This window comes from Kitasatospora sp. NPDC059648, assembly GCF_042734825.1.
GTDB lineage: Bacteria > Actinomycetota > Actinomycetes > Streptomycetales > Streptomycetaceae > Kitasatospora.
In genome coordinates, this window is sequence record NZ_JBHWDU010000035.1 from 1 (window position 1) to 55,944 (window position 55,944).

Annotated in this window: 52 protein-coding genes and 3 pseudogenes (1 of these 55 only partly in view); 31 read left to right on the plus strand and 24 right to left on the minus strand. The window is 72.9% G+C overall.

The genetic code is table 11. The features are described 5' to 3' along the window. Positions 1-108: 108 nt before the first annotated feature. Positions 109-1,212 carry a galactose-1-phosphate uridylyltransferase gene (gene galT / locus ACFV1W_RS21335; RefSeq protein ID WP_380418751.1) on the minus strand — a complete coding sequence of 368 codons (1,104 nt, stop codon included), beginning with the start codon at positions 1,210-1,212 and terminating at the stop codon, positions 109-111. 269 nt (positions 1,213-1,481) lie between these two features. Between galT and galK the strand changes: the two genes are divergently transcribed. Next, on the plus strand, positions 1,482-2,627 hold the full coding sequence (gene galK, locus ACFV1W_RS21340; protein WP_380418753.1) for a galactokinase: 1,146 nt from the start codon (positions 1,482-1,484) through the stop codon (positions 2,625-2,627). 29 nt (positions 2,628-2,656) lie between these two features. Here the strand turns inward: galK and ACFV1W_RS21345 are convergent, their stop codons facing one another. The 6 genes from ACFV1W_RS21345 to ACFV1W_RS21370 form a co-directional block, all read right to left on the minus strand. After that, complete coding sequence (locus ACFV1W_RS21345) at positions 2,657-3,463, minus strand: DeoR/GlpR family DNA-binding transcription regulator (RefSeq protein WP_380418755.1); 807 nt, start codon at positions 3,461-3,463, stop codon at positions 2,657-2,659. Positions 3,464-3,678: 215 nt separating this feature from the next. Next, positions 3,679-4,719, minus strand: coding sequence for an ABC transporter permease (locus ACFV1W_RS21350; RefSeq protein ID WP_380418757.1), 1,041 nt, complete (start codon positions 4,717-4,719; stop codon positions 3,679-3,681). A 73-nt stretch (positions 4,720-4,792) separates the two neighbouring features. Continuing rightward, on the minus strand, positions 4,793-6,367 hold the full coding sequence (locus ACFV1W_RS21355) for a sugar ABC transporter ATP-binding protein (RefSeq protein WP_380418759.1): 1,575 nt from the start codon (positions 6,365-6,367) through the stop codon (positions 4,793-4,795). A gap of 109 nt (positions 6,368-6,476) precedes the next feature. Further along, entirely contained in the window at positions 6,477-7,526 is a 1,050-nt protein-coding gene (locus ACFV1W_RS21360) for a substrate-binding domain-containing protein (RefSeq protein ID WP_380418761.1), read from the minus strand. An 889-nt stretch (positions 7,527-8,415) separates the two neighbouring features. Beyond that, positions 8,416-8,673 (minus strand): hypothetical protein, encoded by a 258-nt coding sequence (locus ACFV1W_RS21365; RefSeq protein ID WP_380418763.1) that lies wholly within the window; start codon positions 8,671-8,673, stop codon positions 8,416-8,418. Between the two features lie 542 nt (positions 8,674-9,215). Beyond that, positions 9,216-9,797, minus strand: coding sequence for a hypothetical protein (locus tag ACFV1W_RS21370; protein ID WP_380418765.1), 582 nt, complete (start codon positions 9,795-9,797; stop codon positions 9,216-9,218). Positions 9,798-10,665: 868 nt separating this feature from the next. Between ACFV1W_RS21370 and ACFV1W_RS21375 the strand changes: the two genes are divergently transcribed. Beyond that, positions 10,666-10,941: an HU family DNA-binding protein gene (locus tag ACFV1W_RS21375; protein WP_380418767.1), complete on the plus strand. Its 276-nt coding sequence runs from the start codon at positions 10,666-10,668 to the stop codon at positions 10,939-10,941. On the opposite strand, the gene ACFV1W_RS21380 is transcribed toward ACFV1W_RS21375, so the two are convergent. Both ACFV1W_RS21380 and ACFV1W_RS21385 read right to left on the minus strand, forming a co-directional pair. Continuing rightward, a complete protein-coding gene (locus tag ACFV1W_RS21380; RefSeq protein WP_380418769.1) occupies positions 10,922-11,194 on the minus strand; it encodes a hypothetical protein in 273 nt (90 codons plus the stop codon). The two genes, ACFV1W_RS21375 and ACFV1W_RS21380, sit on opposite strands and share 20 nt — an antisense overlap. Then, positions 11,170-11,598 carry a winged helix-turn-helix transcriptional regulator gene (locus ACFV1W_RS21385; protein WP_380418770.1) on the minus strand — a complete coding sequence of 143 codons (429 nt, stop codon included), beginning with the start codon at positions 11,596-11,598 and terminating at the stop codon, positions 11,170-11,172. Before ACFV1W_RS21385 ends, ACFV1W_RS21380 begins: the two co-directional genes overlap by 25 nt. Between ACFV1W_RS21385 and ACFV1W_RS21390 the strand changes: the two are divergent. Then, a pseudogene (locus ACFV1W_RS21390) lies at positions 11,549-11,983 on the plus strand (alpha/beta hydrolase); the annotation flags it as partial. The gene ACFV1W_RS21385 and the pseudogene ACFV1W_RS21390 overlap by 50 nt on opposite strands. Positions 11,984-12,455: 472 nt before the next feature. Here the strand turns inward: ACFV1W_RS21390 and ACFV1W_RS21395 are convergent. Both ACFV1W_RS21395 and ACFV1W_RS21400 read right to left on the minus strand, forming a co-directional pair. Then, a complete protein-coding gene (locus ACFV1W_RS21395) occupies positions 12,456-12,851 on the minus strand; it encodes a hypothetical protein (protein WP_380418772.1) in 396 nt (131 codons plus the stop codon). Positions 12,852-12,913: 62 nt separating this feature from the next. Beyond that, positions 12,914-13,075: pseudogene (locus tag ACFV1W_RS21400) on the minus strand (IS256 family transposase); the annotation flags it as partial. A 346-nt stretch (positions 13,076-13,421) separates the two neighbouring features. Here ACFV1W_RS21400 and ACFV1W_RS21405 point away from each other — a divergent pair. After that, positions 13,422-14,228, plus strand: a complete 807-nt coding sequence (locus tag ACFV1W_RS21405) for an alpha/beta fold hydrolase (RefSeq protein ID WP_380418774.1) — start codon at positions 13,422-13,424, stop codon at positions 14,226-14,228. A gap of 212 nt (positions 14,229-14,440) precedes the next feature. Here ACFV1W_RS21405 and ACFV1W_RS21410 read toward each other — a convergent pair whose 3' ends face one another. From ACFV1W_RS21410 to ACFV1W_RS21435, 6 genes are all read right to left on the minus strand, one after another. Further along, positions 14,441-14,629, minus strand: coding sequence for a hypothetical protein (locus tag ACFV1W_RS21410; RefSeq protein ID WP_380418776.1), 189 nt, complete (start codon positions 14,627-14,629; stop codon positions 14,441-14,443). Positions 14,630-14,843: 214 nt separating this feature from the next. Continuing rightward, positions 14,844-15,719 carry a phytanoyl-CoA dioxygenase family protein gene (locus ACFV1W_RS21415; RefSeq protein WP_380418778.1) on the minus strand — a complete coding sequence of 292 codons (876 nt, stop codon included), beginning with the start codon at positions 15,717-15,719 and terminating at the stop codon, positions 14,844-14,846. A gap of 67 nt (positions 15,720-15,786) precedes the next feature. Further along, on the minus strand, positions 15,787-16,638 hold the full coding sequence (locus ACFV1W_RS21420) for an ABC transporter permease (RefSeq protein WP_380418780.1): 852 nt from the start codon (positions 16,636-16,638) through the stop codon (positions 15,787-15,789). After that, positions 16,635-17,393 (minus strand): ABC transporter permease, encoded by a 759-nt coding sequence (locus ACFV1W_RS21425; RefSeq protein ID WP_380418781.1) that lies wholly within the window; start codon positions 17,391-17,393, stop codon positions 16,635-16,637. The genes ACFV1W_RS21420 and ACFV1W_RS21425 overlap by 4 nt, the downstream gene beginning before the upstream one ends. 5 nt (positions 17,394-17,398) lie before the next feature. Beyond that, positions 17,399-18,358, minus strand: coding sequence for an ABC transporter ATP-binding protein (locus ACFV1W_RS21430; RefSeq protein WP_380418783.1), 960 nt, complete (start codon positions 18,356-18,358; stop codon positions 17,399-17,401). 103 nt (positions 18,359-18,461) lie between these two features. Next, complete coding sequence (locus ACFV1W_RS21435; protein WP_380418785.1) at positions 18,462-18,656, minus strand: hypothetical protein; 195 nt, start codon at positions 18,654-18,656, stop codon at positions 18,462-18,464. A 239-nt stretch (positions 18,657-18,895) separates the two neighbouring features. Between ACFV1W_RS21435 and ACFV1W_RS21440 the strand changes: the two genes are divergently transcribed. The 11 genes and pseudogenes from ACFV1W_RS21440 to ACFV1W_RS21490 form a co-directional block, all read left to right on the plus strand. Then, positions 18,896-20,245 carry a helix-turn-helix domain-containing protein gene (locus tag ACFV1W_RS21440; RefSeq protein WP_380418787.1) on the plus strand — a complete coding sequence of 450 codons (1,350 nt, stop codon included), beginning with the start codon at positions 18,896-18,898 and terminating at the stop codon, positions 20,243-20,245. A 608-nt stretch (positions 20,246-20,853) separates the two neighbouring features. Then, positions 20,854-22,098 (plus strand): M16 family metallopeptidase, encoded by a 1,245-nt coding sequence (locus ACFV1W_RS21445; protein ID WP_380418789.1) that lies wholly within the window; start codon positions 20,854-20,856, stop codon positions 22,096-22,098. Then, a complete protein-coding gene (locus ACFV1W_RS21450; RefSeq protein WP_380418791.1) occupies positions 22,095-22,964 on the plus strand; it encodes a hypothetical protein in 870 nt (289 codons plus the stop codon). Before ACFV1W_RS21445 ends, ACFV1W_RS21450 begins: the two co-directional genes overlap by 4 nt. Before the next feature lie 106 nt (positions 22,965-23,070). Then, positions 23,071-23,763 carry a hypothetical protein gene (locus tag ACFV1W_RS21455; RefSeq protein ID WP_380418793.1) on the plus strand — a complete coding sequence of 231 codons (693 nt, stop codon included), beginning with the start codon at positions 23,071-23,073 and terminating at the stop codon, positions 23,761-23,763. After that, the gene (locus ACFV1W_RS21460) at positions 23,760-24,383 is read left to right on the plus strand and encodes a hypothetical protein (RefSeq protein WP_380418794.1); all 624 of its coding nucleotides are present in this window, start codon (positions 23,760-23,762) and stop codon (positions 24,381-24,383) included. The genes ACFV1W_RS21455 and ACFV1W_RS21460 overlap by 4 nt, the downstream gene beginning before the upstream one ends. Next, positions 24,380-24,868 carry an NUDIX domain-containing protein gene (locus ACFV1W_RS21465; protein ID WP_380418795.1) on the plus strand — a complete coding sequence of 163 codons (489 nt, stop codon included), beginning with the start codon at positions 24,380-24,382 and terminating at the stop codon, positions 24,866-24,868. Before ACFV1W_RS21460 ends, ACFV1W_RS21465 begins: the two co-directional genes overlap by 4 nt. Beyond that, positions 24,861-25,391, plus strand: a complete 531-nt coding sequence (locus ACFV1W_RS21470) for a tyrosine-protein phosphatase (protein ID WP_380418796.1) — start codon at positions 24,861-24,863, stop codon at positions 25,389-25,391. Before ACFV1W_RS21465 ends, ACFV1W_RS21470 begins: the two co-directional genes overlap by 8 nt. Further along, positions 25,382-26,428, plus strand: coding sequence for a glycosyltransferase (locus ACFV1W_RS21475; protein WP_380418797.1), 1,047 nt, complete (start codon positions 25,382-25,384; stop codon positions 26,426-26,428). Before ACFV1W_RS21470 ends, ACFV1W_RS21475 begins: the two co-directional genes overlap by 10 nt. After that, positions 26,419-27,612 (plus strand): glycosyltransferase family 2 protein, encoded by a 1,194-nt coding sequence (locus ACFV1W_RS21480; RefSeq protein ID WP_380418798.1) that lies wholly within the window; start codon positions 26,419-26,421, stop codon positions 27,610-27,612. The genes ACFV1W_RS21475 and ACFV1W_RS21480 overlap by 10 nt, the downstream gene beginning before the upstream one ends. Before the next feature lie 62 nt (positions 27,613-27,674). Next, a complete protein-coding gene (locus ACFV1W_RS21485) occupies positions 27,675-28,802 on the plus strand; it encodes a hypothetical protein (protein WP_380418799.1) in 1,128 nt (375 codons plus the stop codon). Between the two features lie 108 nt (positions 28,803-28,910). After that, positions 28,911-29,541, plus strand: a pseudogene (locus ACFV1W_RS21490) (hypothetical protein); the annotation flags it as partial. Between the two features lie 270 nt (positions 29,542-29,811). On the opposite strand, the gene ACFV1W_RS21495 reads toward ACFV1W_RS21490, so the two are convergent. Continuing rightward, positions 29,812-30,402 (minus strand): TetR/AcrR family transcriptional regulator, encoded by a 591-nt coding sequence (locus ACFV1W_RS21495; RefSeq protein ID WP_380418800.1) that lies wholly within the window; start codon positions 30,400-30,402, stop codon positions 29,812-29,814. Between the two features lie 127 nt (positions 30,403-30,529). Between ACFV1W_RS21495 and ACFV1W_RS21500 the strand changes: the two genes are divergently transcribed. From ACFV1W_RS21500 to ACFV1W_RS21520, 5 genes are all read left to right on the plus strand, one after another. Beyond that, on the plus strand, positions 30,530-31,375 hold the full coding sequence (locus tag ACFV1W_RS21500) for an SDR family NAD(P)-dependent oxidoreductase (protein WP_380418801.1): 846 nt from the start codon (positions 30,530-30,532) through the stop codon (positions 31,373-31,375). A 175-nt stretch (positions 31,376-31,550) separates the two neighbouring features. Beyond that, positions 31,551-32,795 carry a sensor histidine kinase gene (locus tag ACFV1W_RS21505; RefSeq protein ID WP_380418802.1) on the plus strand — a complete coding sequence of 415 codons (1,245 nt, stop codon included), beginning with the start codon at positions 31,551-31,553 and terminating at the stop codon, positions 32,793-32,795. Continuing rightward, a complete protein-coding gene (locus ACFV1W_RS21510; protein ID WP_380418803.1) occupies positions 32,783-33,433 on the plus strand; it encodes a response regulator in 651 nt (216 codons plus the stop codon). Before ACFV1W_RS21505 ends, ACFV1W_RS21510 begins: the two co-directional genes overlap by 13 nt. An 855-nt stretch (positions 33,434-34,288) precedes the next feature. Further along, positions 34,289-34,783 carry a hypothetical protein gene (locus ACFV1W_RS21515; RefSeq protein WP_380418804.1) on the plus strand — a complete coding sequence of 165 codons (495 nt, stop codon included), beginning with the start codon at positions 34,289-34,291 and terminating at the stop codon, positions 34,781-34,783. 191 nt (positions 34,784-34,974) lie between these two features. Then, on the plus strand, positions 34,975-35,583 hold the full coding sequence (locus ACFV1W_RS21520; RefSeq protein ID WP_380418805.1) for a class I SAM-dependent methyltransferase: 609 nt from the start codon (positions 34,975-34,977) through the stop codon (positions 35,581-35,583). A 989-nt stretch (positions 35,584-36,572) separates the two neighbouring features. On the opposite strand, the gene ACFV1W_RS21525 is transcribed toward ACFV1W_RS21520, so the two are convergent. After that, positions 36,573-37,049 carry a hypothetical protein gene (locus ACFV1W_RS21525; RefSeq protein ID WP_380418806.1) on the minus strand — a complete coding sequence of 159 codons (477 nt, stop codon included), beginning with the start codon at positions 37,047-37,049 and terminating at the stop codon, positions 36,573-36,575. Positions 37,050-37,214: 165 nt separating this feature from the next. On the opposite strand from ACFV1W_RS21525, the gene ACFV1W_RS21530 reads away from it, so the two are divergent. The 4 genes from ACFV1W_RS21530 (at position 37,215) to ACFV1W_RS21545 (ending at position 43,429) form a co-directional block, all read left to right on the plus strand. After that, complete coding sequence (locus ACFV1W_RS21530) at positions 37,215-37,988, plus strand: ABC transporter permease (RefSeq protein WP_380418807.1); 774 nt, start codon at positions 37,215-37,217, stop codon at positions 37,986-37,988. A gap of 121 nt (positions 37,989-38,109) precedes the next feature. Then, entirely contained in the window at positions 38,110-39,459 is a 1,350-nt protein-coding gene (locus tag ACFV1W_RS21535; RefSeq protein WP_380418808.1) for a glutamate--cysteine ligase, read from the plus strand. After that, the gene (locus ACFV1W_RS21540; RefSeq protein ID WP_380418809.1) at positions 39,447-41,231 is read left to right on the plus strand and encodes an N-acetylglutaminylglutamine amidotransferase; all 1,785 of its coding nucleotides are present in this window, start codon (positions 39,447-39,449) and stop codon (positions 41,229-41,231) included. The genes ACFV1W_RS21535 and ACFV1W_RS21540 overlap by 13 nt, the downstream gene beginning before the upstream one ends. A gap of 14 nt (positions 41,232-41,245) precedes the next feature. Then, positions 41,246-43,429, plus strand: coding sequence for a S9 family peptidase (locus tag ACFV1W_RS21545; RefSeq protein ID WP_380418810.1), 2,184 nt, complete (start codon positions 41,246-41,248; stop codon positions 43,427-43,429). A 188-nt stretch (positions 43,430-43,617) separates the two neighbouring features. Here the strand turns inward: ACFV1W_RS21545 and ACFV1W_RS21550 are convergent, their stop codons facing one another. Next, positions 43,618-44,052 (minus strand): peptidoglycan-binding protein, encoded by a 435-nt coding sequence (locus tag ACFV1W_RS21550; protein ID WP_380418811.1) that lies wholly within the window; start codon positions 44,050-44,052, stop codon positions 43,618-43,620. Positions 44,053-44,389: 337 nt separating this feature from the next. Here ACFV1W_RS21550 and ACFV1W_RS21555 point away from each other — a divergent pair, with 337 nt between their 5' ends. Together ACFV1W_RS21555 and ACFV1W_RS21560 are read left to right on the plus strand one after the other, a co-directional pair. Then, positions 44,390-45,391, plus strand: a complete 1,002-nt coding sequence (locus ACFV1W_RS21555; RefSeq protein ID WP_380418812.1) for a DUF5937 family protein — start codon at positions 44,390-44,392, stop codon at positions 45,389-45,391. A gap of 106 nt (positions 45,392-45,497) precedes the next feature. After that, positions 45,498-45,806, plus strand: a complete 309-nt coding sequence (locus tag ACFV1W_RS21560) for a hypothetical protein (RefSeq protein ID WP_380418813.1) — start codon at positions 45,498-45,500, stop codon at positions 45,804-45,806. A 508-nt stretch (positions 45,807-46,314) separates the two neighbouring features. Here the strand turns inward: ACFV1W_RS21560 and ACFV1W_RS21565 are convergent. After that, positions 46,315-46,776, minus strand: a complete 462-nt coding sequence (locus ACFV1W_RS21565; RefSeq protein ID WP_380418814.1) for a hypothetical protein — start codon at positions 46,774-46,776, stop codon at positions 46,315-46,317. A gap of 716 nt (positions 46,777-47,492) precedes the next feature. Next, on the minus strand, positions 47,493-48,161 hold the full coding sequence (locus ACFV1W_RS21570; protein ID WP_380418815.1) for a MarR family transcriptional regulator: 669 nt from the start codon (positions 48,159-48,161) through the stop codon (positions 47,493-47,495). A gap of 492 nt (positions 48,162-48,653) precedes the next feature. On the opposite strand from ACFV1W_RS21570, the gene ACFV1W_RS21575 reads away from it, so the two are divergent. The 5 genes from ACFV1W_RS21575 (at position 48,654) to ACFV1W_RS21595 (ending at position 54,367) form a co-directional block, all read left to right on the plus strand. Continuing rightward, positions 48,654-48,860 carry a hypothetical protein gene (locus ACFV1W_RS21575; RefSeq protein ID WP_380418816.1) on the plus strand — a complete coding sequence of 69 codons (207 nt, stop codon included), beginning with the start codon at positions 48,654-48,656 and terminating at the stop codon, positions 48,858-48,860. Between the two features lie 90 nt (positions 48,861-48,950). Next, a complete protein-coding gene (locus ACFV1W_RS21580) occupies positions 48,951-50,801 on the plus strand; it encodes an ABC transporter ATP-binding protein (RefSeq protein ID WP_380418817.1) in 1,851 nt (616 codons plus the stop codon). Positions 50,802-51,354: 553 nt separating this feature from the next. Then, positions 51,355-52,638, plus strand: a complete 1,284-nt coding sequence (locus tag ACFV1W_RS21585) for a lycopene cyclase family protein (RefSeq protein WP_380418818.1) — start codon at positions 51,355-51,357, stop codon at positions 52,636-52,638. Further along, positions 52,635-52,814, plus strand: a complete 180-nt coding sequence (locus ACFV1W_RS21590) for a hypothetical protein (RefSeq protein ID WP_380418819.1) — start codon at positions 52,635-52,637, stop codon at positions 52,812-52,814. Before ACFV1W_RS21585 ends, ACFV1W_RS21590 begins: the two co-directional genes overlap by 4 nt. Then, entirely contained in the window at positions 52,811-54,367 is a 1,557-nt protein-coding gene (locus tag ACFV1W_RS21595; protein WP_380418820.1) for an FAD-dependent oxidoreductase, read from the plus strand. The genes ACFV1W_RS21590 and ACFV1W_RS21595 overlap by 4 nt, the downstream gene beginning before the upstream one ends. 75 nt (positions 54,368-54,442) lie before the next feature. On the opposite strand, the gene ACFV1W_RS21600 is transcribed toward ACFV1W_RS21595, so the two are convergent. Together ACFV1W_RS21600 and ACFV1W_RS21605 are read right to left on the minus strand one after the other, a co-directional pair. Next, positions 54,443-55,456: a DUF5914 domain-containing protein gene (locus ACFV1W_RS21600; protein ID WP_380418821.1), complete on the minus strand. Its 1,014-nt coding sequence runs from the start codon at positions 55,454-55,456 to the stop codon at positions 54,443-54,445. After that, on the minus strand, positions 55,453-55,944 hold the final stretch of the coding sequence (locus ACFV1W_RS21605; protein ID WP_380418822.1) for a phytoene/squalene synthase family protein. It continues 516 nt past the right edge of the window; the window shows 492 of its 1,008 coding nt (coding positions 517-1,008); the start codon falls outside the window, past its right edge; its stop codon occupies positions 55,453-55,455. Before ACFV1W_RS21605 ends, ACFV1W_RS21600 begins: the two co-directional genes overlap by 4 nt.

Genomic DNA, 55,944 nt, shown 5'->3' on the forward strand with positions numbered 1-55,944 from the left:
CGCCGGCCCCGCGCCGGCGCCCCCGCCCCCCCCTACCTGCCGCCCCCCCGCGCCCCGCGGGGGCGGGCGGGGGGGGGGCACCCCGCGCCACCGCGGTCGGGTCGCGGGTCAGCCGAGCGCGGCCTCCCGGAGCCGGGAGGCGGCCTGCTCCGGGCTCACGTCGGTGACGAAGGCGTCCATCCCCGATTCCACGCCGGCCAGGTACTTGAGCTTGCCCGGCGCCCGACGGACGGTGAACAGTTCTAGGTGGAGGGCGAGTTGTCCGCCGCCGGTGCGGGGGGCCTGGTGCCAGGCCGAGATGTACGGGGTCCGGTTGGGCGCCGCGCCGGGCGGGGCGGGGAACAGGGCGTCGAAGCGGCGCAGCAGGTCCAGGTAGAGGCCGGGGAACTCGGCGCGTTCGGGTTCGGTCAGCTCGGTGAGGTCGGCGACCCGGCGCTTCGGGTAGAGGTGGACCTCGTACGGCCAGCGCGCGGCGAACGGCACGAAGGCGATCCAGTGTTCGCCCCGCAGGACCAGCCGCTCCGGGGTGTCCTGCTCGGCGGCGAGAAGGTCCTCGAACAGGTTCCGGCCGGTGCGGTCGCGGTGCGCCTCGGCCCGGGCGATCATCCGGGTGGTGCGGGAGGGGACGAAGGGGAAGGCGTAGATCTGACCGTGCGGGTGGGCGAGCGTGACGCCGATCTCCTCTCCGCGGTTCTCGAAGCAGTACACCTGCCGCACGCCGGGCAGGGCGGACAGTTCCGCCGTGCGGTCGGTCCAGGCGTCCAGCACCAGGCGCGCCCGCGCCTCGTCCAGGTCCGCGAAGGAGGCGTCGTGGTCGGAGGTGAAGCAGACCACCTCGCAGCGGCCGTTGCCGGGTCGGAGGGTGTGCAGGGGCGCGTCCCGCGCCGCGACGTGCTCGGCCGACCCGGGCGCGAGCGAGGGGAAGCGGTTCTCGAACACCGCCACCTCGTAGTCGGCCGCCGGGATCTCGCTGAGCCGCCCGTCCCGGGAGGGGCACAGCGGGCACTCGCCGGCCGGCGGGCGGTAGGTGCGCTGCTGGCGGTGGGCGGCCACCGTGACCCACTCGCCGAGCACCGGGTCGAGCCGGATCTCGGAGAGGCTGGCCGCGGGCTCCAGGGGGCGTTCGTCCCGGACGTCGCGGACGGCTCCCGCCGCCTGGTCGAAGTAGACCAGTTCGCGGCCGTCGGCCAACTTGGTGGCGGTTCTGTGCACCGCTGTACTCCTTACGCGTTGGACGTCGCCCCGGCAGTTTTCAAGCTTCAACAGATTCAAACAAACACGATCGCTTGTCAACAAGGACTGTCCCGGGGTGCTGGTGTTTCCCGGTGGTCCGCGCGACCCGCCTGATCATGTCCATCCAGGTTCACCGCAGACATTGACCTTGAGGGCCAGGCATGTTTGATTATGTCGAATTTGCTCCCGCTTGCCGACATCACCGCCGGCGAGGACCAACCCCGCTCACCACACATGGAGCTGAACAGATGATCGACGAGGCCGCCACCGACTTCGAGGCCGTCCACGCGGCACGGCCGAGCGGCGTCTGGGCCGCCCCCGGCCGGGTGAACCTGATCGGAGAACACACCGACTACAACGACGGCTTCGTCCTGCCGATCGCCCTTCCGCACACCACCCGGGTCAGCGCGCGCCGCCGGACGGACGGACGGCTGCGGCTGTACAGCGCCCAGGGCGACGGCACGGTCACCGACCTGGCGCTGGAGGGACTGGCGCCCGGCGCCGTGGCGAGCTGGGCGAGCTACCCGGCCGGGGTCTTCTGGGCGCTCGCCGAGGCGGGCCACCCCGTCGGCGGGGCCGACCTGTTCGTCGACAGCGACGTGCCGACCGGCGCCGGGCTCTCCTCCTCGGCCGCCCTGGAGTGCGCGACGGCCGCGGCCCTGAACGACCTGTACGAACTGGGCCTGACCGCGCCGGAACTCGCCCTGATCGCCCAACGGGCGGAGAACGCCTTCGTCGGCGTGCCCTGCGGAGTGATGGACCAGATGGCCTCCGCCTGCTGCACGGACGGCACCGCGCTGTTCCTCGACACCCGGACGCTGGAACAGCGGCACGTGCCGCTCGACCTGGCGGCGGCGGGCCTGCGGCTGCTGGTGATCGACACCCGGGTCAAGCACGACCTCGGCGACGGCGCCTACGCGGCCCTGCGGGCGGGCTGCGAGCGCGCCGCGGGCCTGCTCGGTCTGCCCGCGCTGCGCGACCTCCCGGCCGCCGACCTGGCCCCGGCCCTGGACCGGCTGCCCGGCGAACTCCGGCCGCTGGTGCGGCACGTGGTGACCGAGAACGGGCGTGTGCTGGAGACGATCGACCACCTGGGCCGCGGTGAGCTCGCGGCGCTGGGGCCGGTGCTGACGGCCGGACACGCCTCGCTGCGCGACGACTTCCGGGTCTCCTGCGCGGAGACGGACCTCGCGGTGGAGTCCGCCGTCGCCGCCGGGGCATTGGGCGCCCGGATGACCGGCGGCGGCTTCGGCGGCTCCGTCATCGCGCTGGTCGAGGCCGCGGATCCGGCGGCGGTCGCCGAGGCGGTGCGGTCGGCCTTCCGCTCGGCGGGCTTCACCGCACCCGTCACTTTCACCGCGGTGCCGTCGGCGGGCGCCCGGCGGGTGGCCTGACCCGGCCGAACGCCGAGCCGGCCGCCCGCTCAGCCGAACGCCGGGACGACGACCAGCTCGCCGACCGCCTCGGCGACCACCTCGCGGGCGGTCGCCGGGAGGGCGTCGTCGGTGACGAAGCAGTCGACCTCGGCCAGCGTCGCGAAGCTGCTCAGCCCGACCACGCCCCACTTGGTGTGGTCCGCGACCACGACCGTACGGCGTGCCGAGGCGATCAGAGCCCGGTTGGTCTGCGCCTCGGCCAGGTTGGGCGTGGTGAGGCCGGCCTGCTCGCTCACCCCGTGCACGCCGAGGATCAGCAGGTCCACGTGCAGCGAGCGGATCGTCTGGTCGGCCAGCGCCCCCACCAGCGCCGCCGAGCGGGTGGGCGACCCACCCGTCAGCAGCAGCGAGGGGACGGTCTCCCTCCCCTCGCTCCCCGCCGCCCAGAGCAGGTCCGCGATCCGCAGCGAGTTGGTCACCACCGTCAGCCCCGGGACCTCCAGGAGCCGGGCGGCGACCGCGTAGGTCGTGGTTCCGGCCGAGAGGGCCACCACGCTGCCCGGCTCCACCAGCTTGACCGCGGCGTCCGCGAGCGCGGCCTTGGTGCCCTCCTCCAGCCCGGACTTGGCGTCGAAGCCGGGTTCGAAGGTGCTCGCCGTCCCGGTCGCCACCGCGCCGCCGTGGACCTTCTCCACCGCGCCCTGACGGACCAGCGCGTCGAGGTCCCGGCGGATGGTCATGTCGGACACGCCGAACTGCTCGACCAGTTCGGCGACCCGGACCGCGCCGGCCCGGCGGATCGCCTCCAGGATCAGTGCCTGGCGCTGGGCGGCGAGCAACGTCTGGTCAGCCACGGAGGACCTTTCGATCGAACGAGCACGTGCGGCTTGGGCGTTCTCGTCGGCGACCGGGAACGCGGCCGGGTCCTGCGGGAGTCATTATCCCAGCACCGCCGGCCGGCTGTTCCCCGGTACCGGTCCGGGAAGCGGACCGCCGGCGCCGCGTTCGATCGCGGCACCGGCGGTCAGGGGACGGCCGGTTCCCCGGCCCGCAAGGCCGGGCCGACGCCCTAGGCGGGCAGGCCGACCGCGCGGTCGCGGTTGCGGCGCTGCTGGATGACGACGGCGGCGACCAGCAGGGCACCCTGGGCGACGTTCTGCCAGAAGGAGTTGATGTTCTGGACGGTGAGGCCGTTCTGCAGTGCGCCGAGCAGCGCGACGGCGAGCAGGGTGCCTCCGATGCCGCCCTTGCCGCCCTTGAGGGCGCAGCCGCCGAGGGCGGCCGCGGTGATCGACTGCAGCTCCAGGCCTTCGCTGCCGGAGACGGGCTGGCCGCTGCCGGTGCGGGCGGTGAGCAGCACGCCCGCGAGGGCGGCGACGGTGCCGGAGAGGGCGTAGGCGGCGATCAGGTACTTGTTGAGGTTGATGCCGGCCAGGCGGGCGGCGGTGTCGTTGCCGCCGATGGCGTAGATGTTGCGGCCGATGTCGGTGTAGGTGAGCAGGGCGTGCACGGCGAGGGCGGTGAGCACCAGCAGCCAGACCATGGTGGGCAGGCCGGCGATCCGCCCCCGGCTGAGGAAGACGAACACCGGGTCGTTGAGCACGTAGCCCTGGGCCCGGCCGTCCGAGACGAGCTGGGCGACGCCCTTGTAGGCGGCCAGTCCGGCGAGGGTGGCGATGGTCGGGTTGACCCGGCCGTAGACGATGACGACGCCGTTGAACAGGCCGATGCCGGCGCCGATGGCGAGGGCGGCGCCGATGCCGAGGTAGGGGTTGGCGCCGGTGGAGGTGAAGACCATCGCGCTGGTGACGGAGGCCAGGCCGGCCTGGGAGCCGACCGAGATGTCCAGGCCGCCGCAGATGATCACCACGGTCTGGACGACGGCCAGCAGTCCGGAGATGGTGACGGCCTCGGCGATGACCTGGATGTTGTCCCAGCCGGCGAAGTTCGGGTTGAGCCAGCCGAACAGGGCGACGACGGCGACGAGGGCGCCGATCAGGCTGAGGTTCTGGCCGCCGACCGCGGCCAGCACGGCGCGCGGGCCACCGGACCGGGCGGTCGCGGCTCCGGCGTCCGGCGCCGGGGCGGTCGGGGGAGTGGCGGTGGTCATGCGCCCACCTCGCTGCGCTCGGCAGGGGCACTTGCCCACGCGCGCCTTTCGACGGTTCGCTCGCTGCGCTCGTTCACTGGGTCTCTCCGGTCTGGGCGGGGGCGGTGGTGGCCAGGTCGTCGGCCATGGCGAGGGCGAGGACGGCCTCCTCGGTGGCCTGCTCGCGGGTGAGCTCGCCGGTGGTGCGGCCGTTCTGCATCACCACGACCCGGTCGGCGAGGCCGAGCACTTCGGGCAGTTCGGAGGAGATGACCAGGACGGCGGTGCCCGCGTGGGCGAGGTCGGCGATGATCTGGTAGATCTCGGCCTTGGCACCGATGTCGACGCCGCGGGTGGGCTCGTCGAGGATCAGCAGGTCGGGCCTGCGGGCTAGCCAGCGGGCCAGGACGACCTTCTGCTGGTTGCCGCCGGACAGGGTGCGGACCTCCGCCTCGACGGACGGGGCGCGGACCCGCAGCCGGTCGGCGTACTCCTGGGCGAGGTCCTTCTCCTGACGGCGCCTGACGAACCGCCAGCGGCTCAGCCGGCCCAGGCTGACCAGCGAGGTGTTGTCCCGGATCGTGCGGTGCAGGAACAGCGCCTGGGCCTTGCGCTCCTCGGGGGCCAGACCGATGCCCGCGGCGATGGCGTCGCCGGGGTTCCTCAGCCGCAGGACTTCGCCGTTGAGGGTCACCGTGCCGGAGCGGATCGGGGCGTCGCCCGCCAGCGCCAGGGCCAGTTCGGACCGTCCGGCGCCGATCAGGCCGGCCAGTGCGACGACCTCGCCGGCCCGGACCCGCAGATCGATGCCGTGCACGTCGTCGGTGCTGAGGTCCTCGACCTCCAGGACGACCCGGTCGGTGGCGACCTGCTGGCGGACGAACATCGAGGACAGGTCTCGGCCGACCATGAGCCGGACGAGTTCGCCCTCGCCGGTGGCGGCGGCCTGGACCATGCCGGCCACCCGTCCGTCGCGCAGCACGGCGATGCGGTCGGCGAGCCGGAAGATCTCCTTCATCCGGTGGGAGACGTAGATGACCGCGATGCCCTCGTCGCGCAGGCGTCCGATCAGGGCGAACAGGGCCTCCACCTCGTGCTCGGAGAGCGAGGAGGTGGGCTCGTCGAAGGCGATCGCGCGTGGCGGCACGGAGCCGGTCAGCGCACGCATGATCTCGACCAACTGACGCTGTGCCGCCGTGAGTTCGGAACCGAGCAGGGCGGGGTCGAGGACCTTGTCGAAGCCGAGGCGGCGCAGGTCGGCGACGATGCGCCGGTGCAGCCCGGCGCGGTCCAGGCGGCGCAGCCGGGTGCGGGGCAGCGCGCCGGCGTAGACGTTCTCGGCGACCGGGACGTGCGGGATGATCTCGGGTTCCTGCGGAATGATCCGGATCCCGGCCCGGCGGGCGTCCTGCGGGGAGTTCAGCTCCAGGGGCCGGCCGTCCAGCAGGACGCGTCCCCCGCTGGGGCGGTGGTCGCCGGTGAGGATGCGCAGCAGGGTGGACTTGCCGGCACCGTTCTCGCCCATCAGGGCGGTGACCTGGCCGGGCGGGAAGCTGAGGGTGACGTCCGTCAGCGCCTGGACGGCGCCGAAGCGCTTGGACACGCCCTCGGCGCTCAGGCCGGCCGAGCCGTCCGGTGGGGGAAGGGGCGGGGATTCAGGTGGGGTCATCGAGGCCTCGTTGGCGGTGCGGTGCGGACGGTCTTGGGGAGCGTCGGGGTGCGGCAGGGCCTGGTCGGGCCTGCCGCACCGTCGGCTCGGCGCGACGCCGGACGCGGCGTCAGCTGCAGGACACGCCCGCGGACTGCCAGGTCGTGGCGTCGACCATCTTGGTCGGGGCGAAGGCCTCCTTGGGGAAGTCCTTGCCGTTCTTGAGCTTGTCGTACATCGTCTGCACCGACAGGGCGCCGACGTCCTTGCCGTTGATGAACAGCGCGGCCTTCATGCCGGAGGGCTTGCCGGAGGCCCAGTCCTTGCACGCCAGGTAGGCGCCCAGGCCGACGCCGTCGATGTCGTCGGGGCTGACCCCGGCGTTCTGCAGGGCGGTGACGGCGCCCTGGACGTTCTCGTCGTTGCAGCCCCACACCACCCAGTGCTTGACGCCGGCGTTGGCGGTGATGGTGGCGGCCACCTTGTCCTGTGCGCCGGTCGGCGTGTTGTCGGTGGCCACGTCGATGTTCTGCACGCCCGGCGCGGCCTGGTCGAAGGCGGTCCTGGCAGCCTTGACCCGGTCGCCGCAGACGGTCACGTCCTGCTTCCAGGCGGAGATGATCCGGGTGTCGGCCGCGTTCCAGCCGGCCTTCTTGAACTCCTCCGCGGCGCGCTGGCCGACCTGCTGGCCCATCTGCTGGCCGGAGAAGCCGATCCGGGGGACGAGGTCTCCGGCGGCGCACTGGGTCGGGGAGGGGCCGCTCGCGCAGACCTGGTCGTCGGAGGTGAGCAGCGCCGCCTTGGCGTCCCGGGCGGTCTGGACGACCTGCGGGCCGACCGCAGGGTCCGGCACCACGATGATCAGGCCGTTGCTCTTCTGGGCGATCGCGGCCTGCACCTCGCCGACCGTCTTGTTGGCGTCGTTGCCGAGGTTGACGACCTTCAGGTCGGCGCCCAGCTCGGCCGCCTTGGCCTTGGCGCCGGCGGCCTCGTCCACGAAGTACTGCTGGTCGCCCTGCTTCTGCAGGTAGGTGATCGAGACCTTGCCGGAGACCGGGGCCACCGGGGCGTCGGCGCCGGAGGAGGAGGTCTGCCCGGTGGAACAGGCCGTCAGACCGAAGGCGGTGACCAGGCTCAGCGCGGCGAGCGGGGCCAGGCGGCCACGGGGGGAGAGGTGCATGGTGGGGCTCCTGAAGGTGGGGGCCGATCAGCCAGTAGCAACAGAATCGATCAGAAAGCATCGGAATTAAACGCGACGGAGCAAAAGAAAACGCCCCGTTCAGGCCTGAGTCAAGCTCAGCTTTGCCTCCGGGGCGGTTTCGAAACCGTCTCGTGATGCCCGCCGGTCCGTGCGGGCGCGCTGCGCACTCCGTCGAGGGGCCTGACGGTCCTCCTGGTCAGGGATGCTCAACGGGGGAGCGTTCGGGCTCACTTGACTACCGATCGGTAGGCAGGCGCCCGGGACAGCTTCGGTCAAAGGCGAGACGGCGTCAATAGCGTCGGCACCCCCCGTCCCGTCGGCCCGGGGCGGCGTTGACCGACCTTCCTTTCTCGGGGTGTTGATTGGTGTTGGAAGTTGCCGCTAGGCTCTCCTGCCGCGGCGGGCTGGTCGCACACCCTGCGAGGGACACCGCCGTCCCCGGCGGCGAGGTCCTCGCGAGCTGGGCGACGGAGCGTTCCACGGTCGCCCCGTCGTGGCTCGCCCGCGGAAGGACGCAGACGGGCCCGACCGGCAGCAGTCGACGGCGGGGCTGACCGGGCGAGGCGGTCGGGTCCCAAGCCGTCGGGGCTGCGCCGCGCCCCGGATCGGGCTCAGACCATCCGGGCCGTCGTCCCGCCGCCGGCCCGCGAGCCCTCCAGAGAGGCCAGCACTCCGTTCATGGCCGGGCGTGAACCGAACCTCGGTCGCCACCGGGTCAAGGCCCTGGAACGCAAGGGTCACCTGTACCGCGACCCGTACCGGCCTCGCGCCTACCGCGTGTGGGCCGACCGCCAGACCGCACTTGCGCCCGCCCCGTGCCGCTGGTGGGTACGACCACCGCTGGCGGCCCGATCCTGGCCTGGCTGCGTCAGGCCGGCTGTGCCTCGGGTTCGCGGGTGCACGGATGCGCGGTGGGACAGGCCGGGCAGCCGCGGACGTCGACCAGGTCCGCGACGGCGTCGAAGAGCTCCTGGTCGCGCTCGACGGAGCTGGCGCCGTCGAACGTCGCGTACTCCTCGGCGGTGCCGACGGTGCCCTCGGCCAGGTGAGCGCAGGCAGCCGAGCGCGGCGAACTTGTCGGCGCCCACAAGAAGGCCGGCGCACTGTCCGTGACAACCGTCGGCAACGAGACCACCGCCTACACCGGCAGCTTCGGCAGCAGCACCGGGAACCTCATCCTCATGCGGGTCGGCACCGTCTTCGCCGGTGTGCTGGTACCGGGCCGTCGGACGGGCCACAACTGCAGAAGACGGCCACCATGCTCGCCCGGCGCATCGAGCGGACCGCCGCCGGCCAGCACGCCGAAGCCACCGTCGACACCGCCTGAGCCGCCGCCCGTCGGCGCCCGCCGTCCGTCACCACGCCGCCGCGCGTCCCCGGGCGGCGCGGGCGCAGCGCACACCCATTCTTCGCCCGATGTGCTACGGATGCGGCGAACCCGGCTCTCCAGTGGCGGTGGGCGGTGATGGCCCCCGCCTGGTTGGTTCCGCCGGGCGGGGGGATCGGGTGAGTGTTGTTCGAGGTCGGATGATGGGGTGGTCGCTCCTGCGCCGTCCCGGCGGACATCATCGCGGGGCGGGCTGCAGGGACCTGTGGAAGGATGTTGATGTCGTGCCCCGGCCCGATAGCGGCGGGCCGGGACACCAGATTGGGCCGGTGGAGTTAGTCCTACTTCTCGCCGTGCTCGCCGTGCTCGCCGTGCTCGCCGTGCTCGCCGTGCTCGCCGTGCTCGCCGAAGCCGAAGTCGTGGCGCACGACCCGGAAGCTGCCGACGACGCCGTCGTCGACCTCGATACCGTCGTGCACGCGCTTCGGGTGCACGCCGTCGCTGGCGCTGTGCGGCCCGACGGTGGCGATGGGGGCGCCGTTGTCGCAGACCGCTCCGCTGAAGACCTCGACGGTCCGGTGGCTGTCGTTGCGGACGTTGAGCGACTTGGCGCCCAGGCCGCTGACCACGGTCATGCAGCCGAAGTCGTCGGCGGAGTACGTCCGCTCGTTGATGTGGATGACGCCCCGGTGCTCGTGACGCTCGTGACGCCCGTGACGCTCCCGGCCCTCGTCGCCCTTGCCCTCGTTGCCCTTCGTGCCGCCGTCGAGGGGGGCCAGGGCGGGAGCGGCCGCCGGGGCGGCCTTCTCAACGACCGGGGCCGCCTTCGCCACGGGCTCGGAAGCGGCCGACGCGTAGCTGATGCCGGTCACGGCCACGGCCGCCGACGCCGCGAGGACAACGGCGGTGGTCATCTTGTTCATGGACCCTCTCCTGTTACTGGACTGAATCGGCTTGGCGCCGACATGAATGAACGTATCGACCGCCTAAATGGCTGTCATATCAATCCGCCGCCGAATGGCTGACGAACAGGTCTAAATGAGTGTCAGGTAGACCCCCCGAACCACCGCCGGAGATGATGTGGGAACGTCGGCCGTGTTCTCAAATCAGCCAAACTGCACGGGAGTTGACGGACAGCTTGGTGGCGCCCGGATTGTTTTTGACTTCTCCTCACTCATTCGGCCGATCTCGGCATTTGTCAGCGGCGGCGGGGCCGGAATGACGGTGAGCCAGATCGCTGGATCGGCCGGACGTGCCGAGGGCCGGACGGCCGCGGTGGAGTGCGGGGCTCCGTGCAAGCGGGGGGCCTCGGACCTCCTTGGGAGTGGGCCCGAAGCGGACTGGTGGCGGCGTACGCGCTGGGCGGCTCGGCTGCCGCCGCGGTCACGAGGCTCGCCGCAGGTCGCGGTCGAAGGCCACCGGGCGGCCACCGAGTCGCCCGCGCCGCAGCCGGTTGGCCGTCGACGGCCAGGTGGAGCTTGGTGGTCAGCCCACCCCGGGAGCAGCCGAAGACACGACCTCAGGACGGGCACGGGCCCTCCGGTGATCGCTGAGCGTCGAGAGCTCCGTGATCACGACGCATCTCCGGGCTCGCCGGGAGCGTCGCGTGGCATGCGACAAAGGGCGGCCGCCTGCAGCGGTGGGCACGCGGCGGGGCTCACGGCGGTGATCTCGTCGCACAAACCCCCGGCGATATCGCCAGCGGCGCGCCGCATCGTCCTGCTCACCGGTATGTCCGGAATATCTGGCAGCATGCGGTGGGACCCAGTTCCGTGATCGAAAGTAGGCACGATGAACCGCACCGAACTCGTGGCAGCCGTCTCCGAGCGGGCCGGCCTTCCGAAGAAGGACGCCGATGCCGTCCTCTCGATGCTCGCCGAGATCGCTGGCGAGATCGTCTTCAAAGGCGACGAAAAGCTGGTGATCCCCGGCTTCCTGACGCTGGAGCGCACCCACCGCGCTGCCCGTAAGGCCCGCAACCCGCAGACCGGGGAACCGATCGAGATCCCGGCCGGCTACAGCGTCAAGGCCACTGCCGGCTCCAAGCTCAAGGAAGCCGTGAAGTAGCGGCAGCCGCGGCCCGCGTGCCGCTCTGGCCGCGGGTCACTGCGGCCCGCAGGGTGCGCGGGGCCGAGGCCGGGAACTGCCCCAGGTCGTGGAGAACGGGCCAGGCCGGCGTGCCGGCGAAGGTGCCCGAACGCAGGGTCTCTCCGGACAGCCCGTGCTTGCGGCATTCGACGCCGTAGTGCAGCAGGACCTCCGGCGCCAGACCGTCCAGATCGATGCCGAACACCGTCAACGCGCAGCAGACGTCCCGCACCGTCCGTGTCCGACGCGGCCCCGAGGCGGGCAGCTGCCCGACGCGCAGGCAGAAGTCCTCAAGAAGCGGATCGTTCGCTGCGCCGCTTCCTGGAAGTTGGCTACGGCGTCGCCGTACGTCTTCGCCCAGTCGGTCAGGGCTGCGATGGGTCCGGTGAGGGTTTGGCCCAGGTCGGTGAGGCTGTATTCGACCCGCGGGGGTGCCTCGGCATAGGCACGGCGTTCGATCAGGCCGTAGCTCTGAAGTCTGCGCAGCGTCTGGGTGAGTACCTTGCGGGAGATACCACCGACGAGGTCGACGAGCTCGCCGTGCCGACGGGGCCCGCGACTGAGGGCGAACAGGACGACGACGGCCCATTTCGACGCGATGGTCCCGGCTGACGTTGAGAGCGCGCTGGACGTCATACCGGACAGAACCCAGCGACTGATCGACGCGGCCGCCGCCTCCGACGCCCCCTGGCGCACCCCTCCCGTGCCGGAAATGCCCGCGCCCGTGGGTCTGTTCGGTGTGACCGACCCGGCGGACACGGCGTGGCTGCGCACCATGCTGTCGGACGAGTCGGTGCGCTGCTTCCTCCAGCCGGTCCGGCTGGACGACCCGGCCGTGGATGCGATCTCCCGGACACACATCCACTGTGTCGGCAGCGCACCGGGGGACGTCACGCGCCGCCCGGTTCCGGCGGTGCGGCCAGGCGGCGCTGCGTCGCAGGTGTGGGAGCTGCGGAGCGGCCATGACTGCATGGTCACCGTGCCGGACGCACTCACCGACCTGCTGTTGAAGGCCGGCTGACCGGTTGCCGGTCGCCTGGCGCCTCCCTGAGCCGAGTCCCGGACTCGGCTCAGGGAAGCGCTCCTGGACGCACGGCCGTGTCGGGGCTGCCTCAGCCTCCTGGCGGCACCGTCGGCACGACTGCGGGGCGTCAGGGGCGAACGGATGCGGATAGCGGCTGGTACGCCGGGCTGAGACGCCGCACAGCGTTCCGCGTGCGCCCACCGCGCGCTCGACACCGGGAACGCCGTTCACCTCGCAGGCACCGGATCGGGAAGGCTCTCCGCGCTGTTGCAAACGACCAGCCACGGTTCGGGGCACCGATCACGCGCACGAGCATGCCACAGCCGTACCTCGCCCGACGTTGATCACCGACATCGCGAGTTCGACGTGAGTAGCCGTCAGTGCCAGGTGCTACCCGAACTCGCCTGATCGCCTACGTGAGCAGCGCCGCCGTGACCCCAGAAGCCTTCGAGCAGAGCGACCTGGCGGATCAGGCTACGGGAGGGACGGCGCGGGCCAGGGGTTCCAGCTCTCCGTAGAGGGCGGCATGCAGCGCGGCTGCGAGTTCGCGGGCTCGTTCCTCGCTCCGCACGCCGTGCATCATGAAGTACACCGGCCCCGTGTAGGCGTCCAGGTCGACCTCGTGGTTCTGGATCAGGCGAGTGATCGCCGCCCGAATCGCGTCGTTGACGGCGCCGGTGACCGTGTGGCCCGAGCCGGCGGTGAGGGTGTCCGCCTTCACGGTCCACTGCTGGCGCTTTTCGGATTCGATGGCGACGAATGCGACGTTGTGCGCCATGGCGTTGCGGTAGACGTCGTGAAAAGCGTCGGTGCCGGTGGCGTCCGGGATGAGATGGGCGGGGCAGGGAACTGGCAGCGGCTGCATCAGGGGATTGTGTCAGGAGGTAGGACCCGGTTTCATCCGCCGATGCGGCCGTTCGGCTCGGAGGCCACGGCGAGGGCGGCGGCGCGGGATCCTGCGCCCTTGGTGGCCTTGGTGGCCTTGGTGCGGGGCTGGACGGTGGCGAAGGCCGACTCGATGGGTTTGGTGGTCCGCAGGTGGATCCAGTGCTCAGCGGGGTAGTCGTAGAACTCCAGCAGCACGTCCCGGCGGCGTACAGGTGTGAAAACGGCCAGGCCTGGTCTCCGGTCCCCAGTCGGCTGGACTGTTCAACGGTCTGAGGAGTGTGGGGAGCTGGAGAGCGCCTCGGGGCCCACCCGCCGATGGTCGGCGGGCCCCGAGGCGGCGGGTCGGATCGAGGCCCTGGCGGGTGAGGCGCTCCCGGCCCACCGGCTGCGCCCCAGCGTTCTGACTGACCCATCGGTCTCTCGCCCGGGCCGACGCACGGCCGATCAAACCGATTGAACAAATGTCTTACACAAACGTCTAACTCTGGGCTATGCTCTTCCCGTCGATCAAGCCGTCGGCCACATCCGACTCTCCGGGGGACCAGACATGACCAACCTCACCGCGACCACGCCCGCCACCGCTTCCCGGGCCGAGCTGTTCATCGACGGCCGCCGGCTCTCGTACCTCGACTTCGGCGGCACGGGCCGGCCGCTGGTCGCCCTGCACGGGCACCTGTCCGAGGGCGCCACCTTCGCCGACCTGGCCGCGGCGCTCGGCCCCCAGTGGCGGCTGGTCGCCCCAGACCAGCGCGGTCAGGGCGAGTCCGACCGCACCGCCGACTACTCCCGCGAGGGCTACCTCGCGGACCTGGAGGCCCTCCTGGACCATCTGGGCCTGGGTGAGGTCGTCCTGCTCGGCCACTCCCTCGGCGCCGTCAACGCCTACCAGTTCGCGGCCCGCCACCCGGAGCGCGTCGCCGCGCTCGTCAACGCCGAGGGCCCGGTCGCGCTCGGCCTCGACGGCACCAACCCGTTCGGGTTCCTGCTGGACCTGCCCTACGACGCGCCCACCCGCGAGGCACTGGTCGAGGGGCTCGGCCCGGCCGCGCCGTACTTCTCCGAGCGCCTGCGCGAGAACGCCGACGGCACCTGGCGTCTGCCCTTCCACCCGCAGGACATGTACCGCTCCGAGGACCAGGTCCACGGCGACCACTGGGCCCACTGGACGGCCACAAGCTGCCCCGCCCTGCTGATCCGCGCGACCAAGGGAACCCTGCCGGCCGACCAGGCCGCCGCCATGGTCGAGCGCCGCCCCGGCATCGCGTTCGCCGAACTGGACGCCGACCACCTCCTGTACACCACTGCCCCGGACGCCTTCGCCACCACCGTCCGGAAATTCCTCGCCACCCTCTGACCGGCCCCACGCAGGCCGTTCCGCCCCGAAGTTCGGCTGGCTGACAGGCGACTCCGGAGGCCTGCCGCGCCGCCCCGGGCCGGCACCCTGGGGGGTGGGGAGACCTTGTGAGCAGGTCTGTCCCGAACCCGAGTAGGGGGTGGGGACTTCCAACGAGGTCAGACATCTGGGCCGTTCCCTGCCAGCGTCCTCGGCCCGGCCTCGCCTCCCGGTCACCCTGCCGCGACCGTCGAGGCTCCACCGTCTGCCGGCTCGCCGATGGACTGCTCGTCCTCGACGTCGGCGTCTGTGGTGATCAGGTGGAACGGGATACCGCCGCCATCACTGATCACGTGGTGCTTGCTTCCGGTCTTGCGGCGGTCGACCCGTGAGGGGCCGCTGGCCTCAACTGGCGCGGTCACCCCAGCCCGAAGATCACTGCTGATGTGCGCTTCGGGCTCGCTCGATTTCGGCGAGACGGGATCACCCCGTGCGAGTCCGTGGGGCCACAGCGTTCGGGAGAGCGAAGGGAGGAGGAACTGCCCGGCGTCAGCGGCCCGCCGGGCGAGACGTTGGTGCAGCGCGCGGCCACCCGCCCCGTCCACCGGGGCCGCCCCCGGACGGGTGGCCTTCCGGTCAGGCTTCCCAGGCGCCCAGGTCGATGCCCGGGTAGCGCACGCCGACGGCGCGCAGGGTGTCGGGCGTCCAGTACGGGTGGTGCGGCGGTGGGAAGCCGAGTGCCTGCAGCTGGGCGGGGGAGGACCGTTCCACCCACGCGACCCATTCGGGCCGCTTCCCCCGGAACGGCCAGGCGTGGTAGCCGACCCATTCCGCCTGCGCCGTGCGGAAGGCTGTGTTGAGCACGAAGCGGGCCGCGCCCGGGCGGGTGATGTCGACGGCCCGGTGGTAGGTGCGGGCCTCGAAGAGGAGCAGCGAGCCGGCCGGGCCGACCGCGCTCTGCTCCAGTGCGTACAGCTCCGGGTGCCGGGCCCGGTCGAGGTCGGCCTCGTCGTAGGGGAGCCCGCTGGTGTGCTGACGGCTCACCACCCGGGTGGCACTGTCGTCGTCCACGTCGTTGAGGTAGACGAAGGCGTTGACCTGGTGGAAGGCCGGGTCCTCGGACGGCACCAGCAGGCTCTGGTTGCGGTAGTCCAGGTGCAGGCGCTGGTCGTAGGTGTGCGGGCCGCCGTACTTGGCCCACAGGCACGCCTGGTAGATCCGCACGTCCGGGGTACCGAGGACCGTGCCCACTGCGGACAGGAGCTTCTCGTCGACGGCCAGTGCGTTCAACGGCTGCTGCGCCAGCGGGTAGTTGAGCAGTCCCTCGAACGGTCCGCTGACCAGTGCGGCGCAGCGCTCGCAGTCCGGGTGCTCGGCGAACTCCTCCGCCGTGGGGACGACTTCGGGCAGCGCGGTGAGCGCGGGGGCGAGTTCCTGCGCGGAGAAGAAGTGCGGGACCACGACCCAGCCGTGGTCGCGGTAGTGCTGCAGATGGGCGTCGGAGAGCGGCATGCGCGGGTGTCCCTCGGGTCGGCGGGTGGCTCGGAACGGGGGGTTGTGGGGGGCCGGGCAGCGGCGGTCAGCCCGTGGACTGCAGGGTTCCGCTGCGGCGCCCGCTCGCGGCGACCCGGCCGAAGGCCGGCAGGGCCAGCGCGAGCCAGCCGAGCGCGGTCGCCGTGCCCAGCAGCACCCGGAGCAGGACGGTGCCGACGGGCGCGCCGTCCAGGACGCCGCGCAGTGCCAGCAGGTCGTGGGTGAGCGGCAGGGTCCACGCCACCCACCGGACGGCGGTCGGCCAGACGGAGACCGGCACCTCCACGCCGCAGACGGCCATCATGCCGAGGTAGGCGACGTTGGAGATGGTGTTGCGCCAGGTGGTGGCCGACAGGGCGAGCGCGGACAGGAACAGGCCGAAGCAGTAGGTGCCGACCGCGGTGAGCGCCACCAGGCAGACCATGGCCGCGGCGCCGGGCACCGTCCAGTGCACCCCGAAGAACGGCCCCAGCACGAGCAGGGTCGTGGTGCTGGTGGCGATGCCGCTGGGAATCCACTGCAGGCTGCGGCCGACGAACACCCAGGCCAGCTCGGCGGGTGAGGCGACGAGCAGCGGCAGGGTCCCGCTGCGCCGCTCCCAGGCGCTGGAGGTGATCACCAGCATCGCCTCGATGGCGCAGGCCATCAGCGCGTTACCGACGAACAGGTAGCGCTCGCCCCCGGGGCTGCTGAACACCTTGCCGACCAGGGCGAAGAAGACGGCCTGGGAGAGCATCCGGGCCAGCCAGCCGAAGGTCCAGGTGGTCCAGGTGTACATGGCCCGGAAGTCCGCCGCGGCGATCATCGCGCCGGCGTGCACGGTGCGCCACGCGGAGGTCCGCGGTGCCCGCGGGGCGTGCTCCGGGAGCGTCGGGGCGGTGCTCGGGTGCGTACTCATGCCAGGTCCAGGGTGCCGAGGGCGTGGACCCGGCGCAGGACCCGCCGCATCAGCAGGCCCGCCGCGAGGTAGCCCGCCAGACCCAGCACGGCGATGGCCGCCAGCCGGGCCGCCGGCGCGGACACTGCCGCCGGGGCGAAGCAGTCCCGCAGCAGCCCGCTGGACCAGGAGAGGAAGACCAGCCGGCTGAGCGGTTGCACCGGTCCGGGCAGCATGCTGACCGGGACCAGGACGCCGCCGAGCAGGTAGACCGGGAAGCTGAGCGAGTTCTGGAAGATCCGCGCGGAGCGGGTCAGCACGAAGGCGCAGGCCATCGTCGCCGCAGTGCCGACCATGGCGAAGGCGCTGAGCAGCAGGCAGGCCACGAGCAGCACCGGGTGCCGGGGGACCAGGTGGATGCCGAAGGCGGCCTCGGCGACGATCCATGCCTCGCCGAAGGAGAGCAGGCTGACCGCCACCACGGCGCCGATCCGCCCGGTGACGGGCGAGATCAGTGCGGTGGGCGTGGCCACCACGGTCTCCAGCAGGCCGTCCGCCCGGTCCTGGCCGATGAGGTCGCCGGCGGTGAACAGCGCCATGCTCCAGAGCGCGATCAGCACCGGCGCCAGGACGGCGTAGGAGGCCAGGTCCCGGTGGCCGGTGTGGACCGAGACGGACAGGAAGACGAGGGTGTAGAGCGGAACGGTGAACAGCACCTGCAGTTCGCCGGGTGAGCGTCGCAGCAGCGCCAACTGGAGGCGGAACCCGGCCGCCACGCCCCTCACCGCGCTCCCACCCGAAAGCCCCGGTCGCCGATGACCTGGAGGTAGAGCTCCTCCAACCCGGGCGGGGAGGTGGACAGTTCGCGCACCCCCGCGTCGAGCAGAACGCTCAGGACGGCGGCCGAGCGGTCGGCGCCGCGGACCTGGATCCGGATCCGTCCGTCTCCCAGGTCCTCCAGGGCGGCGACGCCGTCGAGGGCCAGCAGCTCCGGGCGGACGGCCTCGGGGACGTCGCGGGCCTCGACCCGCTCGTACCCGCCGAACCACTCGCCGAGCTCCCTGGGGTGAGCGGTGGCCAGGACGGTCCCGCGGTCGATCAGTGTGACCCGGTCGCACAGCGCCTCGGCCTCGGCCATATCGTGCGTGGTGAGCAGTACGGTGTGCCCCTCGGTGCGCAGGTCGGCGACCACGTCGCGGAAGGCGCGGGCGGAGACCGGGTCCATCCCGGTGGTCGGCTCGTCCAGCAGGACGACCGGGGGGCGGTGGATCAGGCCCCGGGCCAGGTGCAGGCGCTGCTTCATGCCCCGGGAGAAGCGTTCGACCGGCTCGTCGGCATGGTCGGCCAGGCCGAAGCGGTCGAGCAGCTCGGCCGTGCGCACGGCCGCTTCGGCCCGCCGGATGCCGTACAGCGCGGCCCAGAAGCGGATGTTCTGACGCGCGGTCAGGCGTCCGTAGAGGCCGCGGTCGCCGCCCAGGACGATGCCGACGAGCGGGCGCACGCCGCGCGGGTCGGCTGCCGGGTCCCGGCCCAGGACCAGGGCCCGCCCGGAGGTGGGCAGCAGCACCGTCGAGAGGACCTTGCAGAGCGTGGTCTTGCCGGCACCGTTGGGGCCGAGCAGGCCGTGCACCGTCCCGGCTTTGATGTCCAGGTCGATGCCGTCGAGGGCCACCCGCTCGGCGGCGTCCGCCTTGCCGGTGGAGAACGTCCGGCGCAGTGCTCGGACCTGCACCGCGGTCATCGCGTACCCCCGGGCGCCGTGGCGACGGGGGATGACGGGTGAGTGGTGCTGACGGGCATGGAGACCTTCCTGCTTCCTGCTTCCTGCGGACGTGGCTGGCGGCTCAGCAGCAGGCGGGGAAGTCCGGCAGCTTGTTGGCCGGGGGCTTGTCCGCCGGCGGTGCGAGCGGGGCCGCCTGGTGGCTTTCGGAGCTGGCCGGCGCCTTGGTCGCCGGCGCCGCGAACGGCAGGGCGCTGGCGGAGAGGGCGAGGACGCCGAAGCCGACCCCTAGCAGCTTGGAAGTCAGGGCGGATCGCATGGGTGGCGCCTTTCGTGGGAGTCTCTCTTCGGTCTGCTCCCCAGCCCATGGCGGAGTGGAGCAGCTAGCATGGTCGTCGGGGCCAGTCATGCCTGTCAAGAGATCTTGTCATGAAAGGTCAGTGGGATGTCATCGCTAGTCGCAGTCGAGCAATCGGCGCCCGACGGCCCGCTCGGCCTTCGGCCGGGGCCCGGAGGCGGGAGCGGGGCGGCAACCGAACAGGGACAGGGGTGATGGCGGTGGCCGATCTGCAGGCACTCGGCAGGCGCGTCCGCGACCTCCGCAAGCGCCAGGGGCTCTCCCAGGGAGACCTCGCGGGCGAGGGGCTGTCGGCCAGCTACATCTCGCTGATCGAGTCCGGCAAGCGGAGCCCGTCGAAGGAGATCCTCCGGGCCCTGGCGTCGCGGCTGGGCTGCGATCCGGAGGTGCTGTTCGAGCTGATAGAGACGCCCGAGTCGGACGACGACGTCGAGCTCGAACTGCGGTACGCGGAGCTCTCGCTGCGCTCCGGGCAGGCCCAGGCGGCGTACGGCGCCTTCGCGGCCCTCCACGAGCAGGCCCAGGCGCGCGCGGACGAGTCGCTCGCCGCGCGGGCCCTGTGGGGCCGTGCCCGTGCGCTGGAGAACCTGGGCCGGCTGGAGGAGGCCGCGGCCGACTACGAACGCCTCCACCGGGCCAAGCCGACCGCCGCCGTCGTCGCCCCGCTGCTGGTGGTGGTGGCGCTCTGCCGCTGCTACCGGGAACTGGGCGACCTGACGCGCGGGGTCGAGCTGGCCGAGTCAACCCTCTCCGAGCTGCGCGACCTCGACCTGGCGCCGTCCCGGGAGAGCATCGAGGTGATCTCCACCCTGGTGGGGCTCTACAGCGAGCGCGGCGACCTGTACAGCGCCGGGAACCTGGCCGCCAGTGCGGTGGAGACCGCCCGCGCGATGGAGGACCGGCAGGCGCTCGGTGCGGCCTACTGGAACGCCGGGCTGGTCGCGCACCGCACCGGGCGCGTCGCCGACGCCCGCATGCTGGTCGAGCGCGCCCTGGCCATCTACGCCGAGGGGGACAACGACCGGAGCGTCGCCCGGCTGCGGATCGCGCACGCCTCGGTGCTGCTCCAGGGGGACCAGGTCCGGCCCCGGCTGGCCAAGTCCACGCTGGAGGAGGTCCTCTTGTCGCTGGACTCGATCGGCGGCAGCGCGGTGGACCGCGCGTACTGCGAGTCGGGTCTGGCCCGGGCGGCGCTGCTGCTGGGGGAGTCCGAATCGGCGGTCGAGCACGCCCGCCGCGGGCTCGTCCAACTCGGCCCCGGCCACCGGCTGCAGACGGCGCGGCTGCTGGTGGTGCTGGCGGCGGCGCTGCTGCAGACCGGCCGGACGGACGAGGCCCGGGAGGTCTACGAGCGGGCCGCACTGCAGCTGGAGGCGTCCGACGCGAGCCGTCAGGCCACCTTCGCGTGGGCGGAGCTCGCCGAGGTGCTGGCCTCGTCCGGGGACGCCGAGCGCGCGCTCTGGGCCTACCGCCAGGGCATGCGGCTGCTCGGCCACCGGAGCTTCTTCGGCGTTCAGGGCAACGGCCTGGGGGCGTCCCGCTCCACCTGACCACCGCTCCGCCTGACCACCTGACCGCCTGGCTGTCTGACCGCCTGCGGCGCTCCGCCACCCACCAGCCCGCCCGGGTCCCCTGTCCAAGGGGCCCGGGCGGCGGCGTTCGCCCGCCTGCCGCAGCGCGCCCGCGTGCTCCGGAAGACCGCGCCGCAGGCCCATGACAGCTATGACTAAACCGTCTTGACAGACATGACTGTCGCCGAGCAGACTCCTGTCATGAAGACGGCGGCGTAGATCGCCCCGGCGGAAAGCACTCCGCCCGGCGGCCCTGCGCGTGGCGAGTGGCCACCGCGTCCCGCCGATCCCCGTTGCCCCCTCCTCCGCGGCGCCCCGGCCGAGGGGGAGGTCCACGGGTGGCGCTCCCCTGTGCGCGTCATCCGCGCCAGCCCAGCCCGATCCGGCCGCCGGTCCGCCGGCGGCCGACGGGCCCGAGACCCGAGAGGAGGTGTTCCGCATGTCCCGCAACCACAAGGTCGGCCTCCGCCCGCGCCTGGACAAGATCAAGACCGGTCGCTGAGCCGGACGGCCGGGAAGCCCTCGGGCTTCCCGGCCCCTCCCGGGCCGCCCGCGCCGCGGCCGAGAGTCGAAGCAGGAGAACCCACATGACCCAGCACGAGGTGCACCGGCTCTCGCCGACGACCACTGCCATCGCCGCCGTCAGGCCGCAGGACCGGATCACCACCCTGACCTTCTCGGTGGACTTCGGCTCCAGGGACGACCCGGCCGGACTCAGTGGCGCGGCCCACCTCCTGGAGCACCTGCTGATGACCGCACCGGTGGCCGGCGGTCCTTCGCTCACCCGGCGCGTCGAGCACCTCGGCGGCTTGGTGAACGCCCAGACGGGGCTCGACTCCATGGTGTTCCAGGCGCAGGTCCTCAACGAGGACGCGCCGGCCGTCCTGGCGCTCATGGGCGAGGCCCTGGTCCGCCCCGCCTTCGACGACGCCGTCCTCGATGCGGAACGCCGGGTGGTCTTCCAGGAGTTGTCCGCCGCCGCGGCCGATCCCAGCGACGTGGTCCAGGACGCCTTCCTGGAGCGCCTGTTCGCGCCGCACCCCCTGGGGCGGCCGGTCGGCGGCACCGTCCACGACATCGAACGGACCACCGCGGCCGACCTGCGGGCGGTCCACGCCGAGCTGTTCGCGCGCCGCAGGTCCGCCCTGCTCGGCATCGGCGGCCTGGACGGCGACGCCTTTCGCAAAGCCGCCGACGCTTCCGCCTTCGCCCTCGCGCCCGCCGCCCCGGACCACGGGCAGCCCTCCGTCGCGGCGGCGCTGCCCTTGGAGCGGCTGACCGGTGACACCGGGCCGCTGCGCGTCCCGCAGGACGCGTTCTGCTGGATCTGCATCGGCGGCAGGGCACCGGCGCTGGGCGATCCTGCGGCGCCGGCCTACACCGTCCTGGCCCAGCTGCTGGGGTCGAGCGCCTCGTCGCTGCTCTTCCAGCGGCTGCGCGACGACGAGGGGCTGGTCTACAACTTCTACGCCTGGTCGCGCGGCTATACCGACACCGGGGCGTGGCGGGTGCTGCTCGGGCTGGAGTCGGGCAATGCGGCCCGGGCGCTGGACGTCGTCCGGGAGCTGCTCGACCTGCTCGGCACCGACGGTCCGGCGCCGGACGACCTCGCCGCCGCCCGCCGCCAGGCCGTCATGGAGCTCGTCCTGGACAGCGAGCAGCCCCAGCACTTCAGCCCCAGGCTGGCGACGGGCACTCTGTGGGGCACCCTCCCGTGGAGCCTGGACCAGGCCGTCGCGGAACTGGACGCGGTGGACGCCGGTGCGGTCCGCCGGGCCGCCGCCGAGCTGGGCGCCAGGCTCACCTGGGTGGTCAGGCCGGAGGCGACATGAGCGACACCGTCGACGGTGCGCCGAGCGAGGCCTACCTGAAGCTGGCGCAGGACGCCGGTCTGCTCGCCGAGCACCCGGCCGGTCGCTACGTGGCCGGCCTCAGTACCGATCCGGTGACCGGCGAGGTCAGCTGCCTGGTCGAGTACGCCGATCCCGCGTTGCTGACCGCTCCCGCCCTCGGCGAACTCACCCGGCAGCTGTGCGCGGACCACCCCGCCGCCCGGGCGCTGGTGGTGCGGGTCGCCGCCCCCGGCGTGCTGCCGGCGCCGTGGCTGCCGCGCCAGACCTACCTCCGACTGCCCTGCGACACCGGCGAAGCCACCCGGGCCGACACCGAACCGGATGGCGACCGCGACACCGCCGGCTGCACGGTCCGCCGTGCGGTGGCCGCGGACACCGGCCAGGTCCGCCGCTGGCTGGCCGAGGCGATCGAGGGCGGCGCCCGCGACCTCGGTGCGGTGCCCGACGCCGCGGTCGCGCTCGAACAGGCCGGCGCGGTCACCGACGATCCCGACCGGGTGAGCTTCGTGGCGGTCGAGTCCGACCACGCCACGACGACCGGTGAACCACTGCTGGGGCACGTGACGCTGGTGCCCTTCGAGGACGAGCTGACCGGGGCCGGACACCTGGAACTGGTGGACGTCCTGGTCGTACCGGGACCGCAGGCCCGCGCGGCCCGCGCGGCGCTGGTCGCCGCCGCCCGCCGGCATGCGGCCGCGGTGCGACTGCCGCTGCTGGGCCACGTGGTCCACCCGCACCCGGCGCCCGCCGGCGGCGGACACGCCGCCGCCGTCCTGGCAGGCCTGCGCCACGAGGGCTGGCGCGACCAGCACAGCTACTGGTGGCGCGCGTTGCCGAGCGCCTGACCGCGCCTGCCCGACCGCAGTTCCGCCGCCCGACCCGCCCCCCGGCCGCCACCGTGCCCGCCGGTTCCAGCCGTTCCCGCAGGAACCCGATCAGGAGAGTCACCTCATGCGGATCCTCATCGACGGCCTCGACCTCACCGGAAAGACGACGCTGGCCAAGCAGCTGGCCGAGGCCCTGCGGGCCGAAGGCGCCGCCGTCGTCCACCACCGCGGGGTGCTGGCACCGCGCAACCCGGTGGCCGCCCTGCTGGAACGGCGTGGGATCAGTGCCCCGCAGCACCCCACCAGTGCGCTGCTGAACGCCGCCTACCTGGTGGCCTGTGCGCTCGACCGCCCGCTGCGCGGCGCAGCGGCCTGGGAGCGCAGCGGCATCCTGATCCAGGAGTCCTACGTGGACCGTTCCTTGGCCTACGGCATCGCCACCGGGCCCTGGGCCGCCGCCCGGCTGGCCCTGCGGTTCCCGCACCTGTTCACCGGTTTCGACCTGGCCCTCTATCTGCACGCCCCGCTGGAGATCCGGCGCGGCCGACTGGAACGCCGCAAGGAGGCGAACGTGATCGACCACCGCTCGGTCTCCGGGGAGGAGTTCCAGGAGGCCTTCACCCGGGCGCTGCGCACCGCCGGCCGGCGCCATCGCGACGTCTGGTTCATCGACACCTCGCAGGCGGGCACCGACCGCATCGTGGCGGACGTGGTGCGCTGGGCCCGCGAGTGCGCCCGGCCGGCCACGGGCGACCCCGGTTCCGGCCGGCTCCCCGCGCCGCGCCGCACGCCCCGCCGATCGGCGGTGCGGTCATGACGACCATCGTTGTGGAGGGCCTGGACTTCGCCGGCAAGAGCACCGTCTGCGAGCTGGTCAGGCAGCGCCTGGAGGCGTCCGGCACCCGGGTGGTGGAGTCCACCAGCTGCCTGTCCGGCGGCTGGGTGGAGAAGACGGTCGAGCGCGTCTACGAGGCCCGCAGGCTGCCGTCCCTGCTGCGCAGCGCGGTGTACCACGCCGCCTACCTGGCCGACGTCCACCTGGCCCGCCGGGCCGGCCCGGGCGAGGTCATCGTCCAGCAGAGCTACATCCACCGGGTGCTGGCCTACGACCGGGCGAGCGGACGCCGGTTGCTGGCCGCCGTCGCCGACCGGCTCGGCACCCGGGTGGCCGGCCACGTCGACCTCTGGGTCTGGCTCGACTGCCCGCTGGACGAACGACGCCGCCGCTACCGGCGCTTCGGGACCCCGAACGAGCGCGACGAGCGACGCTTCGCCGCCGCCGCGGACCGGTTCGAGAGGGAGCTGGAGACCGAACTCACGCAGCTGGCCCGGGAGTCGGGCTACATCTTCATCGATACGGCGAGCCTGAGCGCGGAGACGGTCGCCGACCGCATCGCCGCACTGGTCCAGGCACACGAAAGGGTGGGAACACGATGATGCGCTGGTACGCGGCACCGGTGCCGCAGGGCCTTCCGGTCCGGCAGGTCTACGGCTACCTCTTCGACGGGGAGGGCCGCGTCCTGCTGCAGGACGACCTCGGCCGCTTCAACCTGCCGGGCGGCAAGCCCGAACCGGGCGAGGAGGACTACCACACCATCCTGGCGCGCGAGTCGCTGGAGGAGAGCCAGGTCGCCATCGGCCGCACCGCCTACCTCGGGTACGTGCGGGTCGAGGATCCGGGTGAGGAACCCTATGCCCAGGTCCGGCTGGCAGGCCTGCTGGACGAGTTCCTGGAGCGGGCGCCCGACGAGTCCACCGGCCGGACCTATCGCCGTCTGATGACCTCGTTGGAGCGCGCGCCCGGCCTGCTGCAGTGGGGCGAGCACGGCACCGCGCAGGCCGAGACGGCGGCCGTGGTGGCGGCCGCCACCCTGGGCGTCGAACTCGCCGGCACGGACGCGAAGGCCGAGTACGTTGACTGACCGGACCGGCCTCACCGCGCCCGTCCGGCCGGCGGACACTTCCGGCGACGCCGACCGGGCCTGGCGCGTGCTGCCCGGCATCTTCGCCGCCGGTGTCCGGGCCGACGCCTGGGACCTGCCGGACCGGCCGACCGAAGTCGTCTGCCTGTCCCGCACCGTGCCCAAGGTGTACGACCGTTCGACCCGCAAGATCGTCCGGGTGCACCACCGCCCGTTCACCTACTGGGAGTCCGCCGACCCGGTCGGCCTGCTCGGGGAGTTGGTGGAGGAGATCCGCGACCTGGCCCCCGGCCGCCAGCTGATCCTGCACTGCACCCTCGGCCTGGACCGCACCGGCGCGGTCGCCCTGGCGCTCCTGGTCCGCCAGGGCCTGACCGCTGACCAGGCCGTCGCCGCCTACCGCACCCGCCGGGTGCGGCTGCCGGTGCTGGACGCCCTCGACGTCTTCCTCTCCTACGCCTCCCGGCAGGCACTGGAGGCCTCCGCCGGGGACGTCCGGCAGGGAGCGGCGTCATGCGGATAGACGTGATCGCCCCGCGCAGTCCGTGGTTCGACCCGGGCGACCTCGACGGGCGTGGGCTGGGCGGCAACGAGGCCACCCTGGTGCTGTGGCGGCGCGAGCTGCTGCAGCGCGGCGTCGACGTGCGGGTGTACCTGGGCGCCGAAGCGCCGCCCGGCCCGACCGAGCCCGGCTGGCAGGCACTGGCGGGCTACCCCGGCCCGGCCGGGGCGGACGTCGTCGTCGCCTTCCGGGACGCCGCCCCGCTGTCCGACCTCCCGCCCGGCCCGCTGGGCGTGCTGTTCACCGGTGACCGGGTCACCCCCGGCCTCGCGGAACTGGCCGCCTCCGGCCGCTGCGACCTCGCCCTGGTCGGCTCCCTGGCGGCCTGGGAGCGCTACTCCCCGGCCCTGCGCCCGCGCCACGGCTTCCACGTGGACAATCTCGGCCACGCCCTGCCCGATCCCGGCCCGGTGGCCCGCCGCCGCTACCAGTGCGTGCACATGGCCGCGCCCTACCGCGGGCTGGCCCACCTGCTGGCGCTGTGGCCCCGGATCCGCGAACGGGTCCCGCAGGCCGAGCTGGTCGTCCTCGGGGGCTACGAGCTGTGGGGCTATCCCGCCGAGGAGGCCCGCGCGCTCACCGCCGGCGAGGTGCCGCGGCTCGCCTCGCCGCCCGAGGGCGTGCGCCATCTCGGCGCCGTCGACCGGCTGAGCTACGCGAGGGCGGTCCGCGAGTCGGAGCTGATGCTCTACCCGACCGGCTACGAGGAGATGTGCTGCATCAGTGCGCTGGAATCCTGCGCACTGGGCACGGTACCCGTGCTGTCCGCCGTGGCGGCGCTGCGCGAGCGGGTCGTCCCGGACGCCACCGGTGTCCTGGTGGAGGGCGACATCACCTCGGGCGAGGTCCGGGACCGCTTCGTGGCCGACGTCTGCTCGCTGCTGCTCGACGAGGGCCGGCTGGCCAGGCTCAGCGCCGCGACAGCGCGGGCCGCCGCGCGGCACTCCGTCGCGAAGGTCATCGATCGTCTCCTGCTGAGGATTGCGTCATGCCGCTGACTTCCGGACCTGACCTGCTCGTCGCGGTCGTCACCCACACCCTGCCCGACACCCTGGAGCCGGTCCTGCGGGCCCTGTGCGCCGACGGCGAGGACCCGGCGCGGATCGTGCTGTTCCACACCGGCGCGCCCTCGCCCGCCGCGACCCGGGCGGTCGCCGACCTCCAGGCGGCGTGGGGCGTCCAGGCGGTCTGCACCCCGCGTGCCATGCGGATCGGGGAGGCCAGGCAGTTCCTGGTCGACCAGCAGCGTGCGCGCGGCTTCATCGCCTTCCTGGACGACGACTGCGTGCCGCTGCCCGGCTGGACCGAGGCCGCGCTCGCGGCCTGCGCCGAGGCCGAGCGGACCGCCCTGGTGTACGGGCCGCGCTACCCCGTCCTGGGTGCCGGAGTGGGCTCGCTGATCCGCGCGATGGAGACCCGGGACTCGCGGAAGCTGGCGCTCGCCGCGGCCGCGCCGCAGGCGGCCACCACCAGTCCGCGGGCTCTCTGCGCCGGCGGGAACACCATCGTCAACATCGCCGCGGCACGCGAACTGGGCCTGACCGAGGAGATGTTCGCCAGGAGCGCCTTCGAGGACGTGGACTTCCAGCTGCGCGCCACCCGGCGCGGCTGGCTGGTGCAGTTCCGCGCGGACCTCGCCGTCGACCACCACGACCAGCTGGGCCTCCGCGCGCTGTTCCGCAAGTCGCTCCAGTCCGGACGGGGCATGGCGCAGTGCGCCCGCCGCCACGGCGCCGAGTTCTGGGCCCACTGCCGCTGGCGGCCGTGGCGGACCCTGGTCGCCTGGTTCGCGGTCCTGGCGGCGCTGGCCGCCGGCGCAGTGCTGAACCCGTGGCTCGCGACCGCGGCCGCACTGCCCGTGGTGTTGAGCAGCGCGGCCCACCACCGGGCGCTGCACGGCGCGCTGTTCGCCCACCGGCTCACCTTCCTGCTGATCAAACCGGTCCGCGACCTCACCATCGCGCTCGGCTTCCTGGCGCGCTACGCCACGCTCGGCACGGACCGCGGCACCGCCCCCGCCCCGCGCACCCCGGCCGCCGCCCCGCAGACCACCGCGCCCGCCCAGGCGCCGTCATCGGCCGACCGCGCCGCGCGCGCCGGGACGACCACGGGCCGCCCCGGCGACGCCGCCGGTCGCCCGGTCGCCCCCGCCCTGCGGGCCGAGCGCGTGGCCGGCCTGTGACGTCCTCGTCGTCGCACCGAGCGTGACGAAACGCCAGAAGACCTACCGAGAGGACCGCCCCGATGGCACCGCTGCCTGTCGATCTCGCCCTGCTGCACGAGCTGCTCGACGTCGAGGACCACTGGCCGCCGATCGTCCTGCTGCGCAACGCGCGAGCTGTGCGCGGGCACCTGCCGCCGCTGGTGCTCTCGGTGGCCGAGCTGGCGGGTTCCGCCATGGGACCGGGCTCGCGCGACGAGCTGCGCCGGATGCGTGACCGGGCGGCTCTCTACGAGCGGATCACGGCCGACCTGGACACCGTTCGGGGCGCGCGGGTCCTCAAGGGCCCCTCGCTGGCCGCCCGTTACCCCGCCGGGGTGCTGCGGCCGCTCGGCGACCTCGACGTGGTCGTCCCGGACGAGGCCGCGCTCTGGGACGCCGCCCGGTTGGTCGTCCGGGACTGGCCGGTGGACGAGCTGGACGTGTCGCTGCTCGACGACGGCGGCACCCGACACCTGCTGGTGACCCTGCGCTGGCCGGCCGAGGATCCGATGCTCGACCCCGAACCGAAGATCGAGATCAGTACCTTCGCCTACCCGGGGGAGCCAGGCCTGGTGCCGATGCGCGCCACCCCGCCCGAGGACCGTCTGCTGGCCGACGTCCTCGCGCTCGCCGAGGAGCGCTTCCAGCGCCCGTTCACCGCCAAGGACCGGCTCGACCTCGCCGTCGTGCTGGCCTCGGCCGAGGCGCCGGTCGTCGCACTCGTGGCCGCCGCCGAGCACTACCACCTGGCCCCCGAACTGCTGGAGCTGTGCGAGAGCGTCCGCACCGTGCCGTCCCTGCGCGCCCGGGTGCCCGACGAGTTGACGGCCGCCCTGGCCGGCCCGGCGGCCCGCGAGACGGACCGCCGGGCCGCGGGCGGGGCACCGGACGCCCCGGTCGAGGGGAGGGACGGTCCGGCCGAGGGGACGGAAGGTCCGGCATGGGCCGGGACGTCGCCCGAGGTGGCCGCCGCGCTGGCCGCCGGGCAGCCGGTGCACGGTCTGCTGCTGCGCCGCCCCGAACAGCCCGGCCCGGACCTGCTCTCCCGGACCCGCACCGTCGGCGCCGGCACCCTGCTGGCCACCCCGATCGGTGACTTCCTGCTGGTCACCGGGGAGTTGGTGGATCCGGAGCAGTACCAGGCGGCGCTCGCCGCACTGGACGACTGACACCGGCCGCACCGGCCGCCACGACGGCGTGCGACACGCTGGACCCGTGGCGGTCGGTGAACCGCCGGCCCGCGGAAGCGCCGTAGGCGGGACCCGGACCGTCTGAACGGCTACGCGGTCGCCGGCATCTGCCTGCTGCGCCTGGGAAGTGCCCGGCCCGCCTGGGCGCCCAAGGCGTTCGGACTGCGCCAGCGAGAACGCGGCACATCGGATCGCCGTCGAATGGGACGGACCGGACGGCGTCGAGAGCGGCGTCTACATCCCACGGCGCGACACCGCCTCGCGGCTCAACGCCTGGGCCGGTGGCCGCCTCTTCCCCGGTGAGCACGGGCGCGCCGATTTCGAGGTACACGGGACGCCCCACCGGATGCGCGTCGCACTGGCGACACGAGACGGTGACATCCGAGTGGATGTCACCGTCGAGCCGTCCGACGAACTCCGGGGCAGCGAGCCCTTCGCCGATCTCCCAGAAGCGTCCCGCTTCTTCCAGGGCGGTGCAAAGGGCTTCTCGGCCACCAGCTCCGGTTGTCACCTGGACGGTATGGAACTTCGGACCGACGCCTGGCACGTGGAAGCCGGCCGGGTACGCTCCGCCGCGTCGTCCTTCTTCGACGACCCGGACCGCTTCCCCCCGGGGAGTGCGACGCTGGACTGCGCCCTGGTCATGCGCGACGTCCCCGCCGATTGGCGGCCGCTCCCGGCCATGCGCTCCGAACGAGGTGCTCAACTCGCCGGCTGACCCGCCCGGTCCCTGGGCACGGGCAAGGCCGGCGTGTACGGGCACTTCGGCACTCGCCCGCGGCTGGACGGACGAGGCGCGTGGAGCGGGCACGGATCGGGTGTCGGCACCACGCGTGCCGGCCCCGGTCCACGACCGGTCGGCGCTGCTCGGGGTCTGCCCACACCTCGGCGGGCTGACAGCGTCGTGCCGGCGGTGCGGGCTCCTCGGGCGTTTCGTGCGCTCACCGCCGGTGGGCGGCCGGTCGGCCGCGGCCCGGCGGGATCCGGGTCACGCGCTGGACGCCGGCCGGTCCGCTCCGTACCGGAGGCCGTCGAGGAGCAGGTCGAGGAGGCGGCCGGCCCGTTCGCGCTGGTCGGGGGCGCTGGTGATCAGTGCCACGCCGGCCAGACTGAAGCCGACGTCCAGGGGGTCGGCGTCCGGGCGCAGGAGGCCGGCCTCGGCCCCGGTGCGCAGCAGGGTGCCGAGCGCGGCGCCGAGTCGGTCGAGGGTCTCGGCGAACGGGTCCGCACCGGATGCCACCGCGGCCCGGAGCGCGTCCGCCATGCCCTGCTTGGCGGCCACGTAGTCGATGAAGTCGTCCATCCACAGGCGCAGTGCCCGGTCCGGCGCGTGGCCGGCGAGCAGTTTCCCGGCGCTGTCGCAGACGCGGGCCAGCTCGTTGCGGTAGGCCGCCTCGACCAGCGCCTCGCGGGTGGGGAAGTGGCGGTAGAGCGTGGCCGAGCCGACGCCGGCGGCCTTGGCGATCGCGTCGATCGCGACGTTCGGGCCCTTCTCGGCGAAGGCGCGCACGGCCGCTTCGAGGATGCGTTCCCGGTTGCGGCGGGCATCGGCACGCAACACGCTCGGCTTGGTCGTCAAGGCTGTTCCCTTCGTCGGGACCAGTCTAGCTGGACAACCGGGGAGTTCCCCGCTTACCGTGAAGAAACCGGGGAACTCCCCGGTTACGGGTGTCGGCCCGTTCTGCCCTCATGCAAGGAAGACCCTCATGACCTCCTCGAAGACGGTTCTGATCACCGGTACCTCGTCCGGCATCGGCCTGGCGGCCGCCATCGGCGCCGCCCGGGCCGGCTGGACGACCATTGCCACCATGCGCGACACCGGCAAGGCCGAGGCTCTGCTCAAGGCCGCCGCCGAGGCGGGAGTCGAGGACCTGGTCCAGGTCAAGCGCCTGGACGTGACCGACCCCGCCGGCATCACCGCCTGCCTGGACGAGGTCGTCGCCGAACACGGCCGCTTGGACGCGCTGGTCAACAACGCCGGCGCCGCCCAGGTCGGCACCATCGAGCAGAGCAGTCTGGACGACGTCCGCGCGGCCATGGAGGTCAACTTCTTCGGCGTGGTGGCGGTGACCCGGGCCGCGCTGCCGCACCTCCGCGCGTCGAGGGGCCGGGTGATCACCGTCACCAGCGTCGGCGGGGTCGTCGGCCAGCCCTTCAACGAGGCGTACTGCGCGGCCAAGTTCGCCGTCGAGGGCTTCATGCAGTCCCTCGCGCCGGTCGCCGCCACCGTCGGTGTCGACGTCACGGTGGTCGAACCGGGCGCGGTGGCGAGCGAGTTCGTGGCCAACCTCGGACTGGACCTCCCCGCGCTGCTCGCCGCCGCCGGACCCTACGCCCCCGCACTCGACGCCTACCTGGCCCGCACCCGCCAGTCGTTCGACAACGCCCAGACCCCGGCCGAGGCAGCCGCCCCGATCGTCGACGCCCTCGCCCTTCCCCGCCCGCCGTTCCGCGTCCAGACCTCCCAGTGGGCCCGCGACTTCGCCGCCACCAGCCTCGCCGACCTCGACGGCTCCGCGGTCGGGGTCCTCACCGGCGCCTGGGTGCGCTGACCGGGCGCCCGGCCACGCAACCGACCATTCGCACACCGCGGGCGACCCCGCAACGGCAAGGAAGATCACCATGGAACTCCGCACCCTCGGCAGCCAGGGCCGGGTACTAGGTTCACCATGGGATCGGGTACAGGTTTCATGGCAGCCTCCTCCTGCGGTGCCCTACCGTCGTGCCATGACGATTCCAGCTGGACTGAGACGTACGGTCCTCCGGGCGTGGCGGGACACCGGTTTTCTTGCCGCCGGTGTGCCGCCGCACCTGGCGCTGGTGCCCGTGTGGGCCTGGGCGGCGACGACCACCGCCAGGACGGGGAACTGGCTCCTCACGGTTTCCGTGTCGGCCGCCCTGGTCCTGCTCGGCACCCCGGTACTGACGGCCGTTCAGCGGGTCCGCTACCGGGCGCTCATCGGTATGGACGTCCCCCGGCTCACCCCCACCGCGCCGGAACAATGGACGTGGGCCTCGGCCGCCCGGTGGCTCGCGGCGACGCGGCCTTGGCGCAAGATCGGCTACCACCTCCTGCTGGGCCCGCTGGTCGCGCTGCTGGAGCTGCTGGTGCTCGTGCTGGCGGCGGCGAGCCTGGCGGGCGCCATCGTCTACGCCTGGGCATGGGCGCTGCCAACCGGAATCCGCCAGGACTGGTTCGGCTACCTGACCCAGCTGCCGGTTTACACGGCGGCCGGACTCCTCCTCCTGTGCGCCCTGCCCTGGAGCGCGCGGGCAGTAGCCCGGGCCGAGGCGCGGCTGGCGCTGGGCCTGCTCGGGCCCAGCCGGGCGCAGCGGCTCCAGGAGCGGGTCGATCAGCTGGCCGTGAGCCGGACCGACCTGATCGAGGCCGTCGACGCGGAGCGCCGCCGGATCGAGCGCGACCTGCACGACGGCACCCAGCAGCGGTTGGTGTCCCTCGCGGTCAACCTGGGTCTGGCCATTGCCACCCGCCCGGACCTGCCAGGCGCACGGGAGGTGATCGCGAGAGCGCACCTGGAGGCGAAGGAGGCGATCGCCGAACTCGATGACCTGGTGCGGGGGCTGCACCCGGCCGTGCTCGAAGACCGAGGTCTGGACGCGGCGTTGTCCGGGCTGGCTGCCCGCACGCCCCTGCCGGTGCGGCTGCGGGTCGATCTGGAGGAGCGGGTGGCGCCCAGCGTGGAGTCGGTCGCGTACTTCGTGATCTCGGAGGCGCTGACCAATGCGACGAAGCACGCCAACGCGATGCGTGCAGAGGTGATGGTCCGTAAGGTCGGCGAGGTGCTGCGAGTGCGCGTTACCGACGACGGGCTGGGCGGTGCCGACGCCGCCGCCGGCACGGGGCTGACCGGGCTGGCCAAGCGGGTCGGCTCCCTCGACGGGGCCTTCCACGTCAGCAGCCCCGTCGGGGGACCCACCACCATCACCGCGGAGCTGCCGTGCGCGCGGTGATCGCCGAGGACTCGGTGCTGTTGCGGGTCGGCCTGATCAAGGTGCTGGAGATGGGCGGGTTCCAGGTCCCCGCCGAAGCCGGCGATGCGGAGGGGCTGTTGGCGGCGGTGGCGGAGCACCGACCCGAACTCGCCCTGATCGACGTCCGGATGCCGCCGGACTTCACCGACGAGGGGGTGCGAGCGGCGATGGAGATCCGCCGGCGCTGGCCGGGGACGGCGGTGGTGCTGCTTTCGCAGTACGTGGAGGAACGTTACGCGGCTGACCTGCTCTCCACGAACACCAGCGGTGTGGGCTACCTGCTCAAGCAGCGGGTAGCCGATGTCGCCGACTTCGTGGCGGCGGTGCGGCGGGTGGCGGACGGGGGCACGGCTCTGGACCCGCAGGTCGTCGCCCAGCTGCTGCTGCGCCGCGACAGCGACCCGCTCGGGCGGCTGACCCCCCGCGAACGGGAGGTGCTCGGCCTGATGGCCGAGGGGCGTTCCAATGCCGGCATCGCGCAGGCGCTGGTGGTCAGTGAGAGCGCCGTGGCGAAGCACATCAACAACATCTTCGCCAAGTTTGACCTGCCCGTGGTCGAGGCGGACCACCGCCGCGTCCTGGCCGTGCTGCGGTTCCTCGGAGCGTCCCGGGCCTAACCGGCTGTTCCCGCCGGTCCGGGGCGATCACCCGTAGATGGGGCAGTACCGACGACCTCGGGGGCAAGCGCATACCGTTGGACGGTCGAGGAGACCCGGAGCCTGACTCTGTCGGGGTTCTTTCGGGGTTCTTGGAGCCTTTCCCGATGTGGCCGTCCGATCGGCGGGCATGCTGGGCGCTGATCGAATGCCGTGCAGTCGTCGGGGGTGTCAGTTGTCGCTCCGTCGCCGGTCCGGTGAGCAAGTCCCGTCTCTGACCGCGCAGATCGCGAGGGCGAGCAACCCGGGCGGTACGACGGCGATGTGGGTCAGAGACCGGCTGGACGGGCTGTGGCGCGACCTGACCCCGCGGGCTGGCATCCGCGCGACGGACGCCCCGGCATCTCGCCCGCTCAGCTGGCCACCGTCTGCGTACTGCAGTTCCTGCTGCATGTCGGACAGACCGCGGAGGCGGTCCGTTGCCGCATCGACTTCAGGTACGCCCTGGCCTCGGACCTGGGCAAGAACCCCACTGGCCCAAGACCAGGATTCTCGCCGCCGGCGACGACGCCTGCCGCCTGCTCGAACACCTCCACCGGCCCGGCCCGGCCCGGCCCTCAGGCCGAGGCCCTGCCGCAGATCCTCGTGCAGGACTACTACCGTGATGCGGCAAGTCGCCTGCACTGGCGCGCCGGCGACGACGGCGGCCTGCCGCCCTCGTCGGCGATCTGGCTGGCACGGCCCCCGTGCCGGCGGATGCGGAAGGTGTACGTAGCACCACCATCAAGTCGGATAGGAGTGCTACTGCCTCGGGCGCGCGCGAACGACATGCTGATGTTGTGCCCGAGGGGCGTGCACGGGAAGGAGTCAGGTGTCATGGCGAGCACTCAGCTGACCGGCGTTCATTCGCGCCGTCCGGTCCGCGTCGACGCCGGTTCGGGCTCCGGTATCCCGCTGATCCTTCCGAAGGCCGCGGCCGCTTTGACGTTCCCCCTGCTGCTTCGTCGGGCGGCCACGGTCCTCACCGTGCTCGGGCTGGCGATGATTCCCTGGCTGGTCTTCCTGCACACCGGGCTGCCGGCCACCGCTCAGGCCTCGCACTGGGCCTGGGCGTGGACGGGTCTGGACAGCTTTGAGACGCTCGGCCTGCTCTCCACCGGACTGCTCCTCAGGCGCGGCGACTGCCGGGCCTGCCTGGCCTCCGCCGCGACCTCGGCCCTGCTGCTGGTCGACGGCTGGTTCGACACCATGACGGCTGCCCCGGGTTCGGACTTCAGGCTGGCAGTGCTGATGGCGGTCTTCGCCGAGTTGCCGCTGGCAGTGGCCTGCGCGGTTCTCGCGACCCGGACCTTCCCTCGGCCGGGCCGCTGAGCGGACTGCGGTCCGGTCCGTTTCGGGAAGTCCCCGGCCTGCCGCACGGCGGCCCACGGGCGGTTCGTTCGGTCGGCTCAGGTCGACTGCCGACAAAGTCGGCGCCGGTGCAAGCAGATCGCACACAAATACAACTGATGGCCATCAGGGATGCTTCGGTGGCTCAATCGGACATTCAGGGAGGAATTGTGATGAATTCTCGGGCATTGATCGGCGCCGGCGCTGCCGCCGCCGTCGCCACCTGGTGGTTCACCGACTCTGCGCCGTACCCGTACTCTCAGCGCTGGCTGCTCGACCTGCCGCTGCCGTTCCTGACTCTGAAGCGTCTGGACCACGTGCTGCAGGCCCGGGAGGGCGAGAGGATCCTGGAGATAGGCCCCGGAACCGGCCTGCAGTCGCTGCACATCGCACCGCAGCTGGGCCCGAACGGCCAGCTGGACATCGTGGACATCCAGCAGGAGATGCTCGACCACGTGGGCCGCCGGGCCACGGAGCAGGGCGTCGACAACATCGTGCCGAACTGCGCCGACGCACATGAACTTCTCTTTGCGGATGACTCGTTCGATGCGGCTTACCTGGTGACGGCGCTGGGCGAGATCCCGGATCCGGCGCGTACGCTGGCCGAGCTGCGCCGGGTGCTGAAGCCGTGCGGGCGGCTGGTGATCGGCGAGTTCTTCGACCGGCACCAGATCCGGCCGTCCTCGCTGATCAGCCTGGCGGAGGGAGCAGGGCTGCGGGTCGCCCGGCTGTACGGTCCGCCGTTCGCGTACTACGCGGTGCTGCGCCCGATCGACGCCTGACGCCGCTCGGGCGGTGAGGCCACCACTCCCGCCCCGGGCGCGGGGTGGCATCCGTACAGCTCAGAGGGCACACCAAGGCGGCGGGGCATTCTGACAAACCTTTCTGCGCGCACTGCCCTCCTGATGGTGGGGGTGGGGTGGCAGTGGTGCGCCGTCAGGTCGGAGCGGTGCTGTGGCGCCTGCCGATGGGCTCCGCCTGGCGCCTTGCGGCCTGCCTCGCCGCCGTCGCGGTGCCCGGCCGGGCCTCATTCCGGCTCGTCCGCATCCGCATCCTCACCCGCCCACGACCGAGCTGGCTACTGACGCGAGGCAGCGTCGACCAAGGCACAAGCCAGCAGACAGCCGGGTGCCGCTGAGATTGCGCAGATCATTTACCGTGAGCCTCAACTGCGCTCAGCCGCGAATACGCGACACCTGAACATGCACGTCCGGCAGTCTTATACCTAGCGTGCCCGACGGTCAGCGCAGTTCCTGCGACTCTCCCGGCTACGCTCGCGCGGGAGCGCCCCACAGCGCGTGGCTGCGGGGCGCCTGGTGGCGTTTAGTCGATCTTCTCCCCGTTGTGCGTACCGCCCTTGCAGAGGTTGGCCGTCAGATCGGGCGTTCCGCCGCCCTGCGTGCACTGATGAGGGGTGACGTATGATGGAGCACCCTGTGAGGTGGCGGCGGCGGCGCTTGTGAGGCCGAGTCCGGCGAGGGCTGCCGTGGCGATGACGGCGGCGAGGATTCGTCGAATGCGCATTTGGTTCCCCTTTCGCGGATTGCCTCGGTGGGCCACTAATCAGCTTGATCTTCATCCATGTGGGTGGCACGTCGTGCTCCGTCATGTTGCGCCATTCGGGTGACGGTGCTGTCGGGTGCGGGATCGGTGACGCGACCAGTCGGGCAGACCCCTCGATCGAGGCGTCCAGAACGCGAACTACCACGGAACCATCGTCATCCCCACCAGCGCAACGGCCAGCTGAGTGTCCGGTCCCATGGCAGTTTGACTACTGACTGAGCCGCCGAGCGGATTCAGGCTGTCCCTGGAGCACGGAGGCTGCATCGTCGCTCTGGGCCCGGTAGACGGTCACGATGGCGGCCACAGCGTCGACTTCGACGGGGCCGGTGATCCTCAGCCAGACCAGTTCGGGCAGGTCCTCGGAGCGATCGAGTCGGCCGACCGCCTCAGCGGGCCAGGGCAACGGCAGCTTCGGCAGGTGAACGAGCGAGATCCCGTCGATGAAGGACCTGCCCAGTTCGGGTTCCCACGGGCGGACCGAGTGAAGGTTGGACAGCGAGATCACTACATCGGGCTTCCGCGGCCCCTCCCGCAGCCACACATCCAGCGTGTCGTCCTTGCGGTCCTCGTTGGACTCGTTCAACGAGATGCGGTCGATGAAGTAGCTGATGCAGGATTCCAGCGTCAGCGCCGCATTCGTGCATCCGTTCTTGAAGGCGTCGGGTGCCCCATGTTCGTCGACCACGGCACGAGACTACGGTGAGCGGAACGGTCCGCGGGAGCGCTCTTCGGACCTGACCGATGATGTCACCGTCGCAGCGGACCGAAACCCTGGCCGCCCGAGACCACCGCCACCGCCGACCACCTCTCGATCGGCTCGCAGGTCGAACTCCACTTCCTCAACGGGAACGTGGGCAACCTGACCGTCGGCGCGATCTCCAAGCCCCCGGCCGGCGCGGGCAAGGACGGCGGCAGCTGGGAGGTCTCCCTCGACACCCTGAACCGCTTCGCACCCGAGGCCCAGGACTTCACCCTCTACCTCAACACCGTGCCCGGCGTGGACCACGCGAAGGTCCAGGCCGCGCTGGACAGCGCGCTCGCGAGCTACCCCCAGGTGGCCGTGCAGAGCCAGGCCGACTACAAGAAGCAGGTCACCGGCCAGGTCGACACCATCCTCTACCTCGTCTACGCCCTGCTCGGCCTCGCGATCGTCATCGCCGTCCTCGGCGTCATCAACACCCTCGCCCTGTCGGTGATCGAACGCACCCGCGAGATCGGACTCCTGCGCGCCGTCGGCGCCCACCGCGCCCAGATCGGTCGGATGATCCGCCTGGAATCGCTCCTCATCGCGGTGCACGGCGCCCTGCTCGGCCCTGGCCTCGGCCTGGCCTGGGGCATCACCGGCCAGAAGATCCTCGCCTTGTACGGGATCACCGCGCTCAGCATCCCGTGGACCACTCCTGGCTGTGCTCGCCGGAGCGGCCCTGTCAGGGCTGGCGGCGGCCGTTCTGCCCGCGGTGAAGGCGGCCCGCCCCCGAGTCCTGACCGCCATCGCCGTCTCCTGAAAGCCGCTGGTCAGCCAGCCCCCACCCCCACCCATAGATGCTCCTCCGTTTCACCCGGCCCCGCCCCGCGGAAGGCCCGGAGCCGACCGGACGAACACCGTCCACGGGCCTGGTCCTGATGCGGTTCCGGGACGGGCGTGGGAGGTTGGGTGTTCGGGGGCGGACGACCGTGCAGGACGGCCGCCCGAGGCGCGGTGCTCCAGTGGGCGCCGTGCCGTCGAACCCGTTCGGAGGTGCCCGATGACCGTGCCGATCGGAGTCGAGGAGGAGTTCCACATCGTCGACGTGGAGACCCGAATGCTGGCGGCACGGGCCCACGAGGTGCTGGACGGCTTACCGGACCGCGGCTTCACGACCGAGTTCCTCCGGTCGGCCGTCGAGACCAACAGCGGTGTGCACACGTCGCTGGACGCCCTCCACGCCGACCTGGCCCGGTCCCGGCGGACGCTGGTCGACGCGGCCGCCCCGCTGGGCCTGGCCGTGGTCGCGGCCGGCACGGCGCCGCTCGCCCGGATGGGGTCGGTGGACGTCACTCCGGACCCGCGGTACCTGCACATGGCCGACGAGTACCGCACCGTGGCCGACGAGCAGCTGATCTGCGGCGTGCAGTTCCACGTGGACGTGCCCGACCGCGACACGGCCGTCCGCGTGATGTGCCTCGTCGCGCCCTGGCTGCCGACCCTGCTGGCGCTGTCCGCCAGCTCACCCTTCTGGCTAGGCGCGGACACGGGTTACGCCAGTTGGCGCACCATGCTGTGGCAGCGCTGGCCCACCAGCGGTCCGGCCGGCTGCTTCGGCACGGCAGCGGCCTACGACGCGGCCGTGACCCGGCTGATCCGCTCCGGAGTGATCACTGACGCCGGGATGGTCTACTACGACATCCGGCCCTCCGCGCACCGGCCGACCCTGGAGCTGCGGGTGTGCGACGCCTGCCCCCGGGTGGAAACGGCAGTGATGATCGCGGGGCTGTTCCGCGCGCTGGTGGTCGACGCCTGCGAGGCGGCGCGGCGGTTCAGCGGCTGTCCGCACTCCCGCCAGCCCTGGCTGCGCGCCATGACCTGGCGGGCCGCCCGCTCCGGGCTGGACGGCCCACTGGTCGACCCGGCCACCGGCCTGGAGCGTCCTGCCTGCGCCGTGGTCCGGTCGCTGCTGGCGCGGTTGCGGCCGACCCTGGAGGAGTTCGGCGACTGGGAGACCGTCTCCGGACTGGCCGAGGAGACGCTGAGGCTGGGCGATGTCGCTCACCGGCTCCGGCGCGTCGCCGCCGACGGCGGCCTGACCGCGGCCGTCGACTTCCTGATCGCCCGGACCGGGGCGAACCCGGCCGTGATCGGCCCCCGCGCGCGGATCGACCGCAGGAGCCTGTCCGCGCGCTGCCGGAAGACCCGGGCCGCTCGGCTCGCGGCGCACCGATCCGGCGCACTGCTGCGCCGCACGAGCCGGATCCGCGGCCGGACGGGCCGGACGGGCCGGACGACGGCCGCGGACGGCCAGTCGTACGCGGGCAACTGCGACCCGACGACCGTCACCGCCCTCCCAACGGGCCCCCAGGGCCGCTCGAACGGAGGTGAGGCGGCATGTGCGGGCTGAGCGGAGAGATCCGTTTCGACGGCGGGCGCCCCGACCTGGCCGCCGTGGAGCGCATGACCGACCGGCTGGCGGCCCGCGGGCCCGACGGCCGCGGATTGTGGTCGCAGGGCGCCATGGCGCTCGGCCATCGGCGTCTGAAGATCATCGACCTGTCGGAGCGCGGCGCCCAGCCGATGACCGACCCGGAGAGCGGCCTCACCGTCGTCTTCAACGGCTGCGTCTACAACTACCGGGCGCTGCGGCAGGAGTTGGAGAACCTCGGTCACCGTTTCTTCTCCACCTCCGACACCGAGGTGCTGCTCAAGGCGTACCGGCAGTGGGGCACGGCCTGTGTGCGACGACTGTTCGGCATGTTCGCCTTCGCCGTGGCCGAGGCGGACACCGGTCGGCTGGTACTCGGCCGCGACCGCCTCGGGATCAAACCCCTCTACCTGGCGCGGCGGCCGGGCCGGCTGCGCTTCGCCTCCTCACTGCCCGCCCTGCTCGCGGGCGGCGGGGTGGACACCTCCATCGATCCGGCCGCACTGCACCAGTACCTGACCCTGCACGGGACGGTGGCGGCACCGCGCACCGTGCTCAGCGGCGTCCGCAAGCTTCCGCCCGCCACCGTGCGGGTCGTGGAGCCGGACGGCGGGCAGCACGACGAGTGCTACTGGCAGCCGTCCTACAGCCGTCGGCCGGAGCACGCGGGCATGGACGCGGCGGACTGGCGCGATGCCGTGCTCGACGCCCTGCGCACCGCCGTCCGCCGCCGCACGGTGGCGGACGTACCGATCGGGGTGCTGCTCTCCGGTGGCCTGGACTCCAGCCTGATCGTGGCGCTGCTCGCCGAAGCCGGCCAGGACGACCAGGCCACCTTCAGCGTGGGGTTCGAGGCGGAACGCGGCGAGCAGGGCGACGAGTTCGGCTACTCGGACCTGGTCGCCCGGGAGTTCGCCACCGACCACCACCAGATCATGGTCCCCTCGGACCGGGTGCGGGGCGCGCTGGACCGGGCGGTGGCCGCCATGAGCGAGCCCATGGTCAGCCATGACGCGGTCGCCTTCCACCTGCTGTCGGAACAGGTCTCCAAACACGTCAGCGTCGTGCAGAGCGGGCAGGGCGCCGACGAGGTGTTCGCCGGGTACCACTGGCACCCCGCCCTGGCGGCCGTGCCGCGCGAACGGGAGCCCGAGACCTTCGCCAAGGTGTTCTTCGACCGGTCGCACGCCGAGCTGGGGCGGATGCTCCAGCCGGAGCTGCTGGTCGGCCACGACGTCTCCGGCGAACTGGTGCGGGCGAACATGGCACCCCCAGGGGCGGAGACCGCCCTGGACGCCGCCATCCGGCTGGACACCCACGTGCTGATGGTCGACGATCCGGTCAAGCGGGTCGACAACATGACCATGGACTGGGGACTGGAGGCACGCGTGCCCTTCCTGGACCACGAACTGGTCGAGCTGGCCGCCGCCTGCCCGCCGCAGTTCAAGCTCGCCCACGGCGGCAAGGGAGTCCTCAAGGACGCCGCCCGCAAGCTCCTGCCCCGCGAGGTCATCGACCGGCCCAAGGGTTACTTCCCCGTGCCGGCGATCCGCCGGATGGCTCCGCCGGTGCTGGGCCGGATCGAGGAGGTCCTGTCGGCCCCCGAGGCCCGGGCCCGGGGGATCTTCCAGGAGACCTATCTGGCCGAGCTGCTCGCCGCACCGGACGCCCACCGCACGGCGCGCGGGGCGAACGCGCTGTGGCAGGTGGCCCTGCTGGAGATGTGGCTGCAGTCCCACGGGATCGACTGAACGGGAGGCGGACCGTGGTGGACCAGCGCTTCGATCCCGTGGCCCCGCCGCCGGCGGCCCCCCAGGCCGTGGTCCTCCCGGACGCCCACGACACCCGGGAGGGCCACAGCCCGGTGACCGCCCACGGGTGCTGGTACCCGTCGGCGGACCCCACCGGCGGGCGGGTGGCCTTCATCTGCAACCGCGGCGGCGTACCGCAGTTGTGGACCGGAGCGGCCGACGGCGACGACGTGCACCTGCTCGACACCGGCACCGACCCGGTCATCGAGGTCTCGTGGTCCCCGGACGGCCGCTGGATCGCCTACACCACCGCCCCCGGCGGGGGCGAGCACACCCGGGTGCTCTGCGTCCGGCCGGACGGCGGCGACCGCCGGATCCTGGCCGGTGCGTTGGCGGGCAGCACCGCCTACCTCGGTCGCTGGACCCGGGACGGTTCGGCCATCGCCATCACCACGACGGACCCGCTGGTCGGCCTGTCCGCCGCCGGGCCCGGCACCACCGCACCCGCCGAGCCCTACCAGGAAGTGCCCCCGAGCGAGTGGATCAGCCGCGACGGGCACGCCGTACTGCTCGGCGGCGCCCACCACGGCGAGGTCGGGACAGTGCTGCTGGACACCGGCCTGCCGGGGGCGGTACCGGCGGTGTTGCGTCCGTCGAGGCCGGCCCCCTACGAAATCGCCCCCGAGCCGCATCTCACCGGCGGGGGCCTGGCCGCCTACCTGGCCGATCCGACCGGCGTGCGGCCCCCCGAACTCCTCGCCACCGAACCGGCGGGCGCCACCCTGCGGGTGTGCGACACCACCTCGGACGGCCGGCTCGTGCTGCTGCTGCGAGGGCCGCGCGGCCGGCGCGAGGCCGTGGTGCTGCGGACCGACAGCGGCGAGACGGCCTGCACCGTGCCGGTGGCCGACGGGGACCCCTGGATCGGCCGGTTCTCGCCAGACGGCCGGACGCTCTATCTGCGCAGCGACGCCGACCGTGAGTTCGCGGCCCTGGTCACCGCCGAGCTCGGGCCGGACGGCCAGTGCCGGCATCGTCAGGTGATCGCCCAACGGGACTGCGTCGACCTGGAGTTGCTGTCCGTCCGGGACGACGGCCGCAGCGCCGTGCTGGCCTGGAACGTGCGTGGCCGCAGCGAGCTGGAGGTCGTCTCCCTGCCCACCCCGCGGTGGCGCCGGACCGGCGCCGGCATCGGAGCGGAGGTGGACGGCTCACCGTCCGGACTCGCCCCGCGTCCGCTGCCCCTGGCGCACGAGGTGGTGACCCGGATCAGCCCGGCGGGCCCGGTGGGCCTGGCGCTGGCCGTCTCCGGTTCGGTCCGCCGGCCCGGCGTCTGGCACGCGGCCGACGGCGGGCCGCCCGTCCGCACACCGTGGTCCTCGCGGGACGAGGACGCCGTCGCACCCGGCCGCCCGCCGCCGGAGCGGCCCGAGCACCTGCGCGTGCGGGCCCGTGACGGGCTGGAGCTGGGCGGCTGGTACTACCGCGCACCCGGCGGCGGCCCCGACCTGCACGCGCCGTGCGTCGTCCATCTGCACGGCGGGCCGGAGCAGCAGGAGCGACCGGTCTTCGATCCGCTCTACCACGAGCTGCTGGGCCACGGCCTGGACGTCTTCGCACCCGACGTGCGCGGCTCGCTGGGCGCGGGCCGCTCCTTCGTCAACGCCGACCTCGGCGCCGGGCGGTTCGCGGCGATCGACGACGTCGCGGACTGCGCGGCGCACGTGGTCGCCCTCGGACTCGCCGACCCCCGCCGGCTGGCCGTGATGGGCCACTCCTACGGCGGCTACCTCACGCTGGCCTCCTTGGTCTGGCATCCGGAGCTGTTCCGCACCGGTGTCTCCGTGTGCGGCATGTCGGACTTCCTGACGTTCTTCGCCGGCACCGAGCCGTGGATCGCCCGATCGGCCGCCGCCAAGTACGGCCATCCCGAACGCGACCGGGACCTCCTGCACGCGCTCTCTCCGATGAGCCGGGTCGACGCCCTCCGGGTGCCGCTGCTGGCCGTTCACGGTGAGCACGACACCAACGTGCCGCCGGGCGAGTCCGAGCAGATGGTCCTGGCGGCCCGCCAACGGGGGATCCCGGCCGAACTGCTGGTGCTGCCCAACGAGGGCCACGAGTTCAGGAACACCCGAAACCGGGTCCTGTTCCGCCGTACCGCGGCCGCCTGGATCGAACGCCACCTCGCCGACTGAGCGGTGCGCGGCCCTGCGGGTACTCCATCGCGCACGGCCGACACACCATCAGGCCCAACCAGTTGAGGGGCGTCGTAGCCGCGTCGAGGGCCCCGTGGTGCGGTGGGCGTCGGCTGGGTGGCTGCCCTCAGTGCCGGTCTGGCCGGGTGGTCCCTCCCGGCCAGACCCATGCGGCGCCCCGGGTCGGCTCAGCAGCCCGTGGCGTTGTAGTCCCAGAACGCGCCCCTGGTCTGCGGTCCGGCGATCCCGTCGGGGGTGACGCCGAGGAACTTCTGCAGCGCCGTGATCGTGTTGGGTCCGAGGATCCCGTCGACCGTACCGGCGTTGTAGCCCAAGTCGTTGAGCATCCTCTGCGCTGCCTTCCAGCTGTTGGGGCCCAGTTGCCCGTCGACAGCGCCGGCGTTGTAGCCCCAGGCGTTCAGGCAGCTCTGCCAGTTCATGGCCCTGGTCGTGTTGAGGCCGAGGTTGTTCACTGCGAGGAGGGAGAGGTGCGGGCTGGTGACCGCGGGCCTCGCAACCGGCTGGGGGGCCGCGAGACTCGCACTCGCGCCCGCGAGACTCCCGGCGGCGATCCCGGCGATGGCGGCCGAGGTGACGAGTGTCCTTGCCAGAAAAGATCGCATTGCTTCCTCTTTCCGAACGGATTCCGCGGGCCTTCGACGCGACCGCCGTCACCGGCCAGCCGCGCCGACGCAAGGGTTTGCGGAAGCGTGCGGCTACGTGACCGTGTGGTGTCGGCCGAAGATCCCGCCTGTCAGCGGTGCGGACCGGAACTCCGGCCTGCCCTTCTCGCACCAGCATCAGGCCCGGCGCACAGCCCGTCGCCCTGTTTCAACTCCCTTTGAAAAAGGGCGAATCGCCCGCCGAACGAGGGCCGTTGGGCGGACCGGAGGACCTGGCGGGCAAGTCGTGGCATGCTCGAAACAGGAAGAGCCGTCGTTTCGGGCAGCAGGGGGATGGATGGCCTACCGGTTCCATTTCACCAGCGCGGACCTGGCGCGCACCCGCATCGCCGAAGCCGCCCCGCCACTGGGGGAGTTGAGCATCGCCCTGCGTGTCCTGCAGGATCGCAACCAGGCGTTGCGCTTCGGCGCGTGGCGCCGGGAAGTCCGGGCCCGCCTCGCACCGCAGGCGCGGATGGTGCTGGACCTGACACCCATGCACGGATGGGCGCCCGCGTTCCTGAGCCCGGGCGGCACCGGCAGCCTGCCCGAGCTGCTGGAGCAGGTAGCCGCCACACCCCGCACACACCTGCGCACCGCCCTGGCCGCGATCGCCAGGCGTCAGGGCCTGCCCGGCTGGGCGCGCCGGCTCGGCGAGGACCCCGAACTGCTACGGCGACTCGCCGACGCCCTCGGCGACGTCCACGCGACGGTGCTCGCACCGTACTGGCCCCAGGTCACCGCCCATCTCGCCGCCGACCGAGCCGTCCGGGCCCGCGAGATGATGCACGGCGGCGTGGAGCGGCTCCTGAGCGGGCTCCACCCGCCGCGCATCCGCTGGCGGCCGCCCGTACTGGAGGTCGACCTGCTGTCCGGCATCGAGGGCGATGTCCATCTACAGGGCCGCGGCCTGCTGCTGATGCCCTCCATGTTCGCCACCCAGGCACCCCTGGTCGACCCGGATGCCGAACCCCAACCCATCCTCACCTATCCAGCCCAGCACGACCCGGCCGCAGACCCCGCCCCTCTCCTCGCACCCCGCCGCCCCACCACCGACGACGCACCCCCGCCACTGTCCGCGCTCCTGGGCCGCACCCGCGCCGCCGTCCTGCACACCATCGCCCAGCGCCCCGGCTGCACCACCACCGAAATCGCCGACACACTGCGCATCGGCCCCTCCGGCGCGAGCCAGCACGCCACCGTCCTGCGCGAAGCCGGCCTCATCACCACCCTGCGCCACCGCAACACCGCCCTCCACACCCCCACCGCCGCCGCCCTCGCCCTCCTCGGCCGGACCTGAACCGGGCCGCGGTTCGGCGCGCGTCGACCAGGGCCGCCTCGCGCGCCGGGTCGACCTCGCCGACCTGCCCGCCGTCGTCAAGTTCCTCGTGGTCGACGCGACCGACATGACAGCCCTCGCCGAATCCGCCCGCGTCCTTGGGATGACCGTCAACCACCACCTCGACGAGGCGATCATCGACCTCGCCCCGGGCACCACGAACAAGTGGGAGGCCCTCACCTCCCTCGGCATCGACCGGTACAACGCCTTCGGCAACGACATCAACGACCTCGACCTGCTGCGCAACGCACAGCACTCCGTCCGCGTCCGCAACCATCCCGGCCTGGACGACGTCGCCCGCGTCACCACCGCCCCGGACCCGGAGGCTGTCGCCGCAGAGATCTCCAGGCTTGCCGCAGCGGCGCTTGCGGACTGAGGGCCGCGCCGCCGTCGAGGCCGCGGCCGTCGGATGATTCCGTACGAATGCGACAACAGGGCCTCCCGGACCGCTCGTTGGCTTCGACACCATTGAGCTTCCAAGAGGCCCTGCTCTCATGTACGGCTGCCGCCGCAGTCACCCGATCGAGCCCGTTCGACAACTTCCTCTACGCGGATCCTCCTCTGTCCGAGGTCTACGACCATCGCGGTCGCCCACCCCGGCGACGGCGTCGACGGCGTCCTGGTGCTACGTCAGCAGCTCTGGTGCGCTCTTCGCCACCCGCCGCTCCACCTCCCGCCGATCCCAGGGGGCGGCAGCCGGGCCAGTACATCGCGCTCGACCGTTGGGGCGCTGTATTGACCGCCCACGGGGAGGATGTGACGGCCGCCGTCAGTCGGCTGGGGTCGCAGCCGAAGGTGACCTCCTCCGCACCGCGCCCGTGCCGCGAGGTGAGGGCCGAGCCCGGGTCGTTGCCGGCTCCCGGGCTCGGCCGCCGCGAGGCGCGTCAGCAGTTCACCGGCAGTTCCAGGGTGACCGGGACCGGACCTCGATAGGCGCCCGACACCGCGAAGGAGGCGTGCACGACCGAGCCGCACGGCACCGTGGCAACGATGCCGTCCACCCGCACCGTGCTGACCGTGAACACGGTGCGCCCGGACGCCGCGCCGAGCGATCCCCCACCGGCGGTCTCCGCCGACAGCCCGGTGATCAGTTCCTGCGGTGCCGGCGGCCACGGCGTCCCCGGCGAGGGCGGGCCCGCCAGCCCGATCTGGCCGTACACCACGACGCGGTCGCCGGTCACCTCCGCGCACACCTTGGTGGACAGGCCGGCCTGCAGGCCGGACCAGCCGCAGGTGGTTGTGGTGGCGGCAGGGGGCTGCGGCGCGTCAGCGAGCGCCGGGACGGGGGTGACAAGGAGCGCGGCGGCACCAGTCGCGGCGGCCGCGGTACGCGAGACGGGGTTCATGGCTTCTTCCTTCAAGAGCTGGGAGGCGTTCGCGAGCTTTCACGATGTGGCACATGTGATATTTCATTCGCGCCACGAGCAGAACTCTGGCATACATTTCGAAGGGGTGAAGCCAATTTTGCCTTGGAACTATAGGCATGGCCGAAATCATGCCTTCGATGACGCATTTCCACCTGGACGGGCGAACACCCGTCGTGCCCAGGGCGTCGCCTCGCTGAACCCGGGATGAACCGCCTCCGTGCCCCGGTCGGAATCGCGGCCGCGCACGTGGAACGCCGCCGGACCAGGACCGGCCTGAAGGCGGGGGTGCGGGGCGAGGACGTCGTCGGGGCGCCCGGGGAGCTGGTGGAGACGGGCCGCGCCGTCGAAGACGTGCGCCCTGGCACCCGTGTGGCTGGGCACTTCACCTGGCCAGTTGAGCCACGACTGGCAAGCGGTGAGAAGGGGGGTGGAGACACGGATACCGATCCAGTCCCGAGCCGGCGGCCGGGGAGCTTCCCACCCACCCCCCATGGCCGCGAGTCCCTCACGATCTCCGTCCGGTCCAGCGCGCCGCACGGTATCCGGTCGCACTGACAACCGGGGGCCCGGGCCAACTGACTGGACCTGCTGCGCCTGGCCCTGCAGGTCGCGGTCCTGCGCGCGGTCGCTCCGCGAGTTTCCCCGACGTGTCGTCGCCGTCCCGGAGCAACCTCTGCCCGGCTGCACCGGCCCGATCAGGACGTCCCGGTGTCGGCGCGGCGGCGTTCGACGGCTCGGACCAGGTCGGTGCCGATCTCGGCGAGGAAGTCCGCGGCCGTGTCGAGGCGTTGGCCGGCGGGAGTGGCGGCGCCGAGGGGGTCGGCGCCGCTGCGGGCGAACTCGGCCAGCAGGGCGTTGCGTTGGGCGCTGGCGAGCATCGAGCGGTACCAGACGTCGCCGTTGATGGTGTACTGCTCGCGCCGCCCGTCCCGCTCGCGCTTTATCAACCCCTGGTCGGTCAGGTAGCCGACGGCCTTGGAGGCCGACGCCGGGCTGACGCCGAGCCGCTGCACCAGGTCGGCCGCGCTCAGGCTGCCGCTGTCCGTGACGTACAGGCAGCTGAGCACCCGGGCGACCATGCGCGGCAGGCCCATGTGCACCAGCAGGTCGGCGAAGCGGCCCGCGAACTCGGCGATGGCCGCCGGATCGCGCCCGTCCGGGGCGGACGCGCCGTTCCTGGCCGGCCGAAGGAGGCCCGGTCGGCGGCGGGCCCGGCGGGCGGTGGCGCGCTGGGCGGTCTCCGCGCGGTAGCGGGAGGCTCCGCCGTTGCGGGCGATCTCCCGGGTCACCGTGGAGGTCGGACGGCCGATCAGCCGCGCGATCGCGGCGTCGTCCAGCCCCTCCGCGAGACCAGTGGCGATCACGAGAGGCCGCAGCCAGCGGGCCGGGATGGTGTGGACGACCGTGCCGCGACAGTGGTCCGCGCCCCGGCAAGGCGCCAGGGCCCGTCCGGGGCTTCGTAGCCGGAGATCAGCCTCGGCAGTACCAGGAATACGGGTTGAGGGCGTCCCAGTAGACGGATGTCGCACCCGTGCCGTCGGCTCAAGGGCTGCAACGTACGCGGGCACCAGCGCGGTCAAGGGCCGGGAGCTGTTCAGCCCGGTCTGCGGGCAGGCCTGGGAGCCGAGCCCCCCTTCCAGCAGTGACGGGACGTCCTGCCGGGCGGTGCCGGGCGTCGGCGTCGCCGTCGGGGGCAGGCGGGAGCACGTCGGACGCCTCCCGCTGCGGGAGCGACCGGTCAATTTGGACATTTCGGTCAAATCATCGAATGTCTAAATTTCACCGACTCTGCGCTTGTAGATCCCCGGGTCGAGGATGACGCTGGATAGAGAAGCACATCGAAAGAGGGTCTGATCATGTCATTCCTCGCAAGCATCCGTTCCTTCGTGCGCGACGGTGGAGACCACGGCGGTCGTGGCTTCGATGACTTCGGGCGCGACGGTGGAGACCACGGCGGTCGCGGCGGTTACGGTTTTGACGACTTCGAGCGCGACGACCGTGACCACGGCGGCGGCTACGGCGGCTACGGCGGCTACGGTGACTGGGGCGACTGGGGCGACTAGTCGCCGTTAGCAGCTGCACGAATCCATTTCGAGAGCGGGCCGGGCAACTGTGCCCGGCCTTGCCGCTGGGGCGAGCGGGAAGACCGTGAGATGACCAGGAAACGCTACCTGCGGTCCGTGCTGCGACGGTTTCTCACGGTCGCCGAGACCGCCGACCCAGCCGTGGTCCCCACCGCACCACCGGTTCCACTCCGGGAGGTCTTCCAGCGCTTCTGGCCGTACACCAGGGGCGGCCGCCGCTGGCTGGTGGTGCTGCTGGCGCTGGTCGCGGTGGCCCCGGCGATCGAGGTGGCGGAGATCTGGCTCTTCAAGATCGTGATCGACGACATGCTCATTCCGCACCGGCTGAGCCTGTTCCTCCCGATCGCCCTCGCGTACGCCGTGCTCGCCCTGCTCTCCGGAGTACTGGGATTCGCCGACCGGGTGACCTCCACCTGGGTCAGCGAGCGGTTCCTGCTCATCCTGCGGTCGGACGTCTTCCGGCACCTCCAGGGCCTGTCACTGGGGTTCTTCGAACGGCGGCGGCTCGGCGACGTGCTGTCCCGGGTGACCGGCGACATCGACGCGGTCGAGACCTTCCTGCTCTCCGGGCTCGTCAGCGCGGTCAGCCAGGTGATGCGGCTGGGCATCTACGTCGGCGTACTGCTGGTGCTGCGCTGGGAGCTGACGCTGACCGCACTGGTCGCCGCACCGCTGTTCTTCCTCACCGCCCGCCGCTTCGCGAAGCTGATCCGGGCGGCCTCGCGCGAGCGCCGCAGACGCGCCGGTTCGATCAGCGCCGTCACCGAGGAGTCACTCGGCAACATCGCGCTCGTCCAGGCGTACAACCGCCAGGACTGGGAGCACGCCAGGTTCCAGCGCGAGAGCGTCGGTCGGTACCACGCGGCGATGGCCTCCACCCGGATCGGAGCGCTCTACGGGCCGACGGTCGACTTCATCGAACTGCTCGGTGGCATGGTGGTGATGGGGCTCGGGGCCTGGGAGCTGGTGCACGGACGGCTTACGCTCGGCGGGCTGATGGTCTTCCTCGCCCTGCTGAGCAGGCTCTACGGCCCGATCCAGAGCATGTCCGGACTCGGCACCACCTTCTACGCGGCCTCCGCCGCGGCCGAGCGGGTCATCGAACTGCTCGACCAGCGCCCGCAGGTGAGCGAGGCGGCCGCCCCCCGGGCGATCGGCCGCACCCAGGGCGAGATCGAGTTCGACGACGTCACCTTCCGCTATCCGGAGACGGAAGCCCCCGCGCTGTCGGGCGTGTCGTTCAAGGTGGCGCCCGGGGAGATGCTGGCCCTGGTCGGAGCCAGCGGCGCGGGCAAGTCCACCGTCGCCAAGTTGCTGCTGCGCTTCTACGACCCGGACGGCGGCACGGTCCGGCTGGACGGCCTCGACCTGCGCGAACTGGCCCTCACCGAGCTGCGCGAGAACGTTGCGGTGGTGCTCCAGGAGACCCTGGTCTTCCACGGCACCGTCCGGGAGAACATCGCCTACGGACGCCCGGAGGCGAGCGAGGCCGAGATCCGGGCGGCCGCCCGGGCTGCGGACGCCCACGAGTTCATCAGCCTGCTCCCGGACGGCTACGACACCGTGGTGGGCCAACGCGGCCGGCTGCTCTCCGGCGGCCAGCGCCAGCGTCTGGCCATCGCCCGCGCGATGATCCGGGACGCGCCCGTCCTCGTCCTGGACGAGCCGGCCACGGGCCTGGACGCCGAGTCGACCCGGCGGATCATGGGCCCGCTGCGCCTGCTGATGGCCGGCCGCACGACGGTCATCATCTCGCACAACCTGCTCACCGTCCGAGACGCTGACCAGATCGTCCTGCTCGAACAGGGCGAGGTCGCCGCCCACGGCACCCACGACGAACTCATCGCCCGCAGCCCCGCCTACGCCGCCCTCCACCGGCTGCACCACCCGCCGGACGCCCCCGTCAGGTCCGTCTCCTGAGCCCTCCGCGCGGCGGCTTGAAGGCTGAACGCCCCGGTGGCCGGCGCAGAGTCGGTACCGCGCCGCACGCCACCAGGCCGACCGCCACGCCGGACAGGTCGCCGAGCCACCTCGGCGAGCCGTGCCGGGACCGGCGGCGTGCGGCCGAGACCGATCGCGAAGCGGCACACCGCCGGGCCGGCCCCGAACGGTCGGGGCCAGGCGTGTGCGTCCGGCCCCGGCGCTGGCCAGCGCGCCGAGCAGGGCCGGCGTTGCGCTCGCACTGAGCAGTCGTTGGAGTCCAGGCGGACGTAGTGGTCGCGGCCCAGGCGGAGCGACGCCGACGACGTCGAGGCTCGCCGGAGCGGGGACGGAGCGACACCTGAGGCCTCGACCACTGCACGGTCTTCGATCAGCCCCGCCGCACGTGACACGCCCGGAACGCGCCAACGCCGTCGACACCGCCGCGCGCCTGGCACGATGCCCGCCGGGCCTGTCCTGACCGCCTGTAGACGGTGCCGGGCGCCGCCCGCCGTCAGACCCCGTCCAGCCGGAAGGCGGAGGCAGATTGAGGTTGAGAAGGACCGCTGAAGCCCAGCCCCCTCCCCTGGTCGTCATCGGTGGAGGAGCCGCAGGACTCAGTCTCGCCGACTGGCTGGTCGGACACGGGCACGAGGGACACCGGCCCCGCCCCTGGCTCGACCTGACCGTCGTCGAGACCCCCGAGGGTCCGCTGCGCCCGCCGCCGCGGACCTGGTGCTTCTGGGACGACGGCCCGGGGGAGTACGAGCAGGCTGTCACCGCGCAGTGGTCCCGGCTGCGGATCACCGGCCCCGACGGGAACGCCGTCGAGACGGAGCCCGCCCCGCTGCGCTACCGGATGCTGCGCTCCACCGCGTTCGAGGAACTGGTCCACGACCGCCTCGGCGGCCACCCCGGAGCCAGGCTCGTGCGGGCCACCGTCCACCGGGTGCAGCCCCGGCCGGACGGACGCCCGGGCGCCCGCGTGGTCGCCACAGACGCCGCCGGACGGCCGCTCACCCTCGACGCCCGGTACGTCTTCGACTCCAGGCCGCCCGTGCGGCCGCCGCTGGCCCGGACCACCCTCCTGCAACACTTCCGCGGCTGGTTCGTGCACACCGACCGCCCGCGCTTCGACCCCGGCACGGCCGACCTGATGGACTTCCGCCTCCCGCAGCCCGCCCACGGTCTCGCCTTCGGATACGTCCTTCCCCTGGCCCCCGACCGCGCCCTCGTGGAGTACACAGAGTTCTCCCGGCGCCCCCTGACCACCGCCGGATACGAGCACGCGCTGCACGACTACACCCGCCGCGTACTCGGTCTGGGCGCACTCACGGTGGAGGAGGCCGAGCAGGGCGTCATCCCCATGACGGACGGCCGCTTCCCCCGCCGTGCCGGTCCCGCGCACGTGCGCATCGGCACCGCCGGCGGCGCCACCCGCCCGGCCACCGGCTACGCCTTCGCCGCCATCCAGCGGCAGAGCCGGGCCATTGCCGCCACCCTCGCCCGGCAACCGACACCCGGCCGGACCGCACCCGCGCCCGCACCCCACCGCCGACGAGCGCTGGTGATGGACGCCGTCCTGCTGCGCGCCCTGGACACCGGCCGGATCGACGGCCCCCGCTTCTTCACCGACCTGTTCCGCCGCACCCCCGCCGAACAGGTCCTGCGCTTCCTCGACGGCAGGAGCACCCCCGCCGAGGAACTGCGCATCGGCCTGCGCTGCCCCGTCGGCCCGATGCTGCGCTGCGCCGTCGAACTCCCGCTGCTTCCTCGCCGGGCCCTGCCCGGCACCGGACCGGAACCCGCCCCCGACTCCTCCGAGGAGAGCCGTTGACGCCGCTCCTGCGCGACCGTGACCTCGTCCGTGCCTACGACCCCGCCGCACCGGCCTACGACCTGCTGACCGCCCCCGACCCGGGCCACCTCGGCGCCCCGCGCCGCCCGGCAGCCGCCCCGGCCGGCGCCGCCGCGGCGCACCCGCGCTCCGCCCACCCGGAGGCGCACGAGTGAGCAACACGACGCCCGCTGCCCGGCGCGGCCGCGACCGCCGGGCCGAAACGGTGCCGGCCACACCGGGCCACGCCCGCTTCGCCGGAGCCGAACCGCCCCGGGTCGCCGTCGTCGGGGGCGGCATCGCCGGCCTGGCAGCCGCCACCGCACTGGCCGAACGCGGCATCGCGGTGACCCTCCACGAACGGGAACCCGTCCTGGGCGGCCGCGTCGCAGGCTGGCCCGTCCGCCTCGCCGACGGCTCCACCGCGACCATGAGCCGCGGCTTCCACGCCTTCTTCCGCCAGTACTACAACCTGCGCGGCCTGCTACGGCGTACCGACCCGGGGCTCACCAGACTGGCAGCCATGCCCGACTACCCACTGCGCCACCGCAGCGGGGTGACCGACAGCTTCGCACGGGTACCGCGCACCCCTCCGCTCAGCGCAGCCGGCTTCGTCCTCCTCAGTCCCACCTTCGGACTGCGCGATCTGGCCGCCCTGGACGCACGGGCGGCCCTGCCGCTGCTCGACGTCCGCGTACCGGAGGTGTTCGAACGGTACGACGGCACCAGCGCCCACGACTTCCTGAAGAGGATCAACTTCCCCCACGCCGCCCGACACCTCGCCTTCGAGGTGTTCTCCCGCAGCTTCTTCACCGACCCGCGCCAGCTGTCCGCCGCCGAACTGCTGCTGATGTTCCACATCTACTTCCTCGGATCCTCCGAAGGACTGCTGTTCGACGTCCCCACCGAGCCCTACCCGAAGGGCCTGTGGCAGCCCCTCGCCGACTACCTGGGCAGGCTCGGTGTCGATCTGCGGACCGCGTCCCCCGTCGACCGGGTCCGGCCGCTGGCCGACGGCGACATCGAGGTGGTGACCCCTGGCCGGGGCGCCGAGCGCCACCAGGCCGTCGTCCTGGCCCTGGACGCCGGTGGCCTGCGGCGCCTGGTCGCCGCCTCGGAGCACCTGGGCGGCCCGCGGTGGCGCGCCGACATCGCCGCCCTGCGCACCGCGCCGCCCTTCCTGGTCTCCCGGCTCTGGCTGGACCGCCCGGTCGCCGCGCACCGGCCCGGGTTCCTCGGCACCAGCGGCTACGACGGGCTCGACAACGTCAGTGTCCTCGACCGCTGGGAGGGGGAAGCGGCCCGGTGGGCCGCCCGTACCGGTGGATCGGTGGTCGAACTGCACGCCTACGCCGTGGACGAGGACGCCGACCGCGAAGGGGTCCAGGAGCGCATGACGGCCCGGCTGCACGAGGTGTACCCGGAGACCCGCGGCGCCCGCCTCGTGGACGTGCGTCACGAATGGCGCGGCGACTGCCCGGTGTTCCCGGTCGGCGGATGGTCCCGCCGCCCCGGCGTCATCACGCCGCACCCCGCCGTCGTCCTCGCCGGGGACCTGGTCCGCACCGACCTGCCGGTCGCCCTGATGGAACGCGCCGCCACCACCGGTTTCCAGGCCGCCAACGCCCTGCTCGCCCGCTGGAGCGTGGCCGGCCAGACCCTGTGGTCCGTCCCCCGTGCCGGCCGTTGCCGCCCGCTGCGCGCCGTGGCCCGCCGGGCGGCCCGCTGACCGCGGGCCGGGCCGCTCGGTCCCGGGCACGCCCGGCCGCGAGGGGGCCGGCTTGCCCCGCGAGCCCGCCGGAGCTCAGCCGGGGAAGCGGCCGGTGCTGCGCAGAGCCCAGCGGCGCTCCGCGTAGGCCAGGTCGTCGCGCCACAGCCGCCCGGCCGTTCGGCGCACCACGGGCCGCAGGAACGGAGCGAGCACCCGGGCCACGGCGAAGCCGCGCCGCCCGGACGCGGCGACCACCGCCTCCACGACCGCGGTGCGCGGGACGGGGGAGGAGGCGGCGGTGAGCGCGGTGGCGTGGGTCTCCACCACCGACCCGGCTCCCTCACCCTCCGCGATGCGCATCACGACGGTATGGGGGCCGGGCGCGGTGAACACCGCACGCACCGGCACGACCAGCCGCCCGGCCACCCGGAACGACACGTCGACGGCGAACCCGTCCTCCCCGCCCCCGGCGACGGCGTCCGGCGCCTCCACCACCCTGAGGTCCGTGAACGCGTAGGGATGCAGCCAGGCGCCGTGCCACGGGTCCAGCCGATTGGCCACCACGTCCTCGGGCTCGCACCGGCCCCGCCCGGTGTACACCGCCGTGACGGCCCCCTCCAGGGCTGGGCGCCGCGGCACCGCCGGCCGCAGCCAGGGTTCCTCACCGCCGACGGCGTCCAGCCGCACCCAGGCCAGGACCCCGTCCTCGTACGCCGGGTAGCGCTCCCACCCGGCGGACGCGCCGCCGCCCAGCGCCAGACCGTGCCAGTGGCACACCAGCGTGCCGCCCACCACCCGGCCGTCCTTGAGCGGTGCGCCCAGGTGCGGGCAGATCCCCGAACCGGCCCGCAGCCTCCCGCCGTCGTCCCGCCAGAGCACCACCTCCGTCCCGCCCACCAGGCGCCCGCACGGACGGCCGCGGGAGGCGATGCTCCCGGCCGGGCCGACGACGTACCAGTTCCCGAACGGCCGGGCCGTCGCCCGTTCCAGGGCGGAGGCGATCAGCGCCGGCTTCGCCGCCCGCCAGGACGGCTCCTGCCGTGCCCAGGCGGGGCCCCGGCGCAGCCGCAGCGGCGAGGTCCGGTGCCGTCCGGGCGAGGCGCTCAACGCGCTGCCCTCCGGCCGTCCGGGTCCGCCGGACGGTGGGGCGGCGGGCCGGAGGGACGGCGGCCCCGCACGGCCGCCGGCACCCGGGCGGCCAGGGCGCGCGCCAGCCCCGCGGCCGTGACCGCAGCCCGTCGGCGCAGCGGCACCGCCGACCGCCGGTGCAGCACCGCGTACCCGTCCCGGGCGATCGCGTCCAGGATGCCGCCGTAGAGCACGAAGGCGGTCCCGATGCAGGGCCGGACCCTGGGCTCCAGCATCGCGATGCCCGGCTCCGCGTCCCGGTAGACGCCGCGGGCCAGCCCGGCGGCGGCGACCAGGGCGGCCCGGATGCGGGCGTCGTCACGGCCGGTGCGGCGGCTCCACTCCAGCAGCGGCCGGTCCACCCCGTGAACCGCGAGCAGGTCGCCGGGCAGGTAGACCCGGCCGCGGTCCAGGTCCTCACCCACGTCGCGCAGGAAGTTGGTCAGCTGGAACGCCACCCCGAGGGC

Excerpts from the sequence above, each read along its gene's own strand:
- ACFV1W_RS21375 (WP_380418767.1), top strand. The coding sequence starts at position 10,666 with ATGAACCGCACCGAACTCGTGGCAGCCGTCTCCGAGCGGGCCGGCCTT.
- ACFV1W_RS21350 (WP_380418757.1), bottom strand. The coding sequence starts at position 4,719 with ATGACCACCGCCACTCCCCCGACCGCCCCGGCGCCGGACGCCGGAGCC.
- ACFV1W_RS21465 (WP_380418795.1), top strand. The coding sequence starts at position 24,380 with ATGATGCGCTGGTACGCGGCACCGGTGCCGCAGGGCCTTCCGGTCCGG.
- ACFV1W_RS21450 (WP_380418791.1), top strand. The coding sequence starts at position 22,095 with ATGAGCGACACCGTCGACGGTGCGCCGAGCGAGGCCTACCTGAAGCTG.
- ACFV1W_RS21405 (WP_380418774.1), top strand. The coding sequence starts at position 13,422 with ATGACCAACCTCACCGCGACCACGCCCGCCACCGCTTCCCGGGCCGAG.
- ACFV1W_RS21535 (WP_380418808.1), top strand. The coding sequence starts at position 38,110 with ATGACCGTGCCGATCGGAGTCGAGGAGGAGTTCCACATCGTCGACGTG.
- ACFV1W_RS21370 (WP_380418765.1), bottom strand. The coding sequence starts at position 9,797 with ATGAACAAGATGACCACCGCCGTTGTCCTCGCGGCGTCGGCGGCCGTG.
- ACFV1W_RS21505 (WP_380418802.1), top strand. The coding sequence starts at position 31,551 with ATGACGATTCCAGCTGGACTGAGACGTACGGTCCTCCGGGCGTGGCGG.
- ACFV1W_RS21500 (WP_380418801.1), top strand. The coding sequence starts at position 30,530 with ATGACCTCCTCGAAGACGGTTCTGATCACCGGTACCTCGTCCGGCATC.
- ACFV1W_RS21355 (WP_380418759.1), bottom strand. The coding sequence starts at position 6,367 with ATGACCCCACCTGAATCCCCGCCCCTTCCCCCACCGGACGGCTCGGCC.
- ACFV1W_RS21520 (WP_380418805.1), top strand. The coding sequence starts at position 34,975 with ATGAATTCTCGGGCATTGATCGGCGCCGGCGCTGCCGCCGCCGTCGCC.
- galK (WP_380418753.1), top strand. The coding sequence starts at position 1,482 with ATGATCGACGAGGCCGCCACCGACTTCGAGGCCGTCCACGCGGCACGG.
- ACFV1W_RS21455 (WP_380418793.1), top strand. The coding sequence starts at position 23,071 with ATGCGGATCCTCATCGACGGCCTCGACCTCACCGGAAAGACGACGCTG.
- ACFV1W_RS21415 (WP_380418778.1), bottom strand. The coding sequence starts at position 15,719 with ATGCCGCTCTCCGACGCCCATCTGCAGCACTACCGCGACCACGGCTGG.
- ACFV1W_RS21395 (WP_380418772.1), bottom strand. The coding sequence starts at position 12,851 with ATGCAGCCGCTGCCAGTTCCCTGCCCCGCCCATCTCATCCCGGACGCC.
- ACFV1W_RS21515 (WP_380418804.1), top strand. The coding sequence starts at position 34,289 with ATGGCGAGCACTCAGCTGACCGGCGTTCATTCGCGCCGTCCGGTCCGC.
- ACFV1W_RS21565 (WP_380418814.1), bottom strand. The coding sequence starts at position 46,776 with ATGAACCCCGTCTCGCGTACCGCGGCCGCCGCGACTGGTGCCGCCGCG.
- ACFV1W_RS21385 (WP_380418770.1), bottom strand. The coding sequence starts at position 11,598 with ATGACGTCCAGCGCGCTCTCAACGTCAGCCGGGACCATCGCGTCGAAA.
- ACFV1W_RS21580 (WP_380418817.1), top strand. The coding sequence starts at position 48,951 with ATGACCAGGAAACGCTACCTGCGGTCCGTGCTGCGACGGTTTCTCACG.
- ACFV1W_RS21360 (WP_380418761.1), bottom strand. The coding sequence starts at position 7,526 with ATGCACCTCTCCCCCCGTGGCCGCCTGGCCCCGCTCGCCGCGCTGAGC.
- ACFV1W_RS21540 (WP_380418809.1), top strand. The coding sequence starts at position 39,447 with ATGTGCGGGCTGAGCGGAGAGATCCGTTTCGACGGCGGGCGCCCCGAC.
- ACFV1W_RS21420 (WP_380418780.1), bottom strand. The coding sequence starts at position 16,638 with ATGAGTACGCACCCGAGCACCGCCCCGACGCTCCCGGAGCACGCCCCG.
- ACFV1W_RS21555 (WP_380418812.1), top strand. The coding sequence starts at position 44,390 with ATGGCCTACCGGTTCCATTTCACCAGCGCGGACCTGGCGCGCACCCGC.
- ACFV1W_RS21445 (WP_380418789.1), top strand. The coding sequence starts at position 20,854 with ATGACCCAGCACGAGGTGCACCGGCTCTCGCCGACGACCACTGCCATC.
- ACFV1W_RS21485 (WP_380418799.1), top strand. The coding sequence starts at position 27,675 with ATGGCACCGCTGCCTGTCGATCTCGCCCTGCTGCACGAGCTGCTCGAC.
- ACFV1W_RS21430 (WP_380418783.1), bottom strand. The coding sequence starts at position 18,358 with ATGACCGCGGTGCAGGTCCGAGCACTGCGCCGGACGTTCTCCACCGGC.
- ACFV1W_RS21460 (WP_380418794.1), top strand. The coding sequence starts at position 23,760 with ATGACGACCATCGTTGTGGAGGGCCTGGACTTCGCCGGCAAGAGCACC.
- ACFV1W_RS21560 (WP_380418813.1), top strand. The coding sequence starts at position 45,498 with ATGACAGCCCTCGCCGAATCCGCCCGCGTCCTTGGGATGACCGTCAAC.
- ACFV1W_RS21435 (WP_380418785.1), bottom strand. The coding sequence starts at position 18,656 with ATGCGATCCGCCCTGACTTCCAAGCTGCTAGGGGTCGGCTTCGGCGTC.
- ACFV1W_RS21575 (WP_380418816.1), top strand. The coding sequence starts at position 48,654 with ATGTCATTCCTCGCAAGCATCCGTTCCTTCGTGCGCGACGGTGGAGAC.
- ACFV1W_RS21480 (WP_380418798.1), top strand. The coding sequence starts at position 26,419 with ATGCCGCTGACTTCCGGACCTGACCTGCTCGTCGCGGTCGTCACCCAC.
- ACFV1W_RS21550 (WP_380418811.1), bottom strand. The coding sequence starts at position 44,052 with ATGCGATCTTTTCTGGCAAGGACACTCGTCACCTCGGCCGCCATCGCC.
- ACFV1W_RS21475 (WP_380418797.1), top strand. The coding sequence starts at position 25,382 with ATGCGGATAGACGTGATCGCCCCGCGCAGTCCGTGGTTCGACCCGGGC.